General features: G+C 55.3%; 53 protein-coding genes, 1 tRNA gene and 1 pseudogene (2 of these 55 only partly in view). 19 read left to right on the top strand and 36 right to left on the bottom strand.

Annotated features, from left to right (window positions below; translation table 11 throughout):
• Both ACVV26_RS20445 and ACVV26_RS20440 read left to right on the top strand, forming a co-directional pair.
• Window positions 1-734, top strand: partial view of a GGDEF domain-containing protein gene (locus tag ACVV26_RS20445; protein ID WP_474799080.1) — the 3' portion only. Its footprint begins 664 nt before the window's first position; only the last 734 of its 1398 coding nucleotides appear in the window; its start codon lies beyond the left edge, outside the window; it ends in the stop codon at window positions 732-734.
• A 288-nt stretch (window positions 735-1022) separates the two neighbouring features.
• On the top strand, window positions 1023-2627 hold the full coding sequence (locus ACVV26_RS20440; RefSeq protein WP_474799079.1) for an EAL domain-containing protein: 1605 nt from the start codon (window positions 1023-1025) through the stop codon (window positions 2625-2627).
• Here ACVV26_RS20440 and soxS read toward each other — a convergent pair.
• Window positions 2624-2941, bottom strand: a pseudogene (gene soxS, locus ACVV26_RS20435) (superoxide response transcriptional regulator SoxS); the annotation flags it as partial. The gene ACVV26_RS20440 and the pseudogene soxS sit on opposite strands and share 4 nt — an antisense overlap.
• Before the next feature lie 83 nt (window positions 2942-3024).
• Here soxS and soxR point away from each other — a divergent pair.
• The 4 genes from soxR to ACVV26_RS20415 all read left to right on the top strand — a co-directional run bounded on the left by soxR (window position 3025) and on the right by ACVV26_RS20415 (window position 7902).
• Window positions 3025-3489, top strand: coding sequence for a redox-sensitive transcriptional activator SoxR (soxR, locus tag ACVV26_RS20430; protein WP_474799078.1), 465 nt, complete (start codon window positions 3025-3027; stop codon window positions 3487-3489).
• Window positions 3490-3755: 266 nt separating this feature from the next.
• The gene (locus ACVV26_RS20425) at window positions 3756-4424 is read left to right on the top strand and encodes a glutathione S-transferase family protein (protein WP_474799077.1); all 669 of its coding nucleotides are present in this window, start codon (window positions 3756-3758) and stop codon (window positions 4422-4424) included.
• Window positions 4425-4766: 342 nt separating this feature from the next.
• Complete coding sequence (locus ACVV26_RS20420; protein ID WP_312982141.1) at window positions 4767-6113, top strand: NCS2 family permease; 1347 nt, start codon at window positions 4767-4769, stop codon at window positions 6111-6113.
• 142 nt (window positions 6114-6255) lie between these two features.
• A complete protein-coding gene (locus ACVV26_RS20415; RefSeq protein WP_474799076.1) occupies window positions 6256-7902 on the top strand; it encodes a Na+/H+ antiporter in 1647 nt (548 codons plus the stop codon).
• 3 nt (window positions 7903-7905) lie between these two features.
• Here the strand turns inward: ACVV26_RS20415 and ACVV26_RS20410 are convergent, their stop codons facing one another.
• The 6 genes from ACVV26_RS20410 to acs form a co-directional block, all read right to left on the bottom strand.
• The gene (locus ACVV26_RS20410; RefSeq protein ID WP_312982144.1) at window positions 7906-8799 is read right to left on the bottom strand and encodes a LysR family transcriptional regulator; all 894 of its coding nucleotides are present in this window, start codon (window positions 8797-8799) and stop codon (window positions 7906-7908) included.
• 133 nt (window positions 8800-8932) lie between these two features.
• Window positions 8933-10243, bottom strand: a complete 1311-nt coding sequence (locus tag ACVV26_RS20405) for an L-cysteine desulfidase family protein (RefSeq protein ID WP_474799075.1) — start codon at window positions 10241-10243, stop codon at window positions 8933-8935.
• Window positions 10244-10269: 26 nt separating this feature from the next.
• Entirely contained in the window at window positions 10270-11601 is a 1332-nt protein-coding gene (locus ACVV26_RS20400; protein ID WP_474799074.1) for an SLC5/6 family protein, read from the bottom strand.
• A 313-nt stretch (window positions 11602-11914) separates the two neighbouring features.
• A complete protein-coding gene (gene actP / locus ACVV26_RS20395; protein ID WP_474801939.1) occupies window positions 11915-13552 on the bottom strand; it encodes a cation/acetate symporter ActP in 1638 nt (545 codons plus the stop codon).
• A gap of 17 nt (window positions 13553-13569) precedes the next feature.
• Window positions 13570-13884, bottom strand: a complete 315-nt coding sequence (locus ACVV26_RS20390) for a DUF485 domain-containing protein (protein ID WP_125294724.1) — start codon at window positions 13882-13884, stop codon at window positions 13570-13572.
• A gap of 138 nt (window positions 13885-14022) precedes the next feature.
• Complete coding sequence (gene acs, locus ACVV26_RS20385; RefSeq protein ID WP_474799073.1) at window positions 14023-15981, bottom strand: acetate--CoA ligase; 1959 nt, start codon at window positions 15979-15981, stop codon at window positions 14023-14025.
• A gap of 424 nt (window positions 15982-16405) precedes the next feature.
• On the opposite strand from acs, the gene gltP reads away from it, so the two are divergent.
• Window positions 16406-17719: a glutamate/aspartate:proton symporter GltP gene (gene gltP, locus ACVV26_RS20380; RefSeq protein WP_312982154.1), complete on the top strand. Its 1314-nt coding sequence runs from the start codon at window positions 16406-16408 to the stop codon at window positions 17717-17719.
• A 139-nt stretch (window positions 17720-17858) separates the two neighbouring features.
• Entirely contained in the window at window positions 17859-18614 is a 756-nt protein-coding gene (locus ACVV26_RS20375; protein ID WP_474799072.1) for an IclR family transcriptional regulator, read from the top strand.
• A 39-nt stretch (window positions 18615-18653) separates the two neighbouring features.
• On the opposite strand, the gene ACVV26_RS20370 is transcribed toward ACVV26_RS20375, so the two are convergent.
• The 3 genes from ACVV26_RS20370 to ACVV26_RS20360 are packed head-to-tail and all read right to left on the bottom strand — an operon-like array spanning window position 18654 to window position 22654.
• On the bottom strand, window positions 18654-19559 hold the full coding sequence (locus ACVV26_RS20370) for a dihydrodipicolinate synthase family protein (protein ID WP_474799070.1): 906 nt from the start codon (window positions 19557-19559) through the stop codon (window positions 18654-18656).
• 51 nt (window positions 19560-19610) lie between these two features.
• Entirely contained in the window at window positions 19611-21326 is a 1716-nt protein-coding gene (ilvD, locus tag ACVV26_RS20365; RefSeq protein WP_474799068.1) for a dihydroxy-acid dehydratase, read from the bottom strand.
• Window positions 21323-22654, bottom strand: coding sequence for an MFS transporter (locus ACVV26_RS20360; RefSeq protein ID WP_474799067.1), 1332 nt, complete (start codon window positions 22652-22654; stop codon window positions 21323-21325). The genes ilvD and ACVV26_RS20360 overlap by 4 nt, the downstream gene beginning before the upstream one ends.
• A gap of 339 nt (window positions 22655-22993) precedes the next feature.
• Between ACVV26_RS20360 and ACVV26_RS20355 the strand changes: the two genes are divergently transcribed.
• Together ACVV26_RS20355 and ACVV26_RS20350 are read left to right on the top strand one after the other, a co-directional pair.
• Entirely contained in the window at window positions 22994-24097 is a 1104-nt protein-coding gene (locus ACVV26_RS20355; RefSeq protein WP_474799066.1) for a glycerol dehydrogenase, read from the top strand.
• 175 nt (window positions 24098-24272) lie between these two features.
• Window positions 24273-25004 (top strand): response regulator transcription factor, encoded by a 732-nt coding sequence (locus tag ACVV26_RS20350; RefSeq protein WP_474799065.1) that lies wholly within the window; start codon window positions 24273-24275, stop codon window positions 25002-25004.
• Between the two features lie 65 nt (window positions 25005-25069).
• Here the strand turns inward: ACVV26_RS20350 and ACVV26_RS20345 are convergent, their stop codons facing one another.
• The 7 genes from ACVV26_RS20345 to ACVV26_RS20315 form a co-directional block, all read right to left on the bottom strand.
• Window positions 25070-25222: a Hok/Gef family protein gene (locus ACVV26_RS20345; protein ID WP_312982165.1), complete on the bottom strand. Its 153-nt coding sequence runs from the start codon at window positions 25220-25222 to the stop codon at window positions 25070-25072.
• A gap of 288 nt (window positions 25223-25510) precedes the next feature.
• Window positions 25511-26521, bottom strand: a complete 1011-nt coding sequence (locus ACVV26_RS20340; protein ID WP_474799064.1) for a carbohydrate kinase family protein — start codon at window positions 26519-26521, stop codon at window positions 25511-25513.
• A 9-nt stretch (window positions 26522-26530) separates the two neighbouring features.
• Window positions 26531-27391 carry a ketose 1,6-bisphosphate aldolase gene (locus ACVV26_RS20335; RefSeq protein WP_474799062.1) on the bottom strand — a complete coding sequence of 287 codons (861 nt, stop codon included), beginning with the start codon at window positions 27389-27391 and terminating at the stop codon, window positions 26531-26533.
• Window positions 27392-27406: 15 nt separating this feature from the next.
• A complete protein-coding gene (locus tag ACVV26_RS20330) occupies window positions 27407-28090 on the bottom strand; it encodes a D-lyxose/D-mannose isomerase (RefSeq protein ID WP_474799061.1) in 684 nt (227 codons plus the stop codon).
• Between the two features lie 80 nt (window positions 28091-28170).
• Window positions 28171-29112 carry an ABC transporter substrate-binding protein gene (locus ACVV26_RS20325; protein WP_474799060.1) on the bottom strand — a complete coding sequence of 314 codons (942 nt, stop codon included), beginning with the start codon at window positions 29110-29112 and terminating at the stop codon, window positions 28171-28173.
• Between the two features lie 36 nt (window positions 29113-29148).
• Window positions 29149-30138 carry an ABC transporter permease subunit gene (locus ACVV26_RS20320; RefSeq protein WP_312982174.1) on the bottom strand — a complete coding sequence of 330 codons (990 nt, stop codon included), beginning with the start codon at window positions 30136-30138 and terminating at the stop codon, window positions 29149-29151.
• A gap of 22 nt (window positions 30139-30160) precedes the next feature.
• On the bottom strand, window positions 30161-31684 hold the full coding sequence (locus ACVV26_RS20315; protein ID WP_474799058.1) for a sugar ABC transporter ATP-binding protein: 1524 nt from the start codon (window positions 31682-31684) through the stop codon (window positions 30161-30163).
• Between the two features lie 377 nt (window positions 31685-32061).
• Here ACVV26_RS20315 and ACVV26_RS20310 point away from each other — a divergent pair, with 377 nt between their 5' ends.
• The 4 genes from ACVV26_RS20310 to yjdP all read left to right on the top strand — a co-directional run bounded on the left by ACVV26_RS20310 (window position 32062) and on the right by yjdP (window position 35836).
• On the top strand, window positions 32062-34629 hold the full coding sequence (locus ACVV26_RS20310) for an ATP-binding protein (protein ID WP_474799057.1): 2568 nt from the start codon (window positions 32062-32064) through the stop codon (window positions 34627-34629).
• Between the two features lie 77 nt (window positions 34630-34706).
• On the top strand, window positions 34707-35006 hold the full coding sequence (locus ACVV26_RS20305) for a type II toxin-antitoxin system MqsR family toxin (protein ID WP_474799056.1): 300 nt from the start codon (window positions 34707-34709) through the stop codon (window positions 35004-35006).
• Between the two features lie 2 nt (window positions 35007-35008).
• Window positions 35009-35410 carry a type II toxin-antitoxin system MqsA family antitoxin gene (locus tag ACVV26_RS20300; RefSeq protein WP_151603189.1) on the top strand — a complete coding sequence of 134 codons (402 nt, stop codon included), beginning with the start codon at window positions 35009-35011 and terminating at the stop codon, window positions 35408-35410.
• 114 nt (window positions 35411-35524) lie between these two features.
• The gene (gene yjdP, locus ACVV26_RS20295; RefSeq protein ID WP_474799055.1) at window positions 35525-35836 is read left to right on the top strand and encodes a DDRRRQL repeat protein YjdP; all 312 of its coding nucleotides are present in this window, start codon (window positions 35525-35527) and stop codon (window positions 35834-35836) included.
• On the opposite strand, the gene phnP is transcribed toward yjdP, so the two are convergent.
• The 14 genes from phnP to phnC are packed head-to-tail and all read right to left on the bottom strand — an operon-like array spanning window position 35833 to window position 46525.
• A complete protein-coding gene (gene phnP / locus ACVV26_RS20290; RefSeq protein ID WP_474799054.1) occupies window positions 35833-36591 on the bottom strand; it encodes a phosphonate metabolism protein PhnP in 759 nt (252 codons plus the stop codon). The genes yjdP and phnP overlap by 4 nt on opposite strands.
• 9 nt (window positions 36592-36600) lie before the next feature.
• Window positions 36601-37032, bottom strand: a complete 432-nt coding sequence (phnO, locus tag ACVV26_RS20285) for an aminoalkylphosphonate N-acetyltransferase (RefSeq protein ID WP_474799052.1) — start codon at window positions 37030-37032, stop codon at window positions 36601-36603.
• The gene (gene phnN / locus ACVV26_RS20280) at window positions 37022-37591 is read right to left on the bottom strand and encodes a ribose 1,5-bisphosphokinase (RefSeq protein WP_474799050.1); all 570 of its coding nucleotides are present in this window, start codon (window positions 37589-37591) and stop codon (window positions 37022-37024) included. Before phnN ends, phnO begins: the two co-directional genes overlap by 11 nt.
• Window positions 37591-38727, bottom strand: coding sequence for an alpha-D-ribose 1-methylphosphonate 5-triphosphate diphosphatase (gene phnM / locus ACVV26_RS20275; RefSeq protein WP_474799049.1), 1137 nt, complete (start codon window positions 38725-38727; stop codon window positions 37591-37593). The genes phnN and phnM overlap by 1 nt, the downstream gene beginning before the upstream one ends.
• Window positions 38717-39412: a phosphonate C-P lyase system protein PhnL gene (gene phnL, locus ACVV26_RS20270; RefSeq protein ID WP_474799048.1), complete on the bottom strand. Its 696-nt coding sequence runs from the start codon at window positions 39410-39412 to the stop codon at window positions 38717-38719. Before phnL ends, phnM begins: the two co-directional genes overlap by 11 nt.
• Window positions 39413-39421: 9 nt before the next feature.
• Window positions 39422-40180 (bottom strand): phosphonate C-P lyase system protein PhnK, encoded by a 759-nt coding sequence (gene phnK, locus ACVV26_RS20265; protein ID WP_474799047.1) that lies wholly within the window; start codon window positions 40178-40180, stop codon window positions 39422-39424.
• Complete coding sequence (locus ACVV26_RS20260) at window positions 40177-41022, bottom strand: alpha-D-ribose 1-methylphosphonate 5-phosphate C-P-lyase PhnJ (RefSeq protein WP_474799046.1); 846 nt, start codon at window positions 41020-41022, stop codon at window positions 40177-40179. The genes phnK and ACVV26_RS20260 overlap by 4 nt, the downstream gene beginning before the upstream one ends.
• Window positions 41000-42085, bottom strand: coding sequence for a carbon-phosphorus lyase complex subunit (locus tag ACVV26_RS20255; RefSeq protein ID WP_474799044.1), 1086 nt, complete (start codon window positions 42083-42085; stop codon window positions 41000-41002). Before ACVV26_RS20255 ends, ACVV26_RS20260 begins: the two co-directional genes overlap by 23 nt.
• Complete coding sequence (gene phnH / locus ACVV26_RS20250; protein ID WP_474799043.1) at window positions 42085-42669, bottom strand: phosphonate C-P lyase system protein PhnH; 585 nt, start codon at window positions 42667-42669, stop codon at window positions 42085-42087. Before phnH ends, ACVV26_RS20255 begins: the two co-directional genes overlap by 1 nt.
• On the bottom strand, window positions 42666-43127 hold the full coding sequence (gene phnG / locus ACVV26_RS20245; protein ID WP_474799042.1) for a phosphonate C-P lyase system protein PhnG: 462 nt from the start codon (window positions 43125-43127) through the stop codon (window positions 42666-42668). Before phnG ends, phnH begins: the two co-directional genes overlap by 4 nt.
• On the bottom strand, window positions 43127-43852 hold the full coding sequence (gene phnF / locus ACVV26_RS20240; RefSeq protein ID WP_474799041.1) for a phosphonate metabolism transcriptional regulator PhnF: 726 nt from the start codon (window positions 43850-43852) through the stop codon (window positions 43127-43129). Before phnF ends, phnG begins: the two co-directional genes overlap by 1 nt.
• 20 nt (window positions 43853-43872) lie before the next feature.
• Window positions 43873-44652 carry a phosphonate ABC transporter, permease protein PhnE gene (phnE, locus tag ACVV26_RS20235; RefSeq protein WP_474799040.1) on the bottom strand — a complete coding sequence of 260 codons (780 nt, stop codon included), beginning with the start codon at window positions 44650-44652 and terminating at the stop codon, window positions 43873-43875.
• Between the two features lie 49 nt (window positions 44653-44701).
• Window positions 44702-45718, bottom strand: coding sequence for a phosphonate ABC transporter substrate-binding protein (phnD, locus tag ACVV26_RS20230; protein WP_474799039.1), 1017 nt, complete (start codon window positions 45716-45718; stop codon window positions 44702-44704).
• A gap of 18 nt (window positions 45719-45736) precedes the next feature.
• Window positions 45737-46525 (bottom strand): phosphonate ABC transporter ATP-binding protein, encoded by a 789-nt coding sequence (gene phnC, locus ACVV26_RS20225; RefSeq protein WP_474799038.1) that lies wholly within the window; start codon window positions 46523-46525, stop codon window positions 45737-45739.
• 283 nt (window positions 46526-46808) lie between these two features.
• On the opposite strand from phnC, the gene ACVV26_RS20220 reads away from it, so the two are divergent.
• On the top strand, window positions 46809-48017 hold the full coding sequence (locus tag ACVV26_RS20220; RefSeq protein WP_474799037.1) for a phospholipase effector Tle1 domain-containing protein: 1209 nt from the start codon (window positions 46809-46811) through the stop codon (window positions 48015-48017).
• Between the two features lie 23 nt (window positions 48018-48040).
• On the opposite strand, the gene ACVV26_RS20215 is transcribed toward ACVV26_RS20220, so the two are convergent.
• Together ACVV26_RS20215 and ACVV26_RS20210 are read right to left on the bottom strand one after the other, a co-directional pair.
• Window positions 48041-48262 (bottom strand): hypothetical protein, encoded by a 222-nt coding sequence (locus tag ACVV26_RS20215; RefSeq protein ID WP_474799035.1) that lies wholly within the window; start codon window positions 48260-48262, stop codon window positions 48041-48043.
• A gap of 341 nt (window positions 48263-48603) precedes the next feature.
• Window positions 48604-48939, bottom strand: coding sequence for a zinc ribbon domain-containing protein YjdM (locus ACVV26_RS20210; RefSeq protein WP_161661068.1), 336 nt, complete (start codon window positions 48937-48939; stop codon window positions 48604-48606).
• 581 nt (window positions 48940-49520) lie between these two features.
• Here ACVV26_RS20210 and crfC point away from each other — a divergent pair.
• Together crfC and ACVV26_RS20200 are read left to right on the top strand one after the other, a co-directional pair.
• Window positions 49521-51890, top strand: coding sequence for a clamp-binding protein CrfC (crfC, locus tag ACVV26_RS20205; protein WP_474799034.1), 2370 nt, complete (start codon window positions 49521-49523; stop codon window positions 51888-51890).
• Complete coding sequence (locus ACVV26_RS20200) at window positions 51887-52762, top strand: diguanylate cyclase regulator RdcB family protein (RefSeq protein WP_474799033.1); 876 nt, start codon at window positions 51887-51889, stop codon at window positions 52760-52762. The genes crfC and ACVV26_RS20200 overlap by 4 nt, the downstream gene beginning before the upstream one ends.
• 69 nt (window positions 52763-52831) lie before the next feature.
• On the opposite strand, the gene kdgT is transcribed toward ACVV26_RS20200, so the two are convergent.
• Complete coding sequence (gene kdgT, locus ACVV26_RS20195; protein ID WP_144131132.1) at window positions 52832-53827, bottom strand: 2-keto-3-deoxygluconate transporter; 996 nt, start codon at window positions 53825-53827, stop codon at window positions 52832-52834.
• Between the two features lie 378 nt (window positions 53828-54205).
• On the opposite strand from kdgT, the gene kduI reads away from it, so the two are divergent.
• Window positions 54206-55042 (top strand): 5-dehydro-4-deoxy-D-glucuronate isomerase, encoded by an 837-nt coding sequence (kduI, locus tag ACVV26_RS20190; RefSeq protein WP_312982242.1) that lies wholly within the window; start codon window positions 54206-54208, stop codon window positions 55040-55042.
• Window positions 55043-55237: 195 nt separating this feature from the next.
• The gene (locus tag ACVV26_RS20185) at window positions 55238-56323 is read left to right on the top strand and encodes an acyltransferase family protein (protein WP_474799031.1); all 1086 of its coding nucleotides are present in this window, start codon (window positions 55238-55240) and stop codon (window positions 56321-56323) included.
• A 95-nt stretch (window positions 56324-56418) separates the two neighbouring features.
• Here the strand turns inward: ACVV26_RS20185 and ACVV26_RS20180 are convergent.
• Together ACVV26_RS20180 and ACVV26_RS20175 are read right to left on the bottom strand one after the other, a co-directional pair.
• Window positions 56419-56494: transfer RNA gene (locus tag ACVV26_RS20180), tRNA-Phe, on the bottom strand.
• A 115-nt stretch (window positions 56495-56609) separates the two neighbouring features.
• Window positions 56610-56882, bottom strand: the final stretch of a protein-coding gene (locus ACVV26_RS20175) for a transcriptional regulator (protein WP_474799030.1). 303 nt of this gene lie beyond the right edge of the window; only the last 273 of its 576 coding nucleotides appear in the window; its start codon lies off the right edge, out of view; its stop codon occupies window positions 56610-56612.

Raw genomic sequence — 56882 nt, 5'->3', positions numbered from 1 at the left:
AGGCAGAAGATCCGCTCGCGCTATTTTATCCTGATCCGGCTATTCGCAGTGAAGTGCGGGAATCGGTAAATACCAGCCCGCTGACGGCCATGAAAGAATGGCACCCCCTGAGGCGAGACGGTTCAATGTTAACCACGCTGTGGGCTAATATTTTATTGCCAGATAATAGCGTGCTTAATATTGGTCTCGATATTACCGCGCGAAAGCAGGCAGAGCGAATACTCACCTTAAAAGCGACCATCGATGATTTAACACAGTGTCTGAATCGTTCAGAAATTTTAAAGAAGCTGGAAAGCGAACTGGATACCAGTCCGGAGACGCAGTTTGCTGTTTTAATGATCGACTTAGATTATTTTAAGCGCATTAATGACTCATGGGGACATGCCGCAGGTGATAAAGCGCTATTGCATTTTTGTGACTGTATTCGAGCGTGCCGGTTTCCTGAGTTTTATGTTGGTCGTTTAGGCGGCGAAGAATTTTTGGTAATACTTAAGAATGCTGATTGTGATGATGCAGTGGACTTTACCATGCAGTTGCGTGAACGGTTGATTTCATCGCCATTACTGATTAATGAAGAGCCCGTCGTGTTATCCTTCAGCGCCGGGGCGATTGCCGTAACAAGTGGGGAGTTGCCTCTTTCGCACGTACTTACTGAGGCAGACAAAGCGCTTTATCAGGCCAAACACACCGGAAGAAGCCGTACCGTTTGCGCCCAACCGGGGAAAATGTGTTAACGCGTTTGCCTGTACCCGGTATCCATAGAAAATTTAGGTCATTTAATTATAAAAATCTTAATTTGATGTAATTAAGGTTACCGGGAAACAGCAAAAATAACGCACTTAAGATAAATTGACGCTTTTTTTTGGGTAAAATCTGTGAATAACCTTAACGGATATAGAAATTATATTCTGTGATAATAAAATCCTGTTGCTAATGTTCCGTTATTCATGCAACGTAACGCCTGTTTGCAGAGTGTCTATTCATAACCAAGCAGGCACAAACAGCAGGGATATGAGATCACGATGAATTTCAGGGCACGAAAAGACGCGTTACGACTGGCAGGCATTACACTCGTGGTGCTGCTTCCTGTCGTGCTTGCCCTGTGGTTAGCCCATCTTCGCGCAATAAGCGATACCCGTGAACATCTTCACGCGTTTGCTCAATTAGCGCTCGACAAAACCGAAATTGTAATCAAAGACGTTGATTCCGCTCGCGAAGAAGCTGTCTCATGGCCAGGTTTAATATGCAGCCCGGATCACCGGGCGAATATGCTAAATATTGTGCGCGGCCATCTTTATGTTGCCGATTTAATTTTTGCCAATGATGATGAATTTCAATGCTCAACGGCAATGACCATGAAACAACATTGGATCATGGATGCTGCTAATTATACGCGCAGCACAAATATAGCCATTTATTATTATCGTGATACGCCATTTTATTCCGGTCATAAAATGGTTTATATGCGTAAAGGAAATTATGTAGCGGTAGTCAATCCGCTTTCCTATAGTGAAGTGATGTCCACGGACAGCCATTTACAGTTTGGTCTGTTTGATACCGTGACAAATAAATTTTTTTCGCTGAGCCAGCAAGCCGATCCGAAATTATTCGAACAACTGATCCGCAATAGCGACATGAATTTCCAGGTGGACGATCGCTATTACGCAATTGCTAAATCCAGCGTGCGCCCGATTGCGATTCTTGTCTCGACCAGTTCACAGCGTATATTCCAGGAGTGGTTTCACCAGATTACCCTGACATTACCGCTGGGGCTAATCTGTAGCGTTATTATCCTACTGATGTGGTCGCGAACCCGCCAGCAGTTTAATTCGCCTGCCCGGAGGCTACAGCGCGCGCTGCAAAAGCGTCAGCTTTGCCTCCATTATCAGCCGATTGTGGATATCAAAAACGGGACTTGCGTCGGTGCCGAAGCGTTATTACGTTGGCCGGGCTTTAACGGCCCGGTGATGAGCCCGGTTGAGTTTATTCCGCTGGCGGAAAAAGAGGGGCTTATCGCCCGGGTCACCGATTACGTTATTGAAGAGCTGTATCAGGATCTCGGGACGTTTCTGGCCGCGCATCCTGAACTTTATATTTCCATTAACCTCTCCGCGTCAGATTTCCATTCTGCGCGGCTTATTGCCCTGATTGAACAAAAAAACCGGCAATTCGGTGTGAAAGCGCAGCAAATAAAAATAGAAGTTACCGAGCGTGGCGTCATCGATGTGACGAAAACTGCACCGGTCGTACAGGCGTTCCGTCGTTCAGGATTTGAAATCGCCATCGACGATTTTGGTACTGGCTATTCCAATCTTCATAACCTGTACTCACTGAACGTCGATATGTTGAAAATCGATAAAACCTTTATCGATACGCTGACCACCAACAGCACCAGTCATTTAATCGTTGAGCATATTATTGAAATGGCGCAGAGCCTGCGCCTGAAGATTATTGCTGAAGGGGTGGAGACCCCTGAGCAAATTAGCTGGCTGTTAAAGCGTAACGTGCAGTTCTGTCAGGGGTGGTATTTCGCTAAGGCGATGTCTTCTCATGAACTCATTAGCTGGGTGTATGAGCCTGAGGTTAAAGCATTATTACGCGAGGCTAACCCGGCGACTCTGGTCTGAAGGCGATAGTCGGTGGGCGTAATATCGTATTCCCGCCGGAACACGCGTGAAAATGTCTGCTGTGAAACGTAGCCATGATCCATGGCGATATCAAATATGGGCCGCCGCGTATTACGCAGCGCTTCTGCCGCCATCGATAACCGGCGCTGGCGAATATACTCCCCGAGCGACTGCCGCATCACGGTGCGAAACATCCGCTGTAGGTACCACTTTGAATAACCTGATTTTTTCGCCACCACGTCGATATTCAGCGGTTGGTCAATATGATCATCGATCCATTCAATCAGCGTGCTGATAATTTCCGGATGTGACATAAGCGCCCCTCATCGTTAGTTATCGATAGTCGTTCTCATTGGCGGCGAGTATAATTCCTCAAGTTAACTTGAGGTAAAGCGTTATGGAGAAGAAAAAACCGCGCATTAAACCCTTTCTGACGCCCGGCGAAGTGGCAAAACGCACTGGCGTCGCGGTTTCTGCGCTGCATTTTTATGAGAGCAAGGGGCTTATCAAAAGCACGCGCAATGCGGGCAATCAGCGGCGCTATAAGCGCGATGTGCTGCGTTATGTGGCAATCATAAAAATTGCCCAGCGTATCGGTATTCCGCTTACCACCATCAATCAGGCTTTAAGCGTCCTGCCTGAAGGGCATTCAATCAGCCCGAAAGAGTGGCAACAGCTTTCGTCGCGTTGGCGGGAAGAACTTGATCGACGGATCCAGACATTAACGTCATTGCGGGACGAACTGGATGGCTGTATCGGCTGCGGTTGTCTGTCGCGTAGCGATTGCCCGTTGCGTAACCCGGAGGATCGGTTGGGCAAGGAAGGGACAGGCGCGCGGTTACTGGAAGACGGCGAGCACTAAAAAAACTAAAGCGCCAACTGCGGCGCTTTAGTTTGGTTCCGGTCTTTGTCTTTATCAGTATCCCGCTTTCTCACGGGAGGGTTTCCCCCGACTTCGGCGCCCCTCAATCGTAGTCTCTCAGGAGGTTCCGGCTTGCACCGATAATTTCAGTATATCCCTGGTCCCTGTTTCTTCCAGCCGTTCTGGCGATTTTTTGCACTAACTTTTGCGACAACTTGCCGCACTTTTCTATAGTTAATTTAACCAACTTGCGATGAGAAATTGCCATGCTGACCGTGCATCACCTGAATAACTCCCGATCGCAGCGCATCCTGTGCGCGCTGGAGGAGCTTAATGTGCCCTACCAGATTGTTCGCTATCAACGCGAACCCACGATGATGGCACCGCCTGCGCTTAAGAAAGTGCATCCGCTGGGTAAATCGCCGGTGCTGGAAGATGAAGGGGTTGTGCTGGCGGAATCCGGCGCGATCCTGGAGTACCTCCAGGAAACCTACGATACGCAAGGGCAACTCAAGCCTGCCGATGCGCAGGGGAAAATCGATTACCGCTTCTGGCTGCATTATGCAGAAGGCTCGTTGATGCCGTTGCTGATGATGAAACTGGTATTCAGCAGCCTCGGCAAACCGCCAGTGCCGTTTGGTTTTCGCACTGTAGGGAAATTGTTAGGGCAGGGGGTGCAGAAGGGATACCTGAATAAGCAACTCGCCACCCACGCGCAATTTATCGAGCAATCACTTAATGGCCGCGAATGGTTTGCCGGGGATCGCTTTAGCATGGCGGATATCCAGATGAGTTTTCCCGCCATTGCGTTGTTGACCAGAGGCGGGATTGATCACTTGCCTAATCTTGAACGCTGGAAGCAGCGTTTCGAACAACGTCCAGCCTGGCAGCGCGCCATCACTAAAGGTGGACCATTTTCCCTTCCCGGCGGCTAATTCCGCCTTCACGGCCATAACAACATCCCGTGATGTTGAGCGGATTTTGTTATGGCTTTGCGCATCGACGATAACGTTTGCGCATATGTCGGTGAAGAAATCATCACCTGGATGAATTTTTGGCTAAAAGCGGCAAAGTTAAGTTGAAAAACCCCGTCATAAGGCTGGATAATCGTTTGCCTTAACTTTACGCACCGTTTTCTATGCGCGGAGTTAAACGTTTGCTTATTGTGACCCCGCCCATTTGTCACTCATTGAGCACAGGGATCTGACGTTTAACTGGCAGCGGGTTGTCCACCACGCATTAAGAACGAACTACACATATTCTCAGGGGAAGTTTCTATGTCTACGCCATCTGCGCGTACCGGCTCGCTTGATGCCTGGTTTAAGGTTTCTGCTCGTGGCAGTACCGTCCGCCAGGAAATCGTTGCAGGCCTCACCACCTTTTTGGCCATGGTCTATTCCGTCATCGTGGTTCCGGGCATGCTGGGCAAAGCGGGTTTTCCGCCGGCCGCCGTTTTTGTTGCTACCTGTCTTGTTGCCGGTCTCGGCTCCTTACTGATGGGCCTGTGGGCAAACCTGCCGCTGGCGATCGGTTGCGCCATCTCGTTAACCGCTTTTACCGCGTTCAGCCTGGTGCTGGGCCAGCAAATTAGCGTACCGGTCGCCTTAGGCGCGGTATTCCTGATGGGCGTGTTGTTTACCATTATTTCCGCCACCGGCATTCGTAGCTGGATTTTACGCAACCTGCCGCAAGGCATTGCACATGGCACCGGCATCGGTATCGGCCTGTTCCTGCTGCTGATTGCCGCGAACGGTGTGGGCCTGGTGATTAAAAACCCACTGGACGGCTTGCCGGTCGCGCTGGGCCACTTCGCCAGCTTCCCGGTTATTATGTCGTTGATTGGCCTGGCGGTGATTATTGGCCTTGAAAAACTGAAAGTGCCGGGCGGCATTTTGCTGACTATTATCGGCGTTTCTATCGTCGGCCTGATTTTCGACCCGAGCGTGAAGTTCTCTGGTCTGTTCGCCATGCCGTCGCTGAGCGATGAAAACGGCAACTCGCTGATCGGTAGCCTGGACATCATGGGCGCGCTAAACCCGGTAGTGATCCCAAGCGTACTGGCGCTGGTGATGACCGCAGTATTCGATGCCACCGGGACGATCCGCGCGGTGGCCGGGCAGGCAAACCTGCTGGATAAAGACGGGCAGATTATCGACGGCGGCAAAGCGCTGACCACCGATTCCCTGAGCAGCGTGTTCTCCGGCCTGGTGGGCGCAGCGCCTGCGGCGGTGTATATCGAATCCGCAGCGGGTACGGCAGCAGGCGGTAAAACCGGCCTGACGGCGATCACCGTCGGCGTACTGTTTCTGCTGATCCTGTTCCTGTCTCCGCTCTCCTACCTGGTGCCTGCCTATGCGACAGCGCCTGCGCTGATGTATGTCGGCCTGCTGATGCTGAGCAACGTGGCGAAAATCGATTTCGCCGATTTCGTCGACGCGATGTCTGGCCTGATCACCGCCGTGTTTATCGTGCTGACCTGTAACATCGTAACCGGCATCATGATTGGCTTTGCATCGCTGGTGATTGGTCGTCTGGTGTCCGGCGAATGGCGCAAGCTTAACGTTGGCACTGTGATTATCGCTATCGCACTGGTGGCGTTCTACGCGGGCGGCTGGGCGATTTAACCCTCATGCATTCTGACGAACGGGCCTAATTCGGCCCGTTTTTTGTTTTTAAGGCACATCCTGTTTCCTTTTTATTGGTGTCGATGTTCTATTATCTGAGGAGTCTCTTTTTTCGACAGGCATCATCGCATTCAAGGACAGCATGGAAATCTTCTTTACCATTCTTATCATGACCCTTGTGGTCTCGCTCTCCGGGGTCGTTACCCGGGTACTTCCCTTCCAGGTTCCCCTCCCGTTAATGCAAATCGCCATCGGCGCATTGCTCGCCTGGCCGACGTTTGGTTTGCATGTGGACTTTAATCCAGAACTGTTTCTGGTGCTGTTTATCCCGCCGCTGCTGTTTGCCGACGGCTGGAAAACGCCGACCCGCGAGTTCCTCGATCACGGCAGGGAGATTATTGGCCTGGCGCTGGCGCTGGTGCTGGTCACCGTTGTCGGTATCGGTTTCCTGATTTACTGGATGGTGCCTGGCATCCCGCTGATACCCGCTTTTGCGCTGGCGGCCGTGCTTTCCCCAACCGATGCAGTGGCGCTGTCCGGCATCGTCGGCGAAGGGCGGATACCGAAAAAAATCATGGGCATTTTGCAGGGCGAGGCGTTGATGAACGACGCATCTGGCCTGGTGGCCCTGAAGTTTGCCGTCGCGGTAGCGATGGGCACCATGGTATTCACCGTAGGTGGCGCAACGGTAGAGTTTATGAAAGTGGCGGTAGGCGGCTTGCTGGCCGGTATCGCCGTCGCCTGGCTGTATGGCCGCTCGCTGCGCTGGCTGAGCCGCTGGGGCGGCGATGAGCCTGCCACGCAGATCGTGCTGCTGTTCCTGCTGCCGTTTGCCTCTTACCTGATTGCCGAACACATTGGCGTCTCAGGCATTCTGGCCGCCGTGGCCGCCGGGATGACCATCACTCGTTCCGGGGTGATGCGCCGCGCGCCGCTGGCGATGCGCCTGCGCGCCAACAGCGTCTGGTCGATGCTGGAGTTTGTGTTTAACGGCATGGTGTTCCTGATGTTGGGCCTGCAAATGCCCGGTATTCTGGAGACCTCGCTGACCGCCGCTGAGGCCGATCCGAACGTTGAACTGTGGATGCTGTTCCTTGATATCTTCATCATCTACGCCGCGCTAATTCTGGTGCGCTTTGCCTGGCTGTGGGTGATGAAGCACTTTAGCCGCCGCTTCCTGAAGAAGAAGCCGATGGAGTTTGGCGCATGGAAAACCCGCGATCTGCTGATTGCCGCTTTCGCGGGCGTGCGCGGTGCCATCACGCTGGCGGGTGTGCTCTCTATCCCGTTATTGCTTGCAGACGGCACACCGTTCCCGGCGCGTTATGAGCTGATTTTCCTGGCGGCGGGGGTGATCCTGATTTCTCTGTTCGTCGGCGTGATCATGCTGCCCATTCTGCTCCAGCATGTGGAAGTGACCGACCAGGCGAAAGCGCGGGAAGAGGAGCGTCTGGCGCGTTCGGTGACGGCGGAAGTCGCGATCGTCACTATCCAGAAAAAAGAGGAGCGCATGGCGGCCGACGTGAATGAAAACATCGATACCCAACTGCTGAAAGAGGTAAGCGCGCGGGTGATTGGTAATTTACGCCGCCGGGCAGATGGGCGGAGCGATGCGGAAAACAGCGCGCTGGAAGAGAATCTGGAACGTCGGTTCCGCCTTGCCGCGCTGCGTTCAGAACGCGCGGAACTGTATCATTTGCGCGCCACGCGGCAGATCAGTAACGATACGCTGCAAAAACTGCTGCACGATCTCGATCTGCTGGAAGCCCTGCTTATCGAGAAGCATTAAACCCTACTGGCCAGTTGCGGCTGGCCAGTACTCTTTGCAGCATTTCAGCCAGGCCTGAGCGCTGTGGGAAAGATAAACCCCGTCACGCCAAATCATCCCTAACTCCCAACGCAATGGGCTGCGCAGCGGCAGCCAGGTTAAAATCGTGCTATCCAGCTTGCGGCAAATGGGCTCCGGTAAAATTGCAATCCCGACGCCCGCCTGCACCATTGCCGCCAAAAAATCCCACTGGCCACTGCGTACTGCAATATGCGGATTCATGCCGAGCGTGGCGAACAATTGCATGAGCTGGCGGCTTAACGAAAAGTCTTCGTTGTAGATCAACAAGGGGTGACCGGACAGTTCTTTCGGCTCGACAAAATCCCGTTTTACCCACGTGCCGGAGCGGGGAGCGAGCACACACAGCGGATGGCTGAACAACGGAAGCGTGGCGAAGTGGTGTTCCTCTTCAACCGGCAGTGCGGTCATGGCTAAATCCAGTTCGCCGTTCATCACCGCCTGTTGCACGGTCAGGCTGCCGAATTCGGAAATCTTCAGTTCCACGCCGGGAAAGCGTTGGCGGTATAAGCCGATCGGCCCGGCCATTAGCATCCCAACCATAGGCGGGATACCGAGGCGCAACGTGCCTTTATCAAGGTGATGGATGTCGCTGAGCTCGGCCTCAAGCTGGCGAAATTCCGCGAGAATGGCGATCCCACGTTCATAGACGACTTTGCCGGTATCGGTCAGCAGCAGCTTGCGTCCGTCGCGGATCAGCAACGTACAGCTCAGCTCATCTTCCAGATTGCGCAGCATTTTGCTGATGGTCGGCTGGGTAACATACAGATTCTGCGCCGCGCGGGTAAAGCTTTGCTGTCTCACCACTTCGACAAAATAACGCAGCGTTTTGATATCCATAGGAGATCCGGCCTTTGGGTAATTTTCTTAAGTTTACTCTATTTATAACAGGGTTAATGGGAGGGGTATCAAGCGCTGGCGCAAGAAAAAGAGAGGAAAAAGCCCCGCCTGTGACAGTGGGGCTTGCAGGGAGTTAATGCGCTTTATGCGCCATAATTTCAATAATTTGCTTGTCGGTTTGCTGCATGGAATGGCAGGCCAGCGCGCAGAGATTTGAGATGGATTGCTCAACGTCCTGCGCCACAATACCTTCGTTGCCTGTCACCGCCGTATTATCCAGCGCCATCAGCACGGCTTTCCAGGCGGCTGCTGCGCTTGTGGATACCTTCATGGCACAACTGTTAGATGCGCCATCGCAAATCATTCCGCTCACATCGCCAATCATACTGCTGATAGCCATGGCGATGGTGTCATAACTCCCCTCCGCCAGCCATGCCATGCCTGCCGCTGCGCCCATGGCCGCCGTCGTGGCGGCGCATAACGCCGATAAGCGAGGCAACTGGTGGTGAATATAGATGGCGCTGAGATGTGAGAGCATCAGCGCACGCGCTAAACGCTCATCATCCGCACCAAAATATTCAGCCACCACCATGACGGGGACGGTGGCGGTAATGCCCTGATTGCCTGATCCCGAATTACTCATCGCCGGTAGCGTCGCGCCGCCCATTCTTGCATCCGATGCCGCACTGGTACGAATCACAATCGCGGTTGAAAGATCGTTTGCCAACAGGCCGCGCGCGCATTGTTTTTCCAGCGTCGCGCCAATGTGTAATCCCCAGACAGTGCGCAACCCTTCCTGAGATAACGCGCCGTTCAACGTTGCCGCATCAAGAATAAAACGTATCGACTCAAACGGCGCACCGTTAACGAACGCCAGTATTTCTTTCAGCGATGTGTTTGCTAACACCGCCAGCGGAGACGCGCATTCTTCATCCTGCGCGGTATTGTCCTGCGAAAAGACAATTCCCTGATGGGTTTCGATGCGCACAATGTGGGTATGCCCGCCCACTATCGTCACGCAGGCCCACGCATCGCCGTTGAAGACTTTGGCGCGGGCAAAGAGAATGTCATCGCACGGCTCCTGCAATCGCACCGCTACGTTACCGGCGTTCAACATCGCTTTCGCCGCGTTAATCGCCTGTACCGATGCGCCTTTAAGCACTTCAAGGCCCGCATTGCCGTCACCGCCGAGCGCGCCGAGCGCCGCCGCGACAGGCAGCCCAACCATACCGGTGCCGGGAACGGTCACACCCATACCGTTTTTCATCAGGTTAGGGGAAACCCAGGCCTCGATGCGCTCAACCGTTCCGTCGAGATGGGCTGCCGCGGCTGCGGCCGCTAAGGCCAGAGAGATCGGTTCCGTACAACCCAGCGCAGGTTTGACTTCTTCCTGCACGATCTGGATAAAGCTTTGCCATAACGGTTTTAATAAAATTTCAGACATAACAACAACCTTAAAATTACACGTAATCAGGAGAAAGCCAGGAACGGAGAAACGCAAAGCAGCAGGCCTGTAACGATAATTAAATACAACGACACCCCTTTATATTTATGCAGCGCAGGCACTTTGTAGACCAGCCAGGCGGGGATCAGGCAGCCCACCATACCGAAGATGGGGCTACAAATAGAGGTGAAACTCAGCACCGGTGCATTCAGTACGATTGCGCTCCATGCCAGTAAAATGGCGAACAGCATGATGCCGCGTTGAACCAAATCTTCGTTGATACGTTCCGCAGGCATTTTGCGACGCAGAATATTCATCACAATTCCCTGGGTCGCTTCACGAAAGCCCAGATAGACGCCAAAGAATGCCGTCATCACCGCAAAGATATTCAGGATCACGCTGACCCCTTTGACCCAGCCCGAACCCGCGCCGTTAATGAACTGGGCGGCAATCGCCAGGGCGGAGATATTTTGCTCATACGCTTTCACCGCTTCGTCATGGCCCATCGCCAGCGTGAACGACACGGCATAGAAAAAGACGGTGACAAACAGAATGCCAAACGCAATATTCATCGCGCGTAACGCTTTATGACGCGCGACCTCAATGGACTTCTCGCGTGAACGATAGGAAATTACCATCGGGCTGAGTGTTTGAATAAACAGAATAGAGGTCAGCGTAAAAGGGAGAGTAATAATCGCATTTTTAATCAGCAGCGCGACGGGCGGTAACGCGCCAATATTATATAAATGCCACATACCGACCATGGAAATACCCAGCGCAGCCACCACCAGGAGTTTGGTTAGCACCATACCGGTAGAGATCTTAAACAACAGTTTCTCGCCGCGCGATGAAATAGCCACCAGAATACAAATCAGCACCAGCCCATAGAACGGGCTGTCTGACAGTAACCCGTCGGTGACGCCGAAGGTGTGCAGATAAGACGCGCTGTCGTTAGTAATTGCCGTGGAATAAACGAACATCCAGATGACGAGCATCACAAAATACAGTGCACCTAATAATATTCCCCAGTTCTTGCCCAGATATCCGCTGATAACGCTGGGGTAATCTTTACATTCCGGGGATTCAGCAAGGGTATTAATAAACAGCCGCTGAAATAAATACATGGCCGGATAGCCAATAATAGAAGAGAGTAAAAAGACCCACAGGCCCATTAATCCCACCTGGACCGGAAGAAAAACAATGCCCGCACCAATTGCCATGCCAATACTCATAATGACCCAGCCGGTATCCGTGCTGTCGAATTTAATGGCTTCTTTCCATTCACGTTCGGTCATTCCTGCCCGAGCCGCAGGGCTCGTAATTCCGCGTATTACGCTATTATTCGTTGCCGTTTCCATAAAGAACTCGCTCACCAGGTAAGTAGGGTTTTTTTATTGTTCGTGCCGCATCGAGGCGATATGCGATACGTAATTTGCAGGCGAGTCATTAGAATGAGGAAATAATACGCGCGGCGTCAGAGAAAAACTTTGCAAACTGATTCGGATATTAGCCTAAGCCAAATAATAAATTTCTCCGATGAGCAGGGGTTTTAGAATGGTTTTCTTAATTTGATGCGAATCACAAATAAATTATGTTCCTTTTTGCAGCCCATAACGAAGAAGGGAGCCTTTCGGCTCCCTTACTTCAGTTACTGAGGCGAGGCGCGCAATATCAGTGCGCGCGACCCTGCTCGATACCAATACCGGTTTGCGAGCGGATAAACTGGGCGCGGAATTTCTCGCGTTCCAGATTGCCCTCTGCGCTGTTATCGGTAATTGAGAACACCCAAATCCCGACAAACGCCACCAGAATCGAGAACAGCGCCGGGTATTCGTACGGGAATACCGGTGCAGCATGGCCGAGAACCTGAACCCAAATGGTTGGGCCGAGGATCATCAGGATAACCGCCGTCAGCAGACCCAGCCAGCCGCCAATCATTGCGCCGCGCGTGGTCAGTTTCGACCAGTACATCGACAGCAGAATGATAGGGAAGTTACAGCTCGCCGCGATAGAGAACGCCAGGCCCACCATGAAGGCGATGTTCTGTTTCTCGAACAGGATACCCAGCAGGATAGCGATAACACCCAGCACCAGCACCGTAATTTTGGACACCCGCAGTTCATCACGTTCGGTTGCGCCTTTACGGAACACGTTAGCGTACAGATCGTGTGATACCGCTGATGCGCCCGCCAGCGTCAAGCCTGCAACCACTGCCAGAATCGTGGCGAAGGCCACCGCCGAGATAAAGCCGAGGAACAGGTTACCGCCCACGGCGTTCGCCAGATGGACTGCCGCCATGTTGTTACCGCCGATCAGCGCGCCGGTCGCGTCTTTAAATACCGGATTAGCGCCCACTAACATGATTGCGCCGAAGCCGATGATAAAGGTCAGGATATAGAAGTAACCCATAAAGCCGGTGGCGTAGAACACGCTCTTACGCGCTTCGCGGGCGTCGCTAACGGTGAAGAAACGCATCAGGATATGCGGCAAACCGGCAGTACCGAACATCAGCCCCAGCCCCAGCGACAATGCAGAGATCGGGTCTTTCACCAGCCCGCCAGGGCTCATGATCGCGGCACCTTTCGGGTGAACCGCCATAGCTTCGCTGAACAGGTTATTGAAGCTAAAGCCAACGTGTTTCATGACCATAAAGGCCATAAAGCTGGCACCAAACAGCAGCAGCACCGCTTTGATGATCTGCACCCACGTAGTGGCGAGCATGCCGCCGAACAATACGTACATCACCATTAGCACGCCGACCAGCACCACCGCGATGTGGTAGTTCAGGCCGAACAGCAGTTCGATCAGCTTACCTGCGCCCACCATCTGGGCGATCAGGTACAGCGCCACCACCACCAGCGAACCGCACGCCGACAGCACGCGGATTGGCCCCTGCTTCAGACGATACGAGGCCACGTCAGCAAAGGTATATTTGCCGAGGTTACGCAGGCGTTCCGCGATCAGGAACAGGATAATCGGCCAGCCCACCAGAAAGCCCAGCGAGTAAATCAGCCCGTCGTAGCCAGAGGTAAACACCAGCGCCGAAATCCCCAGGAACGATGCCGCCGACATATAGTCGCCCGCAATCGCCAGGCCGTTCTGGAAGCCGGTAATATTGCCGCCCGCCGTGTAGTAATCGCTACGGGTGCGGGTGCGTTTCGAGGCCCAGTAAGTTATCCCTAACGTAAAGGCCACGAACACGATAAACATAATGATCGCCTGCCAGTTGGTCGGCTGGCGTTGAACGTCGCCGGTTAGCGCATCGGCGGCCAGTGTGCGGGTGGATAACCCCAGCAGCGCCATCCCCATCAATGAATGAAAACGTTTCATAATGCCTTCACCTCGTGCATCACGGCTTTATTGAGACGGTCAAATTCACTGTTTGCCCGCCAGACATATACACCTGTCAAAAAGAACGAGATCAGGATGACACCTACGCCGATAGGGATCCCGCGCGTGACGCTGGTGCCCGGATGCAACGGTGTACCCAGCCAGCCGGGCGCAAAAGCGATGAGCAAAATAAAGCTCACATAAATTACCAGCACGATAAGGGACAGAATGGTGGCAAACCGTTGCCGTTTTTCAACTAACTCCCTGAAATGCGCATTACCTTCTATCCGTTGATAAATTGGTTCATTCATCACAGAGTCTCCAGAGGTGTTCCCCCGCGTTTTTCGCGCCACAGCGTGCTGGCCGCAACATGAAATCCTTGGGAGGGGTAGGGTACAGGTTGTTATGGTTTCCCTCTCCCCGGTCGGGGAGAGGGTTAAGGTGAGACGTTATGAAGGCATAGTGATGGCCTGCTTTTCTTCGAGCAGTTTTTCCACCACACCTGGATCGGCGAGCGTTGAGGTATCGCCGAAGTTACTGGTATCCCCCGCCGCAATCTTACGCAGAATGCGACGCATGATTTTGCCGGAGCGGGTTTTCGGCAGCGAATCGGTCCAGTGCAGAATATCCGGCGTCGCCAGCGGGCCGATCTCTTTACGCACCCAATTGCGCACTTCGGTATACAGTTGCGCCGTGGGTTCTTCGCCGTGATTGAGGGTCACATACGCATAAATCGCCTGGCCTTTAATGTTGTGCGGAATGCCCACCACGGCAGCCTCGGCAATTTTCGGATGCGACACCAGCGCCGATTCGATTTCCGCAGTGCCCAGACGGTGGCCAGAAACGTTCAGCACGTCATCCACACGCCCGGTGATCCAGTAGTAGCCGTCCTCATCACGACGCGCGCCGTCGCCGCTGAAGTACATATTTTTGAAGGTCGAGAAATAGGTCTGCTCGAAGCGCTCATGATCGCCAAACAGCGTGCGCGCCTGCCCCGGCCAGGAGTCGGTGATGACCAGATTGCCTTCGGTTGCGCCTGTCAGCGGCTGGCCTTCGTTATCCACCAGCGCCGGTTGCACGCCGAAGAACGGACGGGTTGCCGAGCCGGCTTTCAGTTCCGTTGCGCCTGGCAGCGGGGTGATCATAAAGCCGCCGGTTTCAGTCTGCCACCAGGTGTCCACCACCGGGCATTTCTCGTTGCCGATTTTCTTCCAGTACCATTCCCAGGCTTCCGGGTTAATCGGTTCGCCGACGGAGCCCAGAATGCGCAATGAAGAACGGTCGGTGCCTTCAATCGCCTTATCGCCTTCCGCCATCAGGGCGCGGATCGCCGTCGGCGCGGTGTAGAGAATGTTCACTTTATGCTTATCGACCACCTGCGCCATGCGGTTCGGCGCAGGCCAGTTCGGCACGCCTTCAAACATCAGCGTGGTAGCGCCGACAGCCAGCGGGCCATACAGCAGGTAACTGTGGCCAGTCACCCAGCCCACATCCGCCGTACACCAGTAGATGTCGCCAGGCTTGTAGTCGAATACGTATTTAAAGGTGGTTGCGGCATAAACCAGGTAACCGCCAGTGGTATGCAGCACGCCCTTAGGCTTGCCGGTAGAGCCGGAGGTATAAAGGATAAACAGCGGGTCTTCCGCGTTCACTTCTACTGGCTGGTGGTGGGCGCTGGCTTTCTCAATCAGTTCGTGCCACCACAGATCGCGGCCTTCATTCCACTCGATGTTTGCGCCAGTGCGCTTAAGCACAATCACATGCTCAATGGTTTTCACGCCAGGGTTTTTCAGCGCGTCGTCGACGTTTTTCTTCAGAGGGATCGTGCGGCCCGCGCGGATACCTTCATCGGCGGTGATCACCAGACGCGAACTGGAGTCGATAATACGCCCGGCCACCGCTTCCGGGGAAAATCCGCCGAAAATCACCGAGTGCACCGCGCCAATGCGTGCGCAGGCCAGCATCGCGACCGCCGCTTCCGGCACCATCGGCATATAGATAGCCACCACGTCGCCTTTCTTAATACCCAGGTCGACGAGGGTGTTCGCGAAGCGACACACGTCGCGATGCAGTTCGCGATAACTAATATTTTTGCTCTGGGTCGCGTCATCGCCTTCCCAGATAATCGCGGTGCGATCGCCGTTTTCCGCCAGATGACGGTCCAGGCAGTTCGCCGCTAAATTTAGGGTGCCGTCTTCATACCATTTAATCGAAACGTTGCCGGGTGCAAAGGAGGTGTTTTTAACTTTCTGATAAGGCTTGATCCAGTCAAGGATTTTACCCTGTTCACCCCAGAACGCGTCAGGATCGTGAATAGATTGCTGATATTTAGCCTCGTACTGCTCCGGGTTAATCAGGCAATGTTCCGCAATGTTTGCGGGAATAGCGTGTTTGTGTATTTGGCTCATGGCTTTTTTTCTCCTTGAAGGATGTTAATAATATGTCACGCAAACGTTAATTGTAGGGGCTTTAGCAGCTTTGTTTATTATTTGCGCGGCAGATCACGAATAAAAAAAATGGCGGAAAATTGCTCAAACGATTCCGCGGGAGAAAAAAATTAGGGAAATATATTTTTGAAAAATATGTTCAGGAAAATTCATCTATAACAAAACGTTATGATGGCAGACTAATATAAAAATGTGGTTTGAATCAAAAAATCAGTGAATGTGCCTGTTCCTCAAGGGTTGCGCAGCATGGCGTACAAATGGTACTCATTATGCGCGTTAAAAAACCCCATAACAGACCCAACGTTTGTCATACCCCTTTCAGTTTGTGCCCTTCTCATAGTGACACACATGGGAATGGCCCCTTTGATTCAGGAAGTTAAGTGTTATGAAAAACAAAAAGATAAGCCTGGCCTGGCAAATTTTGCTTGCGCTGGTGCTAGGCATTCTTCTGGGCAGCTATCTGCACTACCACGCCGATAGCCGCGAATGGTTGGTCAGTAATCTGCTTTCTCCCGCAGGTGATATCTTCATTCACCTGATCAAAATGATTGTGGTACCGATTGTGATCTCCACCCTGGTGGTCGGTATTGCCGGCGTCGGCGATGCGAAACAGCTGGGTCGTATTGGTGCGAAAACCATTATCTATTTTGAAGTGATCACCACCGTAGCGATTATCCTGGGCATCACGCTGGCGAATGTGTTCCAGCCGGGTCACGGGATCGATATGTCCCAACTCGCCGCAGTCGATATTTCGAAATACCAACAAACGACAGAACAAGTGCAGAGCCATTCTCATGGCCTGATGAGCACTATTCTTTCGCTGGTGCCGACTAACATCGTGGCGTCAATGGCGAAGGGCGATATGCTGCCGATTATTTTCTTCTCGGTGCTGTTCGGTCTGGGCCTTTCTTCATTGCCGTCTAACCATCGCGAGCCGTTGGTAACCGTGTTCCGCTCCATCTCCGAAACCATGTTTAAAGTGACGCACATGGTGATGCGCTATGCGCCGGTGGGGGTGTTCGCGCTGATTTCCGTGACGGTCGCCAACTTCGGTTTCGCCTCGCTGTGGCCGCTCGCCAAGCTGGTGATCCTGGTCTATATGGCGATTCTGTTCTTCGCGCTGGTGGTGCTGGGCACGGTGGCGCGGATGTGCGGGCTGCGTATCATGATCTTGATCCGCATCCTGAAAGACGAACTGATTCTGGCGTACTCCACTGCCAGTTCTGAAAGCGTTCTGCCACGTATTATTGAGAAGATGGAAGCCTATGGCGCGCCAGCGTCAATCACCAGTTTTGTGGTGCCAACCGGCTACTCCTTTAACCTCGATGGCTCGACGCTGTACCAGAGTATTGCGGCGATCTTTATCGCCCAGCTGTACGGCATTGAGCTGTCTCTCGGCCAGGAAATCATTCTGGTGCTGACCCTGATGGTGACGTCGAAAGGCATCGCGGGCGTACCGGGCGTGTCGTTTGTGGTACTGCTGGCGACGCTGGGCAGCGTGGGTATTCCGCTGGAAGGGCTGGCGTTTATCGCGGGCGTAGACCGTATCCTCGACATGGCGCGCACCGCGCTCAACGTGGTAGGCAACGCGCTGGCGGTACTGGTTATCGCCAAATGGGAGCACCGCTTCGACCGCAAAAAGGCCCAGGCCTATGAGCGGGAAATGCTGGGTAAGTTTGACGAAACGGCCAATTCTTAACGGATTACGCTGAATAAAAAGGGCTGGCGAAGTAGACGCTGGCCCTTTTTGCATTTACAGGCCTGGCATTCGTATGGAAATAAACCGGGCGAGTGGTGTATAGTATTCAAAAAGTTATTTATAATTATTTGATAATACTATGAAAAAAGTAACCACCTCGATTCCGGCCCTCGACAAGATTATGCGCGTGTTCGACTACCTGCTGGAGTGCGACGGCGCGACGTTTACGCAAATCCATCAGCATTCCGGGATTGCCAAAAGCAGCACATCTTCCTTACTTAACGGCATGGTGGCCCACGGGTTGCTGCGCCAGGAAAAAGATAAGTACTACCTGGGCCTGCGCTTGTATGAGCTGGGCAACAAGGCATCTGAACAGTACGACATTAAAAAGATAGCCCTGCCGATCCTCGAGGAAATCCGCGACTCAACCGGGTTAACCTGCCATCTCGGCGTGCTGGAAGGCGCATCGCCAATTTATCTGCTGAAGCTGGAAAGCCCGCAGGCCATTGTGATCCGCAGCTGGGAAGGCAAGCGCCTGTCGCTGCACAGCTCCGGGCTGGGAAAGGTGCTTATCGCCTGGCTGAACAGCGAAGAGCTGGAAGAGTTACTGCCGGAAGATCAGGTTTTGCATCGCTTTACCGATACCACCATTACCGATATCAACATCCTTAAACAGGAGCTGGCGGGCATTCGCCGTCGCGGGTGGGGATATGATAATGAAGAAGATTGCCAGGGCGTGCGCTGTATTGCGGTACCGGTGTTTAATTCCCAGGGGAAAGTCATTGCCGCTCTGAGCGCATCGGGCGTGGCATTCCAGATCCCTGACGACAAGCGTGAAGGCCTGGCAACGTTAATGATGGATGCCAGCCGCCGTCTTACCCATCTGCTGCACTAATCGAAAGCGGGCATTAGCCCGCTTTCTTCTTTATACCTGTTACAGCCCCGCGCGTTTCAGCACCTTGTGAAGATTCGCGATATGCCCTTCGTTGGCAGGCAGGACCGGCGGCATCACGTGGGTTGAAACATTCACGCCGCTCAGTTGAATCGCCTTCTTGATGATGCCGAAGAACGGCGTATCCAGGCTGTAAATCGTCGACAGCGCCGACAGCTGGCGTTGCAGTGCAAACATCGTTTCATACTCTTTTTCGCACCAGGCGCGGTAAATGCCGCAGGTGATCTGCGGCGCAAAGTTGGCGGTGGCCGGGATACCGCCGTTGCCGCCCATGATCAGCGTATCCATCATGTATTCGTCATAACCAGAGAATATGACAAAGTCGGAACGAATCGGCCTGACGTGATTAACGATTTCCCGGATGTGGCTAATATTATCGACGGTATCTTTAATCCCAATAATATTGGGTATATCGCGCGCCAGTCTGGTGATTAAATCAACGCTAATATCCTGGCCGGTTAATGCCGGAAAATTATAAATTAATACCGGGCTATGAATATTCTCTGCCACGGTTTTAAAGTGGTTATAAATATAGTCGTCGGTTAATTTGGCATAATACGGGTTCAGTACCAGCACCGCGTCCACTTCCAGTTTATCGGCGTGGTAACCCAGTTCTATCACTTCCTGGGTACAGGTGCTGCTAATTCCCAGTAAAACGGGAATACGACGATTAATATGACGCACGCAGAATTCGGCTGTTTCCCTTCGCTGCTTTTGGGTCATATGGCAGAACTCGCCGCCGCTACCCAGCAACAGTACGCCATCGACGTTACTGGCGATCAGATGATCCAGTAAGGTCGCCATTCCCGCTTTATCCAGTTCTCCCTGAGCATCAACAATTGTCGGGACGGGCGGGAATACCCCGCGAAATTTGCTCGTGTTTGACATGAAAAATTCCTTTAAACAAGGGTGGGCCTGCGAACAAACCCACCGAAAATATTATTTAATCCAGGCACCGGCCATTAATGAGGTGGCGTGAGAGGTGAATTGCTTAAACACGCCGCGACGGCTGGAATAATCCGGTTTGGTCCAGCGGCTGCGACGCGCCGCCAGGCAATCCTGAATGTCTTGTTCGGACTGGCGAACGCCATGAATACCGACGATGTTAAGCTTGCGGCCTTTAACATCCATTTCGATCAGATCGCCATCTTCCACCAGTGCGATCGGTCCGCCGTCCGCCGCTTCCGGCGAAACGTGCCCCACGCACGGGCCGCTGGTTGCACCGGAGAAGCGGCCATCGGTAATCAGGGCCACTTTGCCATCCAGACGCTGGTCATACACGATGGCGTCGGTGGTCATTAACATCTCCGGGGCGCCGGAACCTTTTGGCCCTTCGTAGCGGATGAAAATCACATCGCCGGGTTCAATACGGTTGTGGATGATGGCCTGCTGGGCATCCTCCTCAGAGTTAAATACCCGCGCCGGGCCGACGTGGTGATGCATATCCGGGGAACAGGCGGCGTATTTGATCACCGCGCCTTCCGGGGCGATATTGCCTTTCAGTACCGCAATCGAGCCTTTTTTAGTGGCCTGCTCGGGTTTGCGCAGTACATCGTCCGGGCTGACTTTGTAGTTATTCAGATAGCCATGATTGCGGGTGAAGAAGCCAGACTGGTGCATCATCTCCAGGTTATCGCCCAGCGTGCGGCCGGTGACCGTCAGCACATCCAGATCCAGATAATCACGCAGATACCACTGCACCAGCGGAATACCGCCCGCGAACCACAGCATCTCGGTAACGTACTGGCCGCTCGGCTGAATGTTGGTCAGATACGGGATTTCATTATTAATGCGATCGAACAGTTCCGGTTTTAATTCCCAGCCCAGTTCGTGCGCCACCGCAGGCAGGTGGATCATGGCGTTGGTGCTACCGCCAATCGCCGCATGAACTTTAATCGCATTTTCAAACGCGGCAGGCGTCAGGATTTTGTGGGTAGTGATATTTTTTGACGCCAGATGCAGCGCCTGATGGCCTGCCGCACGCGCACCGCGACGGATTTCCGCCATCGTCGACGGCTGCAATGCGCTGCCCGGCAACGCCAGGCCGAGCGCTTCCGACATACACTGCATGGTACTGGCGGTGCCCATAAACTGGCAGGCGCCCGCCGTCGGACAACCGCACTGCTGCATGGCTTCCACCTGCTGAACGCCGATTTCGCCTTTCTTCAGCTTCGCGGTGATGCCGCCGAGGTCAGAGGTGCTCATATTCGGGGCCGGGCGCATGGAGCCGCCGGGGATATGTATCAGCGGCAGATCCAGACGCGCGGCGGCAATCAAATGCGCGGGAATCGATTTATCGCAGCTGGAGATCAGCACGCCAGCGTCATACGGCACTACCGACCCATGGATTTCCACCATGTTGGCGATGGCTTCGCGGGACGCCAGGATATAGTTCATCCCGTCATGGCCCTGTCCCCAGCCGTCGCAAATATCAGTGACGTGATGGCGCACCGCGCGGCCGCCCGCTTCGTGGACACCCAGCACCGCCTCGTCACCGAGCTGGTTGAGGTGGAAACTGCCGGGGTGGCTCTCCCCGTAGCAATCATCCACCAATACCTGCAATTTATTGACGTCGTCTTTGGTGTAGTTCATCCCCAGACGTAGAGCATCCAGTTGCGACCACAGGTCGCGGGCAGTTTGGCATTTCTGACTCATTTGGCGATTCCTTCCTGTTTAAGTGACGCAGTTGCGAGGGGCTTGCTACCTGAGTTAGGCGTACCGGCAGGACGCGCGGTCACCGAGGGCAAACTGAACAGCAACGCAACAGCGATAAGCAATGCGGCAACCAGCACGGTCATACCGGCGGTTTGAGAGAAAGTGACAGTCAACAGCCCAACCAGATACGGCCCGATAAAACCGCCAATATTGCCGAGGGCGTTGATGGTGCCGCGCACGCCGCCCAGCACGTTGGGTGCGAACAACAGCGGCGGCAGCGTCCAGAAGGGGCCCGCGTAGGCTTGCAGGAAGAAGCCGCACACCACCATCATGCCGTAGGCCAGCCAGACGTTGTCTTTGAGGATCAGGGAGAGCGCTAAACAAAAAGCGAAGCCAATCAGCGGGATTGCGGTATACAGGCGGCGGTTCATGGTCTTATCGCACCATTTTGCGATATAGAACTGACCGATGATGCACAAAATATACGGTGCGGCAGTAAGCAGGCCGACGGTGGTCATGCCGCTGCCGGTTAACTCTTTAATCAGTTTCGGCATCCACAGGGCGAAGCCGTAGAAACCCACCTGGACGAAGAAATAGATACCGATAAGCTTCCACAGGTTTACGCTGCGCAGCACGCTGCGGATATTGCTTTTCTCTCCGGCGATGCTCAGCGTGCGATCTTCTTCCAGCTTTTGTTCAATCCAGGCGCGCTCTTTCGGATCCAGCCATTTCGCCTGATGCGGGTGGTCAGCCACCAGCGGCAGCCAGACAAACAGCAGACCCAGCGACAGCAAGCCTTCAATAATGAACATTTCGCGCCAGCCGTAGACCTCGATCAACCAGCCGGAAAGCGGCCCGGTGATAATTGAGGCCACCGCCAGGTTCATCTGGAAATAGGCAATAGCGCGGGCGCGTTCTTCATTCGGGAACCAGTGGCCGATCAAGGCCAGAATCGCAGGGTAGACTGCGCCTTCAGCGACGCCGAGGATAAAGCGGATAATCAACAGTTGGGTGGGGGTTTGTACAAAACCCGTCAACAAGGCAAATCCGCCCCAGGCAACAATTGTCCAGGCGATAAGCTTTTTGGCGCTCAGGCGTTCAGCGATTTGTCCGCCGGGGATCTGCAAAAAGATATAACCAATAAAGAAGATCCCGGCGACCAGACCGGCAAACGACGCCGTCATGCCGAGATCTTCCTCCATACCGCCCGCAATACCGATGGCGATATTGGTCCGGTCCATATATGCCACGATATAAACGAGGATGGTGGCTGGGATGATATGCAGCCAGCGTCCCCTCGTGGTCGGTTTACTCAGTTCAGTACTCATTTTTTCTTCCCTATGATAAGAGGTATGATTGTTCTATGTATGGAACTGCTGTTCTGTATGTTGTTATCATCGCGCCGGGAATCAGCAACGTCAATTCCATACAAAAACGAAGGCTTTGTTTTGTGATTTGCTTCATAAACTGGGAGCACGCCAGGCTGAAAGGAAACAAGCAGAGGTGAAAATGCGGCGATTTATGGGCTTAAGGTAAATTTGTGCGTTATCTCACAGGATTGGACTTATTAAAATTTAGCCATTGAGAGTAGCGATGATGTGGGTATAGATTCCTTATAAGGAATAATTGTTCTGTATAAAGAACTAAATCTTAAATGAGGAATCATCATGATTACGACAGCACTATTTCCGTCACGCTATGTTCAGGGAAAGGGCGCGTTAACAACGCATCTGCCACAGGAGTTGGCTTCCCTGGGACGCAAAGCGCTGATCCTGCAAGATCCGTTCGTTCACCAGCGCTATTGCGATGCGGTTGAAACCGCGCTGCATGGCGTTATTGAGTACCAGATTGAGGTGTTTAACAGTGAATGCAGCGACGAAGAGATCGCGCGGATTTCTGATAAGGCGATGGCGATCGGCGCGGACGTGATTGTCGGAATGGGTGGCGGTAAAACGCTTGATACCGCCAAAGCCACCGGTGCCAGTCTGCGTTTGCCTATCGCAATAGTACCGACGCTTGCGTCTACGGATGCACCCTGTAGCTCGTTGGTGGTGATCTACACCGCCGAAGGGCAATTCAAACGCTATTTAATGATCCCGCGTAACCCTAATTTGGTGCTGGTGGATAGCGGCATTATCGCCTCTGCGCCGGTTCGTTTCCTGGTCTCTGGCATGGGCGATGCGCTGGCGACGTGGTTTGAAGCGGAGGATTGCCGCATCAAAGGAGCAGGTAACATGACCTCGCGCCCTGGCCCGATGACCGCCTTCGAGCTGGCGCGTTTTTGCTACGACACGCTAATGCGCTATGGCCGCCTGGCGAAGTTAGCTTGTGAGCAGCATCAGGTGACTCCGGCGCTGGAACATGTCATTGAAGCCAACACACTGTTATCAGGATTGGGTTTTGAAAGCGGCGGGCTGGCAGCGGCGCATGCTATTCACAATGGCCTGACGGTCCTGCCACAGACGCATGCTTACTGGCACGGCGAAAAAGTCGCGTTCGGCACGCTGGCCATGTTAATGCTGACAGATCGCTCCCCTGAACTTATCGATGAGGTTTATACGTTCTGCGAGGATGTAGGCCTGCCAGTTACCCTGGCCGAGATTGGTTTAAGCGACGTCAGCGATGCCGATCTGATGGCCGTTGCACAGGCAGCCTGTCAGGCTGGCGAAACCATGCATAACGAACCCTGTGAAGTGACGCCGGAAACGGTAATGGCAGCGCTACGCGCCGCTGATGCGCAGGGCAGGGCGCGTAAAGCACAGCGACGTTAATTTTTCTCTTAAATGCCGTCGTTCATCGGGCGTGCTGTTTATTCATCACGCCCGCTTATTACTCATCGCTGTGATATTGATTAGATTTTCAACATCCCCTCAAGGCTTTTTCAGGCATCGATCCGTACAATCGCCCACACTCAACCTTAGCTATTCATCCCTGCGGAGAATGATGATGAAACCTGCCATTATGGTGGTGGATGACGATCCCGCCATTTGCGATGTCTTACGGGATGCCTTTAGCGAGCATGTGTTTGAGGTCCATGCCTGCTATACCGGGAATAATGCGCTGGCGACGCTGGGCTCCCATCCGGAAATTGCGCTGGTGCTGCTGGATATGATACTGCCGGATATCAACGGTCTGATGGTGCTGCAGCAAATCCAACGCCAGCATCCGGCGTTGCCGGTGATTATGTTAACCGGCCTGGGCAGTGAGTCTGATGTGGTGGTCGGCCTGGAAATGGGGGCTGATGATTACATCGCAAAACCCTTTAATCCGCGCGTTGTCATCGCCCGTGTAAAAGCGGTACTACGGCGCAGCGGCGTACTGAATGCCGAGGTTCCCGCAGTGACGGGCAAAGGACTCATGTTCAACGGCTGGACGCTCGATCCTGCGCGCTGCGTGCTGGTTGATGCTAATCAACAGCCCGTGGAACTCACTCAGGGTGAATATGGTTTGTTACTGGCGCTGGTACAAAATGCGCGGAGGGTATTAAGTCGTGAACAACTTTTGGAGTTGACCCACAGCGAAACCACCGAGGTATTTGATCGCACGATTGATGTGCTGGTCATGCGCCTGCGTAGAAAAATAGAGATCAATCCCCATCAGCCCGCGTTAATCCGTACTATTCGCGGCGTTGGCTATGTATTTTCTGCGGATGTGATTGCGGCAGAAAGGGCAGCATAAAGATCGGGTGCATTAAGGACTCAGTACCCGACAAGAAGGGCGGAGCGAACTCCGCCCGGGTAGCATTACCGGTCAGAGCAGGCTAATTTAGCCGCCACCTCCTGATTCCCGTTCCTTATTCTTAATTCGCAAAGCAGTCCGCGATTAAATAAGGAAAAAACCAGTACTGTTATGCAAACAACTAATAAGCATGCCAGCAGATAGCGTAGTGGCTTCATGCCATTTACTCCTTGCCTCGCGGCGAGTAAGCGGCTATTCTCAACTTGTTTGGGGTTGAGAGATAGCCTCGGGTTAATAGAAATATTGCCCGGGGCTTTTCTCTTTCTGTCTCTCGCTCAGTGATGTACTTAAGACAGAAAGCCTTAAGCACCCGCCGACTATATTAAATGTCCGGCGATAAAATACCATAAAATCTGCGATGTAATTTTAGGCGCGATTTTTCATTATTATGGAATTAACCTCGCAGAAGTTTAATAATTTATTTATGGTACTCTTGATTAATGGTTTTACTCGTGCCTTTCCTGAATATCCAGCGTTAATTCATCAAGCGTTTTTGCGCCGTCGATGGCATTCGCACATAACAGACTCGCCCGGGCACAGGCATGCGCCAGTAAAATACTGTCAGACAGCGACCAGCTTTCATGGCTGCCGTATAGCAGGCCCGCGCAGAATGCATCGCCTGCCCCGACGCTACCGACTATCTCCTCCTGGCTTAATGTCATTGACGGTACCCACAGACCCTCACCGCTGGATTCAACACCAAACGCGCCTTCCGGGCAGTGGATCACCACACGCTGACGCACACCGGCATTCAGCAACTGCCTGGCGACAGCGCCGATCGCGTCAATATCCGGGGTATGGTCATCCTTACGCATTGCCTGGCCGCTAAACTCGCCGGCTTCCAGTTCGTTAATCACCAGATAATCCAGCCAGGGCAGGGCGGGCATGACTAAAGGTTGATAGCGTGGATCGCCCTGGCGCGACACCAAATCCAGCGAAGTTTGATAGCCCTGCTGTTGCATCTGCGCCAGCAAGCGGGCACTGCGTGTGCCGTATTCGGCGTCGGGTAAATCCAGGCTATCGAGCAGCAATAAATAGCCAAGATGGAAAATCTTCATCCTGCTGTCGAGATGATCAAATGCCGGTAAATCCAGCAACCGGTTCGCACCGGGAGAATGAAAAAAGGTGCGCTGACCGCTGGGATCGGTCATGACCTGGGTCATCGACGTTGGCGCGAATGAGGTACGCTGCACGTGTTGGCGATTGACGTGGTATTGCTCAAGCATCGCCATAACGAAATCGCCATCATGATCTTCGCCGATAAGGCCCACCGCCTGAAGCGGCAGGCCGGTATGCATTTTCGCGAGGGTGAGCAAAACGTTAAGCGGCGCGCCGCCCGTGGAGCGCTCACTCCGGATGATTTCTGTTAACCAACCCGGCTCCGGCCATTTCACAATCTGATGGACATGGTCCACCAGCATATTGCCAGCGGCAATAACGCCTTTCCGTTCGCTCATCATCCCTCCTTACGCATGCCCCGCGCTGCCAAAGGTGCGCATCTGTTCCGCTACCACATCGGTAATCGCTTCTTCAATGCCTAGTAGCAACTCGGCGAATTCGTCATACATCGGCTTACGATCTGCCATACGCTGTTCCACCGCACCCAGCGCTGCCTGAGACATACCGGTATAAAAGTTGATTTTATGGATGCCCAGCGAGATGGCGCGCCGGAAATCGGCATCGCTAATTCCTGAGCCGCCATGCAGCACCAGCGGAATACCGGTTTGCTGGCTGATGGCGCTGAGCCGGTCGAAATCGAGCTTCGGCTCGCCCTTATATTTACCGTGGGCATTGCCGATGGCGACCGCCAGAGCGTCGATACCGGTACTGTCGACAAATTCGCGGGCAATCGCGGGATCGGTGAATTTCGCGCTGTCCGCTTCGCCATACAGCGCGCCGCCTTCATCGCCGCCTACTGCGCCCAACTCCGCTTCTACCGATACGCCTACCGCGTGGCACATTTTCACGACTTCCCGGGTCTGGCGAACGTTGTCTTCATAACTCAGGGTTGAGCCATCAAACATCACTGAGCTAAACCCGAGGCGCAGCGCCCGGACAACCGACTCAAAATGCAGGCCGTGATCAAGGTTGAGCACGACCGGAATATCGTGGCGCGCCGCCTCGAATTTCACGGCTTCCACCAGCGAATCCAGCGACACGTATTTAAAATGCACTTCTGCAATATTGATAATAAACGGTGAGCGCTCCTGCTTCGCCGCAGCGAAAAGCGCGCGCAGAAAGTGGCTATCCAGCACGTTAAACGCGCCGAGCGCATAGCCGTGCTGACGGGCGTGGGCCAGTCCGTCTGCAAGCGAAATCAATGCCATGTTGGCCTCCTGGAATTAACGGAAAACGCGGTATTCATTGCACAACACCAGTTGAGCGGGCTCGTCTTCATCGATGGCGTTGAACCGTTCAAGGGGTTTAAGGAAGCGATTGTCACGGTCGTCGTCGTTTACCGTTGAGACCTCACCCGCCAGCACATCACCAAACCCGGCTTCAGCCCAAAAGCTGTGATACATGCCGGGTGTCAGGCAAATGCTTTCCCCTGGTGCGAGGCGCAATTGGCTGCCGGCGCTGTGCGTCTGTCGGCAACCATCGATGACGACCGTGACATCGCTTTGTTCGGGTTGTTCGTACTGGTCTGCATTCCAGATTTCGATAATTAAATTGCCGCCGCCCCGGTTAATGATGTCTTCCCGTTTGCGCCAGTGAAAATGCATCGGCGTCACCTGGCCATCCCGGACGTGCATGATTTTTTCGGCATAGCTTTTCGGCCAGGGAACGCCGTCCACCGAGCCGTTGCGCAGGGTAAACAGCGTCAGCCCCTGGGCGGTAAAATTATTGCCGCCGAAGGCGGTCACATCCCAGCCCAGCTTTAAGTCAAAGACCTCTGCCCAACTGGCCTCATCCAGTTCGCGCCACTTTGTGGGGGCGAAGCTGGCAAACGGCGGCAGATGCACATCATGGCGGGAAAAAAACTGGCGCGTGTGGCCGATGATTTCATTGATTTCAGAGCGTTTCATTGCATCTCCCTGGTAGAGTGTGTTCTCTGCCTGAAGAAGAGGCGTGAGAGGCAGACCCGCCCCTCACCCTCGCCTGAAGGTTATTTCACCGTCCAGCCTTTGTAAGTGCCGATGTTGTTCTTATCAATCATCGTCACCGGGATCAGCACCGGTTCTTTCGGCGCGGGTTTGCCCTGAAGGATGTCATAACCGATTTCCACCGCTTTGGCCGCCATCACCTGGGGGTCCTGGGCTGGCGTTGCCACAAACAGCGAGTTATCGCGTTTCAGGGCTTCTTCCGCATCCGGCGATCCGTCCACACCGACGATAAAGAACTCGTTACGCTGCGACTGTTTCGCCGCCAGATCCGCGCCGATCGCCGTTGGATCGTTGATCGCGAATACGCCGTCGATCTTCGGATTCGCCGCCAGCAGCGAGGTCATCACTTCCAGCCCGCCTTCGCGGCTGCCTTTGGCGTTCTGGTTCCAGGAGAGCACTTTGATATCCGGATGGCGTTTGAATTCGGTCTGGCAGCCTTCTACACGGTTTTGTACGGCGGATACCGGCGGTCCGTTGATGATCACCACATTGCCTTTGCCTTTCAGGCGGTCGGTAATGTATTTACAGGCGATTTCCCCGGCCTGGGTGTTGTTTGACGTGATGGTGGCATCAGCCCCATCAGCCGCCACGTCAACCGCCACGACCACAATCCCAGCGTCTTTGGCGCGTTTCACCGCCGGGCCGATGCCTTTTGAATCCGCAGCGTTAAGGATGATCATGTCCACTTTAGCGGCGATAAAGTTATCGATTTGCGCCACCTGCTGACCCAAATCGTAGCCGCTGGACACCAGTGTCACTTTCACGCCGTCGCCCGCCAGTTTACGCGCTTCCAGCTCTGCCCCTTTGGTGATCTGGACGAAGAACGGGTTGGCGAGATCGCCCACGGTAACGCCGATGGATTTTAACTCTTTGGCCTGCACAAACGGCGAGGCGGCAAGCAGTGCGCCAGCACAGAGCGCGGTGACAAGAGGTTTCAAACGCATATTTCTCTTCCTCATATAGGGAGTAGGGTATTGTTGTTATGCACTTTGATGGTGACGGGTACGGTACTTGTCTATCAGCACTGCAATGATGATCACCGCCCCTTTGATCACCAGTTGCCAGAAGTAAGAAACGCCCATCAGGGTCATGCCGTTGTTGAGGGTCGCGATGATTAACGCCCCCACCAGGGTACCGGTGATGGTGCCGATGCCCCCAACAAAACTGGTGCCGCCGAGAATAACCGCCGCAATCGCATCCAGCTCGTAGCCCATCCCCAGGTTGCCGTTGGCGCTGTACAGCCGTGATGCGCTCATCAGCCCGCCGAGCCCGGAAAGCAGCCCGCTCATCCCATAAACAAACAGCAGTACCAGCCATACTTTGATGCCGGTCAGACGGGCCGCCTGCATGTTGCCGCCTACCGCATAGATATGAACCCCCAGCGTGGTGCGGCGCAGAATAAACCAGCAAATCGCCACCACCAGCAGCGCAATCACCACCAGCCAGGGAATGGGGCCGAGGTAGGCGTTGCCTATCCATTCAAAACCAATATTGGAGTTGATGACCGTAGTGCCATCCGCCAGCAGATACGCCGCGCCGCGCAGCGCCGTGTAGGTCCCCAGCGTGACGATAAACGGCGGTAGCCCGGCAAAGGCCACCAGCGCGCCGTTAAACAAACCGAGCGCCAGCCCTAACATCAGCGCCGCAGGCATCGACAGCATCGACAGTTCCGGGGAGAGCGACACCACCATCGCCGCCACCGCCGTGGTGCCAAGTATTGAACCCACCGACAGGTCAATCCCGCCGGTCAAAATAATGAAGGTCATTCCCGCCGCCAGCACGATGTTAATCGACGCCTGACGGGTGATATTCAACAGGTTGCTTTCGGTAAAGAAGTTGGGCGCGATAAAGCCAAATACCGCCACGATCAGGATCAGAATCGGCAAAATCCCCACCGTTTGCATGATGTCGCCCATCAGCATTTTTTTCACTGAGGCGGATTTTGGGGCGGGTGAAGTGGATGGCGTCATGGTTGGCCCCTTTTGGGAAGAGTTAGTCATTGCGCACCGCCTTGTGCCGCGAATCGTCAACGCCGGTAGCCAGCGTCATGATATTTTCCTGAGTGATGTCGAGCCCGTTCAGTTCCCCGGCAATGCTGCCTTCGCGCATCACATACACCCGGTCGCTCATACCGACAACTTCCGGCAATTCGCTGGAAATCATCAGGATCGCCACGCCCTGGCGCGCCATCTGGTTCATGATGCGGTAAATCTCGCTTTTTGCGCCGACATCCACGCCGCGCGTAGGTTCATCCAGAATCAGAATGCGCGGGCCAATGGCGACCCAGCGGGAAATCAACAGCTTCTGCTGGTTGCCGCCAGACAATCCGCCTGCCCGTACCTGGGCATGAGGCACGCGGATATTGAGCGTGGCGATGGCGTCATCGGAAATCGACTGGGCTTTTTTGCGGTTCAGCAGCCCGTAACTGGCGTCGCGTTCCAGCGTCGCCATGGTGATGTTTTCCTGCGCCGCCATTTCCAGAAACAGCCCTTGCTCTTTGCGGTTTTCGGTTAAAAAGCCGATGCCGCGATCGATAGCATCGCGCGGGGAGTGGATCACCGCCGGTTTGCCGTCGATTTCGATACTGCCGCCGGTGGCTTTGCGCACCCCGAAAATCAGCTGCGCCAGCTCAGAACGGCCCGCGCCGACCAGGCCTGCCAGGGCGACCACTTCACCGGCACGCACCTCCAGGCTGACCGGCTGGATTTTCTCGCCGTCGGTCAGGTGATGTACCGCCAGCCGGACCTCGCCGCGCGGGATATCGCGCTCTTTATTAAACAGATCGCTCAGCGGGCGGCCCACCATCATGCGTACCAGTTCCTGGGCGTTCAGCTGGTCGCGCTCAAGGCTGCCCACGTACTGGCCATCGCGCAGCACGCTGACGCGGTCGGACAGCTCGTACACCTCCGCCATGCGGTGGCTGATGTAGATAATCGCCATGCCTTCATTACGCAGCCGCATAATCAGCTCGAACAGGCGATGGGTTTCGCGGGAAGAAAGCGCGGCGGTGGGCTCATCCATCACCAGAATGCGGCTGTTGCGATGCAGCGCGCGGGCGATTTCCACCTGCTGCTGTTCGGCAATGGTCAGTCGCATCACCCGATCGGTGGCGCGAAACTGCGCGCCAAGCCGGTCGATGACTTTCTGCGCCTGCGCCACCATCTCTTTGCGGTTCACCAGCCCGGCGCTGGAAATCTCACTGCCAAGGAAAATATTTTCGGCGACGGTTAAATTGGGCGCGAGCTGCATCTCCTGATAAATCAGCGTGATGCCCGCCTGTAACGCATCTTTCGGGCTTTTGATGCTGTAAGGTTGCCCGTCGATCAGGATCTCGCCACTGGTCGCGGTATACGCCCCGGCGAGGATTTTCATCAGGGTGCTTTTCCCGGCGCCGTTTTCGCCCATCAGCGCGTGGATCTCGCCGGGATAGACCGTCAGGCTGACGCCTTTAAGCGCGTAAAATTTGCCAAACGCTTTGGCGATATCGCGCATCTCCAGCACAGGCGTTGCGTTCATGGCGCACTCCATTCGGGGTCAGGTGTTATCACTTGACCACTGCCAGATAAATGCATGATGTCAAAAGCCATTCATATTTGTCATATACCCTTCATACTTCGCGTTGCAGATGCGTTGGCTACGTTCGCTCACCCCAGTCACTTACTGGTGTAAGCTCCTGGGAATTAATGAGAGACATCCTGTCTCTCACCGAAGGCCAGCCGTTGGCTGGTCAAATTCGTTCCAGACGAATTTGTCACTCTCTTGCCGCCTTTCTGCACCACGAATTATTTTGGGTAAAATGTTGAATAGTTAACATTGATCACATTCCCGCAACGCAACCGTGCCGGGGAACACCGCGAGGCGCTACTGTTCTGTTTTCGCCAGTGGAGTGGGTTATGACACAGCCAGCCAGCCGATTTCTGACCAGCGCACGCGGGCGGTTACTGTTTTTTAATCTGCTGGTGGTGGCGGTCACGTTGATGGTGAGCATGGTGGCGATAGTCGGCTTTCGGCACGCCAGCGTGTTGCAGGAGCAGGTTCAGAAGCAGACGCTCAGCGATATGACCGGCAGCATGGCGCTGGCGCGCGATACCGCCAACGTCGCCACGGCGGCGGTGCGGTTAAGCCAGGTGGTCGGCGCGCTGGAGTATCAAAGTGAAGCGGAGCGATTAAAGCAGACGCAGCTTGAGCTACAGCGCTCATTGCATTTGCTGTCAATGGCGCCGCTGGCGGCCCTGGAGCCGGAACTGGTCAGCAATATCATTTCCCGCAGCATCCAGTTGCAGCAAAGCGTGACCCAGATGCTGGAGCGCGGCCATCGCCGCCATCTTGAACGCAACGCGCTACTGAGCGCCCTGTATCAAAACCAAAGCTATCTCCATCATATTCAGACGCTTAATCAGCGAGCCGGGGAAACGTTGCCCCCGCCTGCGCTGCTTATCGAAATGGATCGCCTGATCGACGCGGCAATCCAGACGCCGTCGCCGCGCCCGACGGTGGAACAAATCGACGCGGTGGTACAACAGCTGCCCGGCCAGCTCAGCGATCCGCTGGTTAACGGTATCTACCAGGACTTTACCCAACAACTGGGCCAGCTTGATCCGCTCTCCGCCTCGCTGGCAGAGAGCGATCTCGCTATTAGCTGGTCGATGTACCACATCAAAGCGCTGGTGGCGTTTCTGAATACGGATATCAATCATTATGTAAAACGTGTGGTGCAGGAGTCGGCGCTGCGTACCGCCGCCAGCCATAAAGAACTGCGCTCGATGATCCTGTTTATCGCGGTGTTTGCCGCGTTGGCGCTGATTATCACCGGGTTTGCCGGGTGGTATATCTACCGCAATCTCGGCTCGAACCTGACGGCGATTTCCACGGCGATGGCGCGGCTGGCGCGCGGTGAGCGGGATGTCACCGTCCCGGCGCAGCAGCGGCGCGATGAACTTGGCGAACTCGCCCGCGCGTTTAACGTATTTGCCCGCAATACCGCGTCGCTGGAGCACACCTCGCGGCTGCTGAAAGAAAAAAGCACCCAACTGGAAACCACTTTTCACGCTATGCGCGACGGCTTTGCGCTGTTCGACAGCCACGGCGAGCTGGTGGTATGGAACCCGCAATATCCTTTGCTGCTGGGCCTGGAGGCGGAAGGCGTGCAGCGCGGCCAGCACTATCTCCAGTTGTTGCGCCACGTCGCGCCGCAGGATGCCCACATTCAGGAGAACCTTGCGCTGCCGCTGCCCCATCCGCAGGAGTTACGGTTGGCTGACAACCGCACCATTGAGCTGCGCTTTAGCCCGGTGCCGGGTCGCGGTATGGTCAACGTGGTGCTGGATCGCACCGAGCGTAAAGGGCTGGAAGAGGCGCTGGTGCACGGACAGAAAATGAATGCCGTCGGCCAGTTGACCGGCGGGCTGGCCCATGATTTCAATAACCTGTTGGCGGTGATAATCGGTAGCCTGGAATTAACCGCGCCCGATACGCCGGACGCGCCGCGCATTGCCCGCGCGCTAAAAGCCGCCGAACGCGGCGCACAGCTCACCCAGCGCCTGCTGGCGTTCTCGCGTAAACAATCCCTGAACCCGCGCGCCGTGCAGCTCAAGGCACTGCTGGAAAACCTGGTCGAACTGATGCGCCATTCCCTGCCCGCAACCCTGACCCTGGAGCTGGAAGCGCAGCAACCGGCCTGGCCTGCGTGGATTGACGTCAACCAACTGGAAAACGCCATTATCAACCTGGTGATGAACGCCCGTGATGCGATGGAAGGGCGCAGCGGCATCCTCAAAATTCGTACCTGGAACCAGCGCGTGACCCGTGGCGACGGGCGGCGGCACGATATGGTGACGCTGGAAGTGATCGACGGTGGCTGCGGGATGTCGGAAGAGTTGAAGGCCCACGTATTCGAGCCGTTCTTCACCACCAAACAGACCGGCGAAGGCAGCGGTCTTGGCCTGTCGATGGTGTATGGCTTTGTGCGCCAGTCTGGCGGGCGTGTACAAATCGATACCGCCCCCGGCCAGGGCACCACGGTGCGCCTGCAACTGCCGCGCGCGCCGCAGGCGGCCAGTGAACTGGCTCTGCCGGTCGATATTCCTGATGTGTCTTCACAAGATGAGCTGGTGTTGTTGCTGGAAGATGAAGCCGATGTGCGCCAGACGCTGTGCGAACAACTGCACCAACTGGGCTATATCACGCTGGAAGCGCAGACCGTTGAGGAGGCCATCAGCCTGCTGGATAACGTCGGGGAGATCGGCATCCTGATTAGCGATCTGATGCTGCCCGGGGGCGTAAGCGGCGCGGAAGTGTTGAACTACGCGGCGATTAATCATCCGCATATCGCCCGGCTGCTGATCAGCGGCCAGGACTTACGCACCGCGCAAGACCCGGTGGCGCAGCCGGATGTGGAGTTGTTGCGTAAACCCTTTACTCAGGTACAGCTGGCACAGGCGCTGCGGCGGGCGCAAATCTGAGTTTACTCAGGCTTGCTTTACGCAGGGATAAAGCCCAATTAGCCTACTTGCATAATTTTGCATTTAGGTTAATCCTTATGGAAAAGAGAACGCCGCATACCCGATTACACATTGTCAAAACACTGGTTCGGGCTGGCCTGGCGGCCGTGACAAATACAGCCTTGACTGGCGCAGCGCAAATGGGATTTGGTTCTAAGCAGGAAATTTTCAATGTCATTCTGGCGCTGGAACCCGCTGACTTTTATAAAAGCATGACCGCTTATCATGACTCTACGTGCTGGCATGAAGTGTATCGACCCCTCTACAAGGGCCAACGGATTTATATGAAATTCATTGTGACTGACGGCGTACTGATCGTGTCATTTAAGGAGTTATGAATATGAAATGTCCTGTTTGCGGTGGCGCAGAACTGATACATGAATCTCGCGATATGCAATATGAATACAAAGGCCGGAAAACGGTTTTTCATGCCGTTAAAGGGCAATTTTGCGATCGGTGCGGGGAAGTGATTTTTGGGGATGGCGAAGGCGATGAATATTTTGCGGGCATGGTGGAATTTAACAGACGGGTAAATGCTGAAGAGGTCGATCCGGCCTTTATCGCTAAGGTGCGTAAGCGCCTTAAACTAGACCAGCGGCAGGCTGCAGAAATTTTTGGCGGCGGCGCTAACGCCTTTAGCCGTTATGAAACTGGGCGCGTAGCGCCTCCGCGCCCACTTGTTTTGTTATTTAAGGCCCTGGATAAGCATCCCGAACTCCTGGAGGAGCTGAAGCGAGCTTAAAAGCCACTTCGAATTCATTACACAGGCACAACCCCTGACGCTTTGAGAATTCTCTTCTTCTCTACCCTCCGCAGCCTTTGCAAAGTAACACTCTGTCTTTTCGAGGGCTGCCTGATGAAATCTTTGCCGCTTTTCCTGACGCTCGGCGCGTTAGTGATGACTGCTCAACCAGCGCGCGCCGATGTGATTGACGATACCGTGACGTCTATTACCCGCGCGATTGATGACGCGTATTCCCAGAATGATGACCGACGTGACGATCGTGACTGGCAACGTTCCGACGATCAGCGCCGCCAGTACAGCGACCGGCGCAGGCAGCTTGAGGACCGGCACCGTCAGTTAGATGAGCGCCAGCGTCAACTGGACCGCGAGCGCCAGCAACTGGAAGAGGAAGAACGGCGGCTGGAGGATGAATACGACCGCTAAGCGAGGGTAATTTCCTGCCCGTCAAAACCCGCCTCAACCCCCTCCGGCAGCGGGTTTTTCATCATCCATTCGTCAAACTGGTGGCTGATATGGGTCAGCACTACGCGCGGGCTTTTTATCACCTCATTCAGTGCAATCACCGTGTTTAAATCGCAGTGATTAGCCGGCGTCTGGTTGCGCGGCGCGTGGCTACAGTCAATCACCATCACGTCCGGCGGCCCCGCCTGCAAAAACTTCAGCGTTTTCTCTGGCAGCCCGGCGGTGTCGCACAGCCAGGCCACCCGGCTGTGAGCGGTTTCCAGCAGATAGCCGAACGTCAGCTTTGAGTGATTAAGCGGCAGCGGCGTCACCTGCAAACCCTGGAGGCTAAACACCACGAACGGCTCAACGGTATGGCTGAAATCAAGGATGCCGGGATGTTTAAACAGATCGTCGCAACCCTGTTCATCCGGCGGGCCGTACACCGCTATTTTCTCGCCCACGCCCCAGCGCAGCGGGAAAAGCCCCTGCACATGGTCCATATGGTAGTGGGTGAGCAGAATCTGGCGGAAACGCCCGGCGGGCCAGCGGTCCATCAGGTCGGGCAGCCCCGCATCCAGCAGCGTAACCGCGTCGTTGCAGTTAATCACCGCGCTACAGGGGCGGCGGCGAAAAGCCTCATCTTTGCGCGCCCGTTCGCAGGCTTTGCAGATACAGCCAAACGCCGGGACCAGTTGCGCGCCACCGGTGCCGGTGAGGGTCAGCGTTAAGGTCATTGCAGCTCCTTAAAGCGTTTTGGTGAACCGAACGTGGCTCGGCTCATAGCCTTCGCGACGATAAAACCGATGAGCGTCGATGCGTTTCACGTTGGTGGAAAGCTCGGTCATCTCTGCGCCGTGCTGCTGCGCCACCGTCTGCGCCCAGCGTAACAAGCCTTTGCCCACGCCCGCGCTACGCGCGTCAGGCATGACCACCAGTTCCTGGATCTCGCCGATCCAGTTGGCGTGATGGAGATGAAATTGCAGATGCAGACTGATCAGCCCGACCGGTTTGCCGTCGAGCCAGGCCAGCGCCAGATGATAGTTGGCGTCGCGCAGGTTGGCGGCAAGGCCAGTGTCGAACGCGTCGCGGTCAAACGTGGCCTGTTTCAGTTCGCAAACCAGCGCGTAGATGGCGTCGCTGTGGGTGATATCGGCGCGCTGAATGTCATAAAGCATGATGCGGCTCCCGTGGCTGTTGGTGCTCATCGACCAGCGTTAATAATGTCTCGACTGACTGTAGCAGACTCCCGTCATTATTCAGTATCCGGCAGCCGGGTGGCAGGCTGGCGAACTGCGCCGCACGCGCCAGCCGGGCGGCGATTTGCCCGGCTGATTCCCGGCCCCGCGCCAGTAAACGCGCCCGCAATACGTCGGCGGACACCTGCAAACACACCGCCAGCAACTGCTCCCCGTAGCGCGTCTGCGCCTGTTTCAGATGCGCACGCGAACCGTTCACCACCACATTAAACCCCGCCTCCAGCCACAGATCGATCTCCTGGCCGATTCCATAACGCTGTCCGTTGGCCTGCCAGCTCAGGGCGAACAGCCCCTGAGCCTCGCGCTGTAAAAACTCGCTTTCGCTCAGCGCGATATGGTTTTCGTTTCCGGCGTTAAACGGGCGGGTGATGTAGCGATGCGCCACCAGCAGCGTCGGGCGCTCCCGCTCGCGCAGGGCGCTTAACAGGCTGTCTTTCCCGGACCCGGACGCCCCCATTAACCAGATCATGCGCCCCATCAGAACACCTGCTTTCCCTGACGCCAGACATTGCCGATATGCACGTGCTCCCCGTGCCAGTGCGCCAGCACCAGATCGGCGCGCTTGCCTTCGCCAATCACCCCGCGATCGTCGAGGTTGAGCGCCCGCGCCGGGTTGCGCGTCACCAGATGAATCGCCTGGGACAGGGTAAAGGCGTTGCCCTCGTCGAGCGCCACGCGAAACGCCGCGTCCAGCAGGCTCGCCGGGTAATAATCGGAAGAGAGAATATCCAGCAGCCCGGCCTGGGCCAGCGAGTGGGCCGCGACGTTGCCGGAATGCGAGCCGCCGCGCACGATATTCGGCGCGCCCATCAGCACGCTCATGCCGTGTTGGCGCGACGCCTGCGCCGCGTCCCAGGTGGTAGGGAATTCGGCAATCACGCTGCCCAGTTGGTGGGATTCCTGTACGTGCTCCGCCGTGGCGTCGTCATGGCTTGCCAGCGCGATATTCTGCGCCCGGCAGTGGGCGGCGATGGCTTCCCGGTTCGGCTGTGACCAGCGCTCGGCCAGCGCCAGTTGCTCCTCTTCGTAGCGCGCCATGTCGTGGTCATTGAGCTGGTATTTGCCCTGATAATACTCGCGATACTTTTCCCGGTTGGCGAACTGGCGCTGGCCCGGCGAATGATCCATCAGCGACACCAGGGTCACCGGTTCGCGATGCATCAGTTGTTCAAACAGTGGCAGCGTGGTGTGATGCGGCAGCTCGCAGCGCAGATGCAGGCGATGCTCGGCGCGGTTCACCCCGCGCCGCTGGCTGTGCTCCACCGCGTTAATCATCTTTTCCAGGTTCTCCAGCCGATCGCCGCCGTCGCGCACGTCGCCCAGCGCTACCGCGTCCAGCACCGTGGTGATGCCGCTGGCTACCATTAGCGCATCGTGGCTGCTCATGGCGGAGTGGGCGGGCCAGTCCACTTTCGGGCGCGGAGTGAAGAACTTATCCAGATTGTCGGTATGCAGTTCAATCAGCCCAGGCAGCAGCCAGCCGCCTTCGCCGTCCAGCGCGCCCGGCAGGCGGCTGCGGCTGTCGGCGTAGCGGGTAATTACCCCGTCGTGGATATCAATAGAGCCGTCTACCACCTCGTTTTCGAGGACCAGCTTTACGTTATTAATAATCATCTGTTTTCCCCATCGGGTGTAAACGGTCAGCCACGCGCTGGCGAATGGCGTCATCATGGAAAATGCCGACAATAGCCGCGCCGCGCGCTTTGGCCTCTTCAATCAGCGCCACCACGGCGGCGCTGTTGTTGGCGTCCAGCGAGGCGGTAGGCTCGTCGAGCAGCAGAATCGGGTAATCGACGATAAACCCCCGGGCGATATTGACGCGCTGCTGTTCGCCGCCGGAAAAGGTCGAGGGCGCGAGATGCCACAGGCGCTCCGGGACGTTGAGGCGAGTCAGCAGGCTGGCGGCTTTGGCGCGGCACACCTCGCGGTCAACGCCCAAATCCAGCAGCGGTTGCATCACCACCATTAACGCCGAAACGCGAGGGATAACCCGCAAAAACTGGCTTACCCAGCCGATGGTTTTGCGGCGTACCGCCATCACGTCCCGGGCCGGAGCGGCGACGATATCCAGCCACTGCTCGTCATGTTTCACCCAGATATGCCCGTTATCCGGCAGGTAATTGGCGTACAGCGAGCGCAGCAGGGTGGATTTACCGCTGCCGGAGTGGCCGTGCAGCACCACGCACTCCCCTGCGTTAACGTCCAGCGAGGCGCTTGACAGCACCGGCAGGCGAATGCCGTTTTGATGATGAAGAACAAACGTTTTACTGACATTTTCAACCCGTAATGAAACCGTCATGGCGCGCCTCTAGTTTTGCAGAACCGATGAAACCAACAATTGGGTATAAGGATGATGCGGATCGTCGAGCACCCGGTCGGTTAGCCCACTTTCCACCACCTGACCCTGCTTCATCACCAGTAGTCGGTTGGCCAGCAGCCGCGCCACGCCCAAATCGTGGGTGACAATCACCACCGCCAGGTTCAGTTCCACCACCAGGCCGCGCAGCAGGTCGAGCAAACGCGCCTGCACTGAAACGTCCAGCCCGCCCGTCGGCTCATCCATAAACACCAGCCGGGGGTGCGTCACCAGATTGCGGGCGATTTGCAGGCGCTGCTGCATCCCGCCGGAAAACGTGGTAGGTAAATCGTCGATGCGCGAAGTAGGGATTTCGACTTCCTCCAGCCAGCGCGCGGCGGTGGCACGGATCTCGCCATAGTGACGCGCGCCTGTGGCCATCAGGCGTTCGCCGATATTGCCGCCAGCGGAGACCTGGCGGCGCAGGCCATCCATCGGATGCTGATGCACCACGCCCCATTCGGTGCGCAACAGGCGGCGGCGTTCGGCTTCGCTCATGCCGTACAGTGAACGATGCTGGTACATCACGTCGCCCGCCTGCGGGGCCAGCCGCGCGGAAATCGACTTCAGCAGGGTGGTTTTACCGGAGCCGGATTCCCCGACAATCCCCAGCACTTCACCGGGCCATAAATCAAAGGAAACGTCGCTAAAGCCTTTGCCCGGCGCGTACAGGTGGGTCAGGTGATTAACCGAAAGCAGAGGTTGAGTCATGAGTTATTGGCCTCGTAAACCGTGCGGCAGAAATCGGTATCGGAACAGACAAACATGCGGTTGCCCGCGTCATCCAGCACCACTTCGTCAAGATAGCTGTCATGGGAACCGCAGATGGCGCAGGGCTCGTCCCACTGCTGGACGCTGAACGGGTGGTCGTCGAAGTCGAGGCTTTCAACGCGGGTATACGGCGGCACCGCGTAGATGCGCTTTTCGCGCCCGGCCCCGAACAGTTGCAGCGCGGGCATTCTGTCCATTTTAGGGTTATCAAATTTCGGGATCGGCGACGGGTCCATGACGTAGCGGTCATTGACCTTCACCGGGTAGGCATAGGTGGTGGCGATATGGCCGAAGCGAGCAATATCTTCATACAGCTTCACTTGCATCACGCCGTATTCTTCCAGCGCGTGCATGGTGCGGGTTTCGGTTTCGCGCGGCTCGATAAAGCGCAGCGGCTCCGGGATCGGCACCTGGTAAATCAGGATCTGATCCTCCACCAGCGGCATCTCCGGGATGCGGTGGCGGGTCTGGATCAGGGTGGCGTTTTCGGTGGATTCGGTGGTGGCAGCGTGGGTGACGCGCTTAAAGAAATTGCGGATCGACACGGCGTTGGTGGTGTCGTCTGCGCCCTGGTCGATCACTTTCAGCACGTCAGATTCACCGATGATGCTGGCGGTGATCTGGATGCCGCCTGTTCCCCAGCCGTAAGGCATCGGCATTTCGCGGCCGCCAAACGGCACCTGGTAACCGGGGATCGCTACCGCTTTTAAAATCGCGCGGCGGATCATGCGTTTGGTTTGCTCGTCCAGATAGGCGAAGTTATAACCGGCAAGATGAGTCACGGCGGGTCTCCTGTTCGCGTTGCAGGCGCTTGAGCAGTTCCAGTTCGGCCTGGAAATCGACGTAGTGGGGCAGTTTCAGGTGCGAGACAAACCCGGCGGCCTCGACGTTATCGGCATGGGCCAGTACGAACTCTTCATCCTGGGCCGGGGAGGAGATGTTCTCGCCGTAGTTCGGGGCCTGTAGCGCCCGGTCCACCAGCGCCATCGCCATGGCTTTGCGCTCGCTCTGGCCGAATACCAGCCCGTAACCGCGCGTAAAGTGCGGGGCTTCTTCTGGCGGATCGATAAAGCCGTTAACCATTTCGCATTCAGTCATCAGCAGTTCGCCGACGTTGACCGCAAAACCCAGCTCTTCGGGGATCAGTTCCACACCAACGTAGCCGCTGCGAATTTCGCCGGCGAACGGGTGGTTGCGCCCGTAGCCGCGCTGGGTGGAGTAGGCCAGCGCCAGCAAATAGCCCTCGTCGCCGCGCACCAGTTGCTGTAACCGCGAGGCGCGGGAGCACGGGTAAACCGGCGGCTGGCGGGTGATGTCATCCGGCTGCTCGCCGCTGTCCTGCTCGGGTTTCGCCAGCTTTTGGGCTTCCAGCAGGCTAAACACGTGAGGCGCGTGCGGCTGGTCGCTTTCGGCCCGCGTCAGAGTGGGGGCTTCGCCGTCCGCCAGCAGAGCGAAATCCAGCAGGCGATGGGTGTAATCGTACGTCGGGCCGAGCAGTTGGCCGCCGGGCACGTCTTTGTACACCGCTGAAATGCGTCGTTCCATGCGCATAGCGGCGGTATCAATCGGCTCGCTGACCGCCAGGCGCGGCAGCGTGGTGCGATACGCGCGCAGCAGAAAAATGGCTTCCACGTTGTCGCCGCTGGCCTGCTTGAGCGCCAGCGCTGCCAGTTCGCGATCCGCGATGCCGCCTTCGGTCATCACCCGATCCACCGCCAGATTAAGCTGGGCATCGATTTGCGCCACGCTGAGTTCCGGGATCGCACCGTCGCCCCGGCGTTTGTGGTCCTGTAGGGCGTGCGCGGCGTCGATCGCTTTTTCGCCCCCTTTCACCGCAACGTACATCAGCACACCTCCACATGGGTGGTGCGCGGGATCGCCAGCAGACGATCGCCGCAGGTCAGGATCAGATCGATACCCAGAGGGAACGGATGCGGGCGCTCGGTCAGTTCGTGGATCACGCATTCCGGCAACTGCGGCGCGACCATGCGCTCCTCATGAATGCCCGCGCCCGTGAGGCGCAGCATCCGCCCGCCGCTCAGGCTGGCGACCTGCATAATCAACGTGGCGCTTGTTTCCGGCGCTACCGCGCTGCCCTGCGACAGCAGATTCAACTGCATGGAAGTCAGCGTTTCATCGGCCACCGCGAACAGCGCGCTGGCGAGATCGTCGGTGAGCGGCGCGTTGGTATGAAAGCGCAGGTTCTGACGGACAAAATCGTTGCCCATTGCGGCGCTCAGCCACACCGGCGTGTCGGTATCCGCCAGTGTGAGCAGCACGCTGGTGGTGGCTTGGCCGAATGGCGGCCAGCCGTGGGCCAGTTGATGTAGGGAAACAATCACGCCCGGCTCGCTCATGGCCTTGAGCAGGCGGCGAAAGCTGTGTTGGGCGTCGTGAACCGGGGTAGCGAAAGCGGTTGTTAAGGTCATGCGTTATCTCCACGCACCAGGGTGAAAAAGTCGACCCGGCTGGCATTCACCTGTTCGGCACGCGTTTGCAGACGCGCGGCGCGGTGGGCTTCCAGCGGGGCAATAAGGGTTTCCAGCAGCGACGGATAGTGCTCCGGGTCCTGCATCAGGGCGTCGATCACCGCGCAGCGTTCGGCGTGAGGCTTGTTGCGTCCCAGTATCCAGCTGTAGCCGCACAGGCCGTTATTCAGGCGGATAACGGCGCGGGTCAGGGTGGCGTCGCCGGTATAAAAGCGTGAACCGGTGCCGCCCATGCGGCCCTGGATTTGCACCAGTCCGGTTTCTGCCGGACGCAGGGTCTGGTACTCCGGCGCGATGCGCAGCGTTTCAACATAGCGCTGTAATTCGTCCGGCAGGCTGTGGGCCAGCACGGCCATCCAGCGCTGGCGTTGGGCGAGGGTGTAATGTGCCGCGTCCATTAGTGCTCCATGGTGAATTCAATCATGTCGGCGCGGGTCAGGCTGACGGAGTATTCCGCCGGTTTCGCCACGTCGTTACGATGGTTAAGGGTGCGCACGCACAGCAGCGGCGCCATGTTGGGGATCTCCAGCAATTTGCTCTCTTTGGCCTGGGCGCGGCGTGCGCTGATGCGCGTCTGGGTGCGCAGCAGGCGAATATCGAGTTGCTGGTCGAGATAATCGTGCAGTGAGCCCTGGCTAAAGCCCTGCAATGCAGGCCACCAGGCGAGCTCGGAAAAGTAGTGGTCGATCAGACACAGGGCGATGCCGTTGACCCGGCGCAGGGTGCGCAGATGGATCACGTTCTGTCCTTCGATGACGTCCAGCGCCTGGGCGACCTGATTTGACGCCGGGCGCAGCACCGCTAACAGACGTTCGCTGGTGGGATGGCTGCCCTGTTCCAGCAAATTCTGGCTAAAGCGCGCCTGGGCGTTAAGCGGATAATCGAACGGGCGCATCAGTACCAGCACGCCGACGCCCTGACGGCGCTGCACCCAGCCGCGCTCCACTAACTGGTCAATGGCGCGGCGCAGGGTGTGGCGGTTAACCGAAAAGCGGTCCGCCAGCTGCTGTTCCGCCGGGAGATAGTCCCCGCAGCGGTAATGATTTTTCAGTTCCTCTTCAAGCTTTGCGGCAATTTCCTGATATCGGGTGGGGTAACTGGTCGGATGTCTGGATAAGTGCATAGCAATCAAAGCCTCGCAAATCAGATGAAGTGCTTACGCAAGCGCTGCGACAGGAAGTCGAGCAGGCTGACGGTAATGATGATGACAATCATCAGGGCGCAGGTTTGCTGGAACTGGAACCCGCGAATCGCTTCCCACAGCGTGACGCCAATCCCGCCTGCGCCGACCATGCCTACCACCGTGGCGGAACGGACATTGGATTCGAAACGGTACAGGGAATAGGAGATTAAGAGCGGCATCACCTGCGGCAGAACGCCGTAAAGAATTTCTTCGATTTTGTTGGCGCCGGTAGCGCGCACGCCTTCCACCGGACCCGGCTCGATGGCTTCCACGGCTTCAGACAGCAGTTTGGACAGCACGCCGGTGGTGTGGATAAACAGCGCCAGCACGCCTGCGAACGGCCCTAATCCCACCGCCACCACGAACAGCATGGCGAACACCATTTCATTGATGGCGCGACAGGCGTCCATCAGGCGGCGCATCGGTTGGTAAATCCACCAGGGAACCAGGTTATCGGCGCACAGCAGGCCAAACGGAACAGACAGAACCACCGCCAACGCGGTGCCCCAGACGGCGATTTGCAGGGTGATCAGCATTTCGCCCAAATAGTGTTGCCACTGGCTGAAGTCCGGCGGGAAAAAGTCGGCGCTGAAGGTCGCCATATTGCCCGCGTCGCGGATCAAATTGAGCGGCGCCATCTCCGCGCCCTGCCATGAGGCGATCAGCACCGCCAGCAGCACGGCCCAGCTCAGCAGGGTGAACCAGCTTCGCTTCGGGGTCGCAACAGTAATGGTTTGCATAAGGAACTCCGTAACGCGTCCTCACGGGCGAACCCGTGAGGTCAGAGGATTACTGTGATGCGGTGGTGACGTTGGTCATCGCGCCAAGCGCGGCGTTCAAACGGTCCAGATCGTCCAGCTTCGCCTGAAGTTCTGCCGTTTTGGCGGCGCGATCCTGCTCGCTCAGGGTTTTGTTGGCTTTGACGCTCTGCATCTCTTTAAACAGCGCCAGTTGGCGAATCGGCACCAGTTGCAGGTCGCTGGAGGGGCGGAACGGCGCCCAGGAAAGGCCCTTCAGCACCTGCTGCTCTTCAGCGGTTTTGCCGTATGTCGTGAAGAAGTCGTAGATTTTGTCTTTGGTGGCATCGGAAAGGTTTTTACGCCAGACGATCGGATCGCTCGGGATCAGTGGCGATTTCCAGATCACTTTCAGCTGGTTAAATTTTTCCGGCGCGGTGACCTTCAGACGATCGAGGTTTTCGGTGTTGTTGGTCGCCACATCAAGCTGCTTGTTGGCCACGGCCAGCGCGTTGGTTTCATGGTTGGCGTTCAGGGTGCGTTTGAAATCCGTGGCGGCGATATTGTTCTTCGAGAATACATAATAGCCCGGCACCAGGAAGCCTGACGTGGAGTTAGGATCGCCGTTGCCGAAGGTCAGATCCTTGCGCTTCGCCAGCAGTTCGTTAACGTCTTTGATCGGGTTGTCTTTGTTGACGATCAGCACGCTCCAGTAACCCGGCGATCCGTCTGCCGCCACGGTCTGGGCAAACACCTGGCCGTTAGCGCGATCCACCGCTTCCATGGCGGAGAGGTTGCCGTACCAGGCCACGTCGACTTTGTTAAAGCGCATGCCCTGGATAATGCCCGCGTAGTCCGGCGCGAAGAAGGCGTTGACCTTCATGCCCAGTTTTTTCTCCATATCCTTGAGAAACGGGTCCCACTGCGGTTTGAGGTTTTGCTGTGATTCGGTCGAAATGATGCCAAAGTTAATCGCCTTTTCCTGCTCTTGCGCCAGCGCCGGACTTAACAGGGCGCTCACGCTGAACATACTGGTAAAGGCCAGAGCGGCAACCGCTTTGTAATTCATGAAATGTCCTCGGATAAGTTAGGCGGCCTGCGCGTTCTGGTCGACGCGATTCAGGCTGCGGTAGAGATGGTCGGAACGTTCACTGTCGAAGGCGCTGCTGGCGCCATCGTAAAAAACATTGCCCTGGCGCAGCGCCACAATGCGTTCGCAGTAGCGCAGGGCGTAATCCACCTGATGCAGCGTCACCACGATGGTGATGCCATCCTGGCGGTTAATGTCGCGCAGGGTTTCCATCACGATGCGCGCCGATTCCGGGTCGAGAGAGGCAATCGGTTCATCCGCCAGAATCACTTTGGCTTGTTGCATCAACGCGCGGGCAATCGCCACGCGCTGCTGCTGGCCGCCGGACAGCGTCGAAACCCGCTGGTACGCCAGATGCGCCATACCGACGCGGGACAGCGCCTGAAGCGCGCGCTGCTTCTGCTCGCGGCTGAACCAGCTAAAACAGGTGCGCCAGAACGGTGTTGCGCCAAGTGCGCCGATCAGCACGTTCTCCATCACGGTCAGGCGGTTAACCAGGTTGAATTGCTGGAAGATGTAGCCGGTCTGGGCGCGGGTCCGGCGGATGTCGCGGGCCAGGCGGCCTGCGCGCTGCACAGTACAGCCCAGCATTTCGACGTGGATGTCGGGGGATTTGTCGCTGGTAATCAGCCCGCTGAGATGGCGCAGCAGGGTAGATTTCCCGGAGCCTGACGGCCCCAGCAGCGCAACCATTTCGCCATTATTGACCTCCAGACTTACACCCTTCAGCGCCTGATGGTTATGGAAAGTTCGGGTCAAATTTTCGACGCGGATAATCGTTTGCATTACACGGTCTCCATGAAAAGTGGCCTCATGTTGACCGGGTAATGTGACGATTCTGTTAACGGGAAATGGCAATCGGATGAAGATTAGCCGTTATGCAAGCCGATTTATTAGAGAATGCATTCAGCTACCAACTTTTGTCGTAGTGCAGGGCGCAGCGAGATTTTCTTAGCTTATGGGGTGCGGATTGTGCGCTTTTTCCGGGTAAGGCTGCGAGAGACTTTATGCGGGCGATTAACCTCACGTGACACGACGCGAAATTAACCTCTGGCAGCGGGAATCAACGATGAGCAAAGACATTGTTTTTTGTGCGGATGGGGTCTGGGGCGGGCCAGACCTTGACGTTCAACACAGCCCGGTTCGGGCTGGCAATGTTTACCAGCTGTTCGTGGCGCTGCGGGGGGAGGTGGATCAACACAGCCTGCTGCTCGCCAATGAACAGGAGAAAACCTGGCGGGATCCCGACGGGGAAGTCTTACAGGTCGCAAAGTATATTCATGGGGTGGGCGACCCGAATAATCCGTTTGCGAACAGTCTGGATGGGGCATTTGGTGCCCGGCTTATCGTTCCCGTTGTCAGGGGTTATACCTTTATTAGCCGTCACTACCAGCCCGGCGATCGGATATGGCTGATCGGATTTAGCCGCGGCGCGTACACGGTGCGGGCGCTGGCCGATATGATCCTCAGCCGTGGTTTGCTGGACAGTGCGCGCCTGGGGCTGAATGAGCATAACAAGCTTGATGCCTGGCGACGGGCGGCGGCAATCTGGACGCAGTATCGCGCCCACGCCGCGCATATGGATGGCGAGCTGCTCGGGCAGGTGGTGAGCGATCTGCCCGGTTATTTCTGCGAGCCGCCTAAGCCCGACGAGCTGATTACCCACGTCCCGATTGAAGCCGTCGCCGCGTTTGAAACCGTGGGTAAAAAAGGCATTCCCGCCTATTACCAGGATAAACGCACCGACGTGTTCCGCTTCGGATCGTCGGTGCTGGGTCCCCAGGTAAAGTACGGTCTACAGGCGATGGCGATAGATGAAGAACGTGTCGATCTGGAGCCGGTGCTGTGGGATTTCCGCGATCGGATTTTGCAGGTGCTGTTTGCCGGCATCCATGAGGACATCGGCGGCGGCTACGATGACGAGAGCGAAGAAAGCGCGCTGGCCAACACCACGCTACGCTGGATGCGGGACGTCCTCAGCGACCTGGGTTTACCGCTGGAGGTGCGCCCGATTATCAGCAACGGTTTAGGACCGCTGCACTGCAACTGGTTCCCGCCGACGCCGTGGCGGCACATCGCGCCACGGCGGTTTCCTGCCCCCGTTCACTCTTCACTGATGATTCACCAGTCGGTAATTGACCGTATCTATGGCGGTAGTGCGCTGCCGTTCCAGTCTCCGGTGGATGGGATATGGAAGCTAAGTGATTACCAACCGGCGTCATTGCGAAAACATATGACCGCCGGCGGCATTCCGAAGAACTGGTCTATCGCCTATTAGCGTCTGTTAACGAGAAACGGCGATTATTCACCCGTCCGGCCCACGTTAAGGTCTGCCACCTGTCGGCGGAATACTTGTTTTAGCATATCGGGATGGCTGATTAATTTATCGGTACTCAAGCCGCTGACACGCATAAAACTGTCGTGAGTATAAGTAATATAACGCTGCAAATCGGTGTCGGGCACTAATGTATCATTATCAGCCAGAATATATTCTTTATTGGTGGTGTGAGGAGAATGACGCATAAATTCACCCTTAATAAACGGATAGGGTTAGTCAACACGGAGTTATTCATTATCGGTGGGTGGAGTATTGTTTTGAGATATAAAAGACGTTTTTATAATTTTCAAAAAAAACTATTTTATAATAATAAGAATATTTTTTATTATTAAGTGACTGATAAATATATCAATAAAAACAGATCTGTGATGGTTATCAATGGGATGGAATATAGCTTTAACGCAGCGTGGAATTATCAGGATATCGGGCAGCGAATAACGGGTTAAACTCGCCACGAATAAGCGTCAGGATAGTGATGAATTGCCAGAGGAAAAACGCTGCGCTGTATGACAGCGCAGCGTAGAAATCAGTTCTTTTTGACGAATTCTGATTTTAGCTTCATCGGGCCAAAACCATCGATTTTACAATCAATGTTATGGTCGCCTTCTACCAGACGAATGCCTTTCACTTTGGTGCCGATCTTCAGCATTGAAGAGCTGCCTTTCACCTTGAGATCTTTGATAACGGTGACGCTGTCGCCGTCGGCCAGCAGGTTGCCGTTGGCATCTTTAACGATCAGCGTATCTGCTTCCGGCGCTTCTTCAGCGGCGTTCCATTCGTGCGCGCACTCCGGGCAAATGAACATGCCGTTATCTTCATAGGTATATTCGGATTGGCACTGAGGGCAGTGGGGAAGTTGCATGGGGTTTCCTCTAAAAACGGTGGCGTGCTGTAAGCCGCAATAATGTGAAAAACGGGTATTCACCCGCAAAAACCGAGGATTATAACCTAAATCCCTGAGCTTATCAGGGATTATTCCGCGCGCTGGCGCAACAACGCGCTACATCGGCTGCGACGCTTCACGAAGGTTGTCAATAACCTAAATTTTAGCGCAAATATGCGAAACATATATCGTGATTTGTCTTGTGTCGGTGTTATTCTGGCCTCTTAAGTGATATTTATTATTCTATGGTTATCGACAATCAGCAGGGCTACCCATCGGCCACAATGAGCGCACGCTTAATCACTTCATCGAATGGCTTATTTTTCCATTCAGGATGGCTTTTGCCTATAGCAGAGAAAAAAGAAAAATCCAGCACTGGTCGTGATTATTAGCGATTTTAATAACGTCACCAGATGGATAAACTGGTTATTTTCAGCAAACAAAACGGCGTTTTAACTATTCAGGATTTATTTCCTTCAGGTAATTATAAAAGGCATAACCCGATAATAAAAAGATAAAGCAAATAAAACTAAAGAAAATTTGCATTAAGGAAACATTTTATGCATACACAGACAATTTTTGAATTAAGCCAGGAAGCGGAGCGGTTAATCCATCTCGCCATGCATAACCTGGATATGCTGAAAAAAATCCCTTTGGCGGTGCAGGAAAATCCATCTGGTTTAGATGGCGCGCGGATCGCGACTATTCATCCGTTACACTTCAGCCATAAGGGCGTGGAGGTTCAACAGGAAACCTTGCGTAACGAACTGCGTAAGGTAACGCATCAGGAAATGGTGCTGGCGATTGTCGGCACCATGAAAGCGGGGAAATCCACCACCATTAATGCCATCGTCGGCACAGAAGTGTTGCCGAACCGCAACCGTCCCATGACGGCACTACCGACGCTGATCCGCCATACGCCTGGCCAGGTCGACCCAATACTGTATTTTCCCCATGTCGGGCCTATTGAAACGTTAATGGCTGAACTGCAAAAAAAATTGCATGCCCGGCGTCGGGAAAACCTCGCTTCGCAACTTGAAATCGACAAGGACATGGACAGCCTGCTGTTGCGTATCGCCAGCGGCACGCGGTTCGAGAAACAGTACTTAGGTGCGCAGCCGATCTTCCATTGCCTGAAAAGCCTCAACGATCTGGTGCGCCTATCAAAAGTGCTGGATGTGGCGTTTCCCTTCAGTGCGTATACCGCGATCGAACATATTCCGTTTATTCAGGTGGAGTTCGTCCACCTGGCGGGGATGGACCAGGGGTTAGGGCAGTTGACCCTGCTGGATACGCCCGGGCCCAACGAGGCCGGGCAGCCTCATCTGCAAAAAATGCTTCAGGAACAACTGGCGAGCGCCTCGGCGGTGCTGGCGGTGATGGATTACACCCAGCTCAAGTCCGTTTCCGATGAAGAAGTGCGCCAGGCCTTATCAACGGTGGGCAAATCGGTGCCGCTTTACGCGCTGGTCAACAAATTCGATCAGAAAGACCGTAACAGCGATGATGAAGAGCAGGTACGGGCGCTGATTTCGGGCACGCTGATGAAAGGCCATATCGAGCCGGACCATATTTTCCCGGTGTCGTCGATGTGGGCGTATTTAGCCAATCGCGCGCGCCATGAGCTGATGCATAAAGGCCAGTTGCCGTCCCATACCGAGCAGTTGTGGGTGCAGGATTTCGCGGAAGCGGCGCTGGGCCGACGCTGGCGTACTGAATCGTTAACCGATATCACCGCGCTGCGCCATGCCGCCGAGCTTTTATGGGAAGACTCCCTGTTCGAGCAGCCGATCAAAACGGTGCTGCATGCGGCCCATGCCAACGCCTCGCTTTACGCGTTGCGCTCCGCATCGCATAAGTTGCTGAACTACGCCCAGAGCGCGCAAACCTATATGACTTTTCGCCGCCAGGGGCTGGATATCGCCAGCGACCAGTTGCAGCAGAGCATCGTACGGCTGCGCCAGAATATCGAAGAGTTGCAGTCCTCCCGTAACGGGGTACGCGACGAGGTTCAGCACGAAGTGGCCCAGGCATTGCAGGGCGGAGCGGCGTGCATTGCGGATTATCAGCGCCGCATGATTGAAAGCCTGAGCAGCTATTTCCGCAGCGGGCAAATTCCTGAGGTTTCCCTGAGTGGTATTGGCCGCCACGACCCGCATCGCCGCCGCGATTTTGAGCCGGGTTGCCAGCAGATGATGCTGGAGTCTGAAAGCGAAGCGCGCACGCTGCTGCATAAAATCCGCGCCTCGTGCGATGTGATTATGCTGGGCTTTCAGGAAGGATTGATCCGCGACCTGGCGACCTTATTCAGCCAACTGGAAATCACCCTGACGCGCACCCTGCGCGATGCGTTGCATCCCATCGAAACCCGCGTCTCTGACGGCCTGATCCAGGCGGGATTTAAAGCGCATATTACGCTACCCGCATTCAGCGCCAATCAACTTAACTTTAACGCGCACTCGCTGTTTAACGACGCGATCGATCAGCAAACGCTGCCGCTTAACCGCGCCCGCGGCAGAGGCGGGATGAAAGGGACGGTGGTGCGCTGGCTGAACAGCTCGGAGTGGGGCTGGGAAGGCTATACCGCCAGCGCCCGGCGTTTCGTGATAGATATCCCTGGCCTTGAGCAGAAGCTGTATCAGCATATCGAACAGTTCAGCAGCCAGGTGCGACAGGCGATGGACACGCAAATTGATGTCTCTGTCAGCGCGGGTCTCGCCAGCTTCTTCGCCGAGTTCTCCGGCGCGCTGTCCTCAATCGAAGCCAGCCTGCAGCAAAGCCTGGTCGCTCGCCAGCAAAATGAAGATGCGCTTCTGGCGCTGCGTAAACAGCTGCAACAGTGCAATTCCACCGCCGGGTTTATTTATGAGGATGCCCGGTTACTGCGTGATGATATCCAAACCCTTTTTGCTGCGGAGTATGGCGTATGAGTCAGACCGCTTTACTTGATGGACCAGGACGGCTTTTACAAAGCGTCACGGATAAGTGGATGGTCGATACCACCCTGGCCGTTCAACAGCGGCGCGTCCCGCCTGCGGTTCCGCACCAGCAGGCGATAGGCGAGCGGTTGCAGAAGGAGTTGCTGGCGCAATCCAACCTGCCGAACTGGTGGACCACCGCCGCCATGACCGAGGGCGCGCAGTGGCTGCCGGGGTTGCTGGACGGCGTGAGCCAGTACCGCCAGCCGGGGCATATGGCGTTAAGCCTGATTGCCCAGGCGCTGCTGGCGGAAATCCCGGGCCGGGAGCCCGCCCTGGTGACGCAACTGGAACAGTTAGGCAGTTATTACCAGCAGTGCGCCACGCGGCTTGAAGATGAACTGGCCTCGCGCGGGCTGGAAAATGAAGGCCGCGAGCATATCGATGCGGTATTCGACCGCTGGCGTTCCGGCCATTACGGTGAGTTTTCTCCGGCAGGGCGGTGTTATGTGGTGTTGGAGGAGCTACGCTGGGGCCGTTGCGGCGCGGCTATTCGGCTGAGCACGCCAAAAGCGCGTGACGCGCTGCTGGAAGAGATCCGTCGGCAGGCGACGGCGTTGCTGGCCAAAAGCGTCGACGCCTCAGCGCAGACGCGTCACTTTTATCAGCAGTGGCTCAATTCTCCGCCGACGCCGAGCCTGCTGGATTATAAAGATACCCTGAGTTGGCTGGGTAACTGGAGCGACAGCGAACGCCAGCCGGTGTGCTGGTCAGTCACCCAGAGCTGGAAAAGCGTGGCGCTGGGTATGCCGCGTTTGTGCTCTGCGTCGCGTCTGGCCGGGGCGATGGTGGATGAAGTGCTGGTGGATTCGCTGGCAGCCTGATTTTCTCTGATCCTTATAAAGCAAAACGCCGCACTCGGGAGTGCGGCGTTTTTTTTTGCGGTTTAGCGATTAGTGGTGCTGAACCTGCTGCTCCGGCTGCTTCGCCTCAGCGGGTTTGTACCCGCCGACGTGTTTGGCGTACAGCGCGGTGATAATCGGCACCAGGATGGCGGTAACGATAACGCTCGCGGCGACCAGCGCGGTGGCGGAAGCGGCGACCGGTTCAAACGCCGGGTTAATCTGCGCGATGATAACCGGGTTCGCAACCGCTGCGCCTGCTGCGGAAGACGCTGCCACACCTGCAGTACCATTACCGCCGCCAATCACGCGGTCTGCGATAATCAGCGGGATACCGGTGATAACGATAACCGCAACACCCAGAACGACGCCCAGCAGACCCGTATCCAGAATCACACCCAAGTTGATGGTGTTACCCAGCGCGAAGCCGAAGAACGGGATCAGAACCGGGGTCGCCTTGCTGAAGAACGCGCGGAAATCGTGGTCCAGGTTACCCAGGGTAAAGCCAATCAGGAACGGCAGCACAGCACCGATAAAGTGGTGCGGCTCGAATGAAGCCAGACCTGCGGAACCCAGGATTACCATGGTCATCAGCGGGCCGGATTCCAGAGACATCAGGACGAATGCGCCAGATTCTTCTTTAGTACCGTACTGGTTCATCAGGCTGGCATACAGGCCACCGTTGGTCATATCCATCGCAGACACGATTGCCAGCACCGAAATACCTGCAAAGAAGCCGGTCTGAATCCCGCCTTCCGGGATAAACGACGCGGCAATCATGGCGACCAGCCAGGCTACGCCGATTTTGGTAATAACCAGCGTACCGGACTTACGTAAAACGGTGCCGGTTGCGCGTAGATCGATTGAGGCCCCGATACAGAAAAACCATACCGCAAGAATCGGTACTGTTCCGCTAATCATACCTTTGGTAAAGGAACCGAAATACGCGCCGGTATCCGGTGCAAAGGTATTGAGTACGGCACCGAGCAGCAGCGGAATAAGCATCATCCCGCCCGGGATTCGTTCCATAGTCGCTTTAATTTTCATGTACAAGCCTCTTAACTTAGATTTTCTGGTATCAGCAGACAGGTTTTGCAAGCTGCTAATAAAAAAGATTTTTTGTGCGTTGCGAGTCGTATTGTCTTCTCTGGGTGGTGCGCCTTTACGGGTCACCTTGCCGCCTGGCTTAAGTAAAAATCTGAATCTCGCTAATCAGTGGTGATACTATTGATCCATTGGAATATTGATTCAATAGAAATGAAACGTTGTTTTAGTTATCTTCGTCACAATATTGATTTTTGGTTTTGTTAAGATCGGTAACAGCGAAAATTAATGTAAAGAGTTTGTACTTTTTATTGTTGAATATGCTGAATTAATAATAACGGGCGTTATTCTTAGCCCCCGTAACGTCACTGAGGAGACATAATGGACGTACGCCAAAGTATTCATAGCGATCACGCTAAGACCCTGGACACCGCCGGGTTACGTAAAGAGTTTTTGATTGAAAAAGTTTTCGTGGCTGATGAGTACACCATGACGTACAGCCATATTGACCGCATTATTGTCGGCGGCGTGATGCCGGTTAACCGCACGGTGAGCGTAGGCGGCGAAGTGGGTAAACAGCTGGGTGTGACCTATTTCCTGGAGCGTCGTGAGCTGGGTGTGATCAACATTGGCGGGCCTGGCCTGATCCGCGTTGACGGCACCTGCTACGAAATGAACCATCGTGATGGCCTGTATGTGGGTAAAGGCGCGCAGGAAGTGGTGTTCGAAAGCGTCGACCCGGCGAACCCGGCTCGCTATTACTACAACTGTGCACCGGCGCACCTGACTTATCCGACCAAACGCGTTACGCCTGCTGATGTTGCGCCGGTAACCCTGGGCGAAGACGTGACCAGCAACCGCCGCACCATCAACAAATACTTCGTGCCGGATGTGTTGGAAACCTGCCAGTTGAGCATGGGCCTGACCGAACTGGCACCGGGCAACCTGTGGAATACTATGCCGTGTCACACCCATGAACGCCGTATGGAAGTTTATTTCTACTTCAACATGGACGAGAACAGTTGCGTATTCCATATGATGGGCCAGCCGCAAGAAACCCGTCACATTGTGATGCAGAATGAGCAGGCGGTGATTTCCCCGAGCTGGTCAATTCATTCTGGCGTAGGCACCAAAGCGTACACCTTCATTTGGGGTATGGTGGGTGAGAACCAGGTATTCGACGACATGGACCACGTTGCGGTGAAAGATTTGCGTTAAGTTCTTTTCTTTTCGATAGTTAATACAAACGCACCGTAATTCATTTCTGGGCGTCGGTTGAGCCATCACCCGACGCTTTTTTCATTTCCAAATCACCGCCTATCATTTATCGCAGTTGTTTTAATTCTGCCAACTGATATAAGCAGCGCTCACGATTATTCTCTTCTAAGTAATTAATTAACTTAAGTTAAATTTATGAACGCATCTGAACTGAGAGGTCTCCAGGCGCTTCGTGGCCTGGCGGCATTGAGCGTTATGCTTTTTCATTTTCGCTGGAATCTTAACGACGTTTATCCTGGCGTCGGCGATCGTCTCTTCGGCTGGGGCGCGACCGGGGTCGATCTGTTTTTCCTGATTAGCGGCTTTGTGATCACGCTGACAATGCAGCGTACTCCCACCGGCATACCGGGTGCTGTCCAGTTTTTAAAGCGCAGGCTATTACGGATATTTCCGGCGTATTATATTATTTTGCTGATCACCTTCTTATTATCCGGAGCAATGAGTATCTTTCATTATCCTGATAAATTAGCCAATTTAATTAGCGCCCTATTATTTCAGCCAATTTATCCCGACCACGCGCCATTTTATGTCGATGACGGGGGAATGTATGGCATTCGCTGGACGTTAAATTATGAAATCTATTTTTATTTGATTGCTGGGCTATCGATTATCATGCCGGGGCGCTGGGTTGGCATTGTGTCTTATTTCCTGCTGACGTTGTTTTTATTGCCGGTGATGAGCGGGTATGCTTTTACGCTTTCTCCACAAGGTTACCCTTACGCGTCGCCCTTAATGGGGTTGATCACTAACCCTATGATTTTTCTGTTTCTGGAAGGCATGTTATTCGGGTTGCTGTATCCCTTGCTGAAAAAAGCACCTGCCAGGCTCATGACTGCAATTTTTATTGGCAGCGTCATCCTTGCGGTGGTGATGTTTAGCAATAATCAGCTAACCGGGCATGGCGTAACGCGTTCAGGGCTGGTGTATGTATTTATGCTGATGAGCGTTATTGGCGCTGAAAAAGCCATTGGCAAATATGTGCCTCGCAGCCTTGTAGCGTTGGGGAATATCTCCTTTTCGCTTTATCTTATCCATACGTTGATGAATACCGGTATTGGCAAGCGCTTTGAAAGCATAGGGATTGAATCCGGCGTGACGCGTTTTGCGCTGTCTGTGGTGTTGTCACTGATTCTCGCCTGGCTGTCCTGGCGATACATTGAACAGCCATTTTATGCGAAGCGTAAAGGGGCAGGGAAGCGGGTGATAGCGGCAGAGAATTGATTGTCGCGCGGCGGCTCTTTTCGGGCTGCCGCTTGAAAAAATTGTCAGGATGTAGAAAAGCAAAAACCCGCCTTGTGGGCGGGTTCTTTAAATAGTGGTGCCCGGACTCGGAATCGAACCAAGGACACGGGGATTTTCAATCCCCTGCTCTACCGACTGAGCTATCCGGGCAACGGGGCGAATTAAACCGTAAAGGCCGCATGGCGTCAACGGCTTTGTCATAAAAAATCGGTAAATCTGTGTTGATTGCCTGCTTTTCATGCAAAATCCGCGAAAGCGAACGTTTTCACGTCAGGGCACCGCCGAGACGGCACTGGGCGAAGCGCAGAATATCTTCCGCCAGATGGCGAGCGGTATCCACATCAGCCTGGCTGCGTTTTACCAGCAGGCGGCTCAGGCAGCCTTCCAGGATCAGCTCCATCTGCTTTGCGACCATCGTTGGGTCGTCCACTTCCAGTTGCGTAAGAAGCGCATGCGTGTAATCCAGCGCCGCTTTTTTCTGGCGGTCGGCAATCTGGTGGATCGGGTGCGAAGCATCAGGATAAAAAGTGCAGGCAGC

The sequence above is a fragment of the Atlantibacter sp. MEI4A-1023 genome, assembly GCF_056155425.1.
The sequence above is the reverse complement of the archived record's forward strand: the minus strand, read 5'-3'. Positions and strand labels throughout refer to the sequence as shown.

What these genes read in the sequence shown, in the direction of transcription:
- ACVV26_RS20440 (WP_474799079.1), top strand. Translation starts at nt 1,023, where the DNA reads ATGAATTTCAGGGCACGAAAAGACGCGTTACGACTGGCAGGCATTACA.
- soxR (WP_474799078.1), top strand. Translation starts at nt 3,025, where the DNA reads ATGGAGAAGAAAAAACCGCGCATTAAACCCTTTCTGACGCCCGGCGAA.
- ACVV26_RS20425 (WP_474799077.1), top strand. Translation starts at nt 3,756, where the DNA reads ATGCTGACCGTGCATCACCTGAATAACTCCCGATCGCAGCGCATCCTG.
- ACVV26_RS20420 (WP_312982141.1), top strand. Translation starts at nt 4,767, where the DNA reads ATGTCTACGCCATCTGCGCGTACCGGCTCGCTTGATGCCTGGTTTAAG.
- ACVV26_RS20415 (WP_474799076.1), top strand. Translation starts at nt 6,256, where the DNA reads ATGGAAATCTTCTTTACCATTCTTATCATGACCCTTGTGGTCTCGCTC.
- ACVV26_RS20410 (WP_312982144.1), bottom strand. Translation starts at nt 8,799, where the DNA reads ATGGATATCAAAACGCTGCGTTATTTTGTCGAAGTGGTGAGACAGCAA.
- ACVV26_RS20405 (WP_474799075.1), bottom strand. Translation starts at nt 10,243, where the DNA reads ATGTCTGAAATTTTATTAAAACCGTTATGGCAAAGCTTTATCCAGATC.
- ACVV26_RS20400 (WP_474799074.1), bottom strand. Translation starts at nt 11,601, where the DNA reads ATGGAAACGGCAACGAATAATAGCGTAATACGCGGAATTACGAGCCCT.
- actP (WP_474801939.1), bottom strand. Translation starts at nt 13,552, where the DNA reads ATGGGGATGGCGCTGCTGGGGTTATCCACCCGCACACTGGCCGCCGAT.
- ACVV26_RS20390 (WP_125294724.1), bottom strand. Translation starts at nt 13,884, where the DNA reads ATGAATGAACCAATTTATCAACGGATAGAAGGTAATGCGCATTTCAGG.
- acs (WP_474799073.1), bottom strand. Translation starts at nt 15,981, where the DNA reads ATGAGCCAAATACACAAACACGCTATTCCCGCAAACATTGCGGAACAT.
- gltP (WP_312982154.1), top strand. Translation starts at nt 16,406, where the DNA reads ATGAAAAACAAAAAGATAAGCCTGGCCTGGCAAATTTTGCTTGCGCTG.
- ACVV26_RS20375 (WP_474799072.1), top strand. Translation starts at nt 17,859, where the DNA reads ATGAAAAAAGTAACCACCTCGATTCCGGCCCTCGACAAGATTATGCGC.
- ACVV26_RS20370 (WP_474799070.1), bottom strand. Translation starts at nt 19,559, where the DNA reads ATGTCAAACACGAGCAAATTTCGCGGGGTATTCCCGCCCGTCCCGACA.
- ilvD (WP_474799068.1), bottom strand. Translation starts at nt 21,326, where the DNA reads ATGAGTCAGAAATGCCAAACTGCCCGCGACCTGTGGTCGCAACTGGAT.
- ACVV26_RS20360 (WP_474799067.1), bottom strand. Translation starts at nt 22,654, where the DNA reads ATGAGTACTGAACTGAGTAAACCGACCACGAGGGGACGCTGGCTGCAT.
- ACVV26_RS20355 (WP_474799066.1), top strand. Translation starts at nt 22,994, where the DNA reads ATGATTACGACAGCACTATTTCCGTCACGCTATGTTCAGGGAAAGGGC.
- ACVV26_RS20350 (WP_474799065.1), top strand. Translation starts at nt 24,273, where the DNA reads ATGAAACCTGCCATTATGGTGGTGGATGACGATCCCGCCATTTGCGAT.
- ACVV26_RS20345 (WP_312982165.1), bottom strand. Translation starts at nt 25,222, where the DNA reads ATGAAGCCACTACGCTATCTGCTGGCATGCTTATTAGTTGTTTGCATA.
- ACVV26_RS20340 (WP_474799064.1), bottom strand. Translation starts at nt 26,521, where the DNA reads ATGAGCGAACGGAAAGGCGTTATTGCCGCTGGCAATATGCTGGTGGAC.
- ACVV26_RS20335 (WP_474799062.1), bottom strand. Translation starts at nt 27,391, where the DNA reads ATGGCATTGATTTCGCTTGCAGACGGACTGGCCCACGCCCGTCAGCAC.
- ACVV26_RS20330 (WP_474799061.1), bottom strand. Translation starts at nt 28,090, where the DNA reads ATGAAACGCTCTGAAATCAATGAAATCATCGGCCACACGCGCCAGTTT.
- ACVV26_RS20325 (WP_474799060.1), bottom strand. Translation starts at nt 29,112, where the DNA reads ATGCGTTTGAAACCTCTTGTCACCGCGCTCTGTGCTGGCGCACTGCTT.
- ACVV26_RS20320 (WP_312982174.1), bottom strand. Translation starts at nt 30,138, where the DNA reads ATGACGCCATCCACTTCACCCGCCCCAAAATCCGCCTCAGTGAAAAAA.
- ACVV26_RS20315 (WP_474799058.1), bottom strand. Translation starts at nt 31,684, where the DNA reads ATGAACGCAACGCCTGTGCTGGAGATGCGCGATATCGCCAAAGCGTTT.
- ACVV26_RS20310 (WP_474799057.1), top strand. Translation starts at nt 32,062, where the DNA reads ATGACACAGCCAGCCAGCCGATTTCTGACCAGCGCACGCGGGCGGTTA.
- ACVV26_RS20305 (WP_474799056.1), top strand. Translation starts at nt 34,707, where the DNA reads ATGGAAAAGAGAACGCCGCATACCCGATTACACATTGTCAAAACACTG.
- ACVV26_RS20300 (WP_151603189.1), top strand. Translation starts at nt 35,009, where the DNA reads ATGAAATGTCCTGTTTGCGGTGGCGCAGAACTGATACATGAATCTCGC.
- yjdP (WP_474799055.1), top strand. Translation starts at nt 35,525, where the DNA reads ATGAAATCTTTGCCGCTTTTCCTGACGCTCGGCGCGTTAGTGATGACT.
- phnP (WP_474799054.1), bottom strand. Translation starts at nt 36,591, where the DNA reads ATGACCTTAACGCTGACCCTCACCGGCACCGGTGGCGCGCAACTGGTC.
- phnO (WP_474799052.1), bottom strand. Translation starts at nt 37,032, where the DNA reads ATGCTTTATGACATTCAGCGCGCCGATATCACCCACAGCGACGCCATC.
- phnN (WP_474799050.1), bottom strand. Translation starts at nt 37,591, where the DNA reads ATGGGGCGCATGATCTGGTTAATGGGGGCGTCCGGGTCCGGGAAAGAC.
- phnM (WP_474799049.1), bottom strand. Translation starts at nt 38,727, where the DNA reads ATGATTATTAATAACGTAAAGCTGGTCCTCGAAAACGAGGTGGTAGAC.
- phnL (WP_474799048.1), bottom strand. Translation starts at nt 39,412, where the DNA reads ATGACGGTTTCATTACGGGTTGAAAATGTCAGTAAAACGTTTGTTCTT.
- phnK (WP_474799047.1), bottom strand. Translation starts at nt 40,180, where the DNA reads ATGACTCAACCTCTGCTTTCGGTTAATCACCTGACCCACCTGTACGCG.
- ACVV26_RS20255 (WP_474799044.1), bottom strand. Translation starts at nt 42,085, where the DNA reads ATGTACGTTGCGGTGAAAGGGGGCGAAAAAGCGATCGACGCCGCGCAC.
- phnH (WP_474799043.1), bottom strand. Translation starts at nt 42,669, where the DNA reads ATGACCTTAACAACCGCTTTCGCTACCCCGGTTCACGACGCCCAACAC.
- phnG (WP_474799042.1), bottom strand. Translation starts at nt 43,127, where the DNA reads ATGGACGCGGCACATTACACCCTCGCCCAACGCCAGCGCTGGATGGCC.
- phnF (WP_474799041.1), bottom strand. Translation starts at nt 43,852, where the DNA reads ATGCACTTATCCAGACATCCGACCAGTTACCCCACCCGATATCAGGAA.
- phnE (WP_474799040.1), bottom strand. Translation starts at nt 44,652, where the DNA reads ATGCAAACCATTACTGTTGCGACCCCGAAGCGAAGCTGGTTCACCCTG.
- phnD (WP_474799039.1), bottom strand. Translation starts at nt 45,718, where the DNA reads ATGAATTACAAAGCGGTTGCCGCTCTGGCCTTTACCAGTATGTTCAGC.
- phnC (WP_474799038.1), bottom strand. Translation starts at nt 46,525, where the DNA reads ATGCAAACGATTATCCGCGTCGAAAATTTGACCCGAACTTTCCATAAC.
- ACVV26_RS20220 (WP_474799037.1), top strand. Translation starts at nt 46,809, where the DNA reads ATGAGCAAAGACATTGTTTTTTGTGCGGATGGGGTCTGGGGCGGGCCA.
- ACVV26_RS20215 (WP_474799035.1), bottom strand. Translation starts at nt 48,262, where the DNA reads ATGCGTCATTCTCCTCACACCACCAATAAAGAATATATTCTGGCTGAT.
- ACVV26_RS20210 (WP_161661068.1), bottom strand. Translation starts at nt 48,939, where the DNA reads ATGCAACTTCCCCACTGCCCTCAGTGCCAATCCGAATATACCTATGAA.
- crfC (WP_474799034.1), top strand. Translation starts at nt 49,521, where the DNA reads ATGCATACACAGACAATTTTTGAATTAAGCCAGGAAGCGGAGCGGTTA.
- ACVV26_RS20200 (WP_474799033.1), top strand. Translation starts at nt 51,887, where the DNA reads ATGAGTCAGACCGCTTTACTTGATGGACCAGGACGGCTTTTACAAAGC.
- kdgT (WP_144131132.1), bottom strand. Translation starts at nt 53,827, where the DNA reads ATGAAAATTAAAGCGACTATGGAACGAATCCCGGGCGGGATGATGCTT.
- kduI (WP_312982242.1), top strand. Translation starts at nt 54,206, where the DNA reads ATGGACGTACGCCAAAGTATTCATAGCGATCACGCTAAGACCCTGGAC.
- ACVV26_RS20185 (WP_474799031.1), top strand. Translation starts at nt 55,238, where the DNA reads ATGAACGCATCTGAACTGAGAGGTCTCCAGGCGCTTCGTGGCCTGGCG.